Origin of the sequence: Micromonospora sp. NPDC049044 (genome assembly GCF_040649215.1) — a bacterium.
Taxonomy (GTDB): Bacteria; Actinomycetota; Actinomycetes; order Mycobacteriales; family Micromonosporaceae; genus Micromonospora.
The window spans coordinates 1-56,864 of the sequence record NZ_JBEZFA010000027.1; the positions used below are offsets into that span (position 1 = coordinate 1).

At 70.7% G+C, this 56,864-nt stretch carries 52 protein-coding genes and 3 tRNA genes (1 of these 55 running past the window's edge); 25 read left to right on the plus strand and 30 right to left on the minus strand.

The features are described 5' to 3' along the window. Window positions 1–90: 90 nt before the first annotated feature. Window positions 91–960: a hypothetical protein gene (locus tag AB0B85_RS21720; protein WP_357410000.1), complete on the minus strand. Its 870-nt coding sequence runs from the start codon at window positions 958–960 to the stop codon at window positions 91–93. Between the two features lie 534 nt (window positions 961–1,494). Here AB0B85_RS21720 and AB0B85_RS21725 point away from each other — a divergent pair. Then, window positions 1,495–4,095: a hypothetical protein gene (locus AB0B85_RS21725; protein WP_357410002.1), complete on the plus strand. Its 2,601-nt coding sequence runs from the start codon at window positions 1,495–1,497 to the stop codon at window positions 4,093–4,095. A gap of 24 nt (window positions 4,096–4,119) precedes the next feature. Here AB0B85_RS21725 and AB0B85_RS21730 read toward each other — a convergent pair whose 3' ends face one another. Further along, window positions 4,120–4,842 carry a hypothetical protein gene (locus AB0B85_RS21730; RefSeq protein WP_357410004.1) on the minus strand — a complete coding sequence of 241 codons (723 nt, stop codon included), beginning with the start codon at window positions 4,840–4,842 and terminating at the stop codon, window positions 4,120–4,122. Then, complete coding sequence (locus AB0B85_RS21735) at window positions 4,835–5,335, minus strand: sigma-70 family RNA polymerase sigma factor (protein WP_357410006.1); 501 nt, start codon at window positions 5,333–5,335, stop codon at window positions 4,835–4,837. The genes AB0B85_RS21730 and AB0B85_RS21735 overlap by 8 nt, the downstream gene beginning before the upstream one ends. A 181-nt stretch (window positions 5,336–5,516) precedes the next feature. On the opposite strand from AB0B85_RS21735, the gene AB0B85_RS21740 reads away from it, so the two are divergent. Next, the gene (locus tag AB0B85_RS21740) at window positions 5,517–8,747 is read left to right on the plus strand and encodes a S8 family serine peptidase (protein WP_357410008.1); all 3,231 of its coding nucleotides are present in this window, start codon (window positions 5,517–5,519) and stop codon (window positions 8,745–8,747) included. Window positions 8,748–8,818: 71 nt separating this feature from the next. Here AB0B85_RS21740 and AB0B85_RS21745 read toward each other — a convergent pair whose 3' ends face one another. Next, window positions 8,819–9,574: an SDR family NAD(P)-dependent oxidoreductase gene (locus AB0B85_RS21745; protein ID WP_357410010.1), complete on the minus strand. Its 756-nt coding sequence runs from the start codon at window positions 9,572–9,574 to the stop codon at window positions 8,819–8,821. 569 nt (window positions 9,575–10,143) lie between these two features. On the opposite strand from AB0B85_RS21745, the gene AB0B85_RS21750 reads away from it, so the two are divergent. Both AB0B85_RS21750 and AB0B85_RS21755 read left to right on the plus strand, forming a co-directional pair. After that, window positions 10,144–10,626: a class I SAM-dependent methyltransferase gene (locus AB0B85_RS21750; protein ID WP_357410012.1), complete on the plus strand. Its 483-nt coding sequence runs from the start codon at window positions 10,144–10,146 to the stop codon at window positions 10,624–10,626. Between the two features lie 121 nt (window positions 10,627–10,747). Next, window positions 10,748–11,806: a hypothetical protein gene (locus AB0B85_RS21755; RefSeq protein ID WP_357410014.1), complete on the plus strand. Its 1,059-nt coding sequence runs from the start codon at window positions 10,748–10,750 to the stop codon at window positions 11,804–11,806. Window positions 11,807–11,938: 132 nt separating this feature from the next. Here the strand turns inward: AB0B85_RS21755 and AB0B85_RS21760 are convergent, their stop codons facing one another. After that, complete coding sequence (locus AB0B85_RS21760) at window positions 11,939–13,483, minus strand: non-reducing end alpha-L-arabinofuranosidase family hydrolase (protein ID WP_357410016.1); 1,545 nt, start codon at window positions 13,481–13,483, stop codon at window positions 11,939–11,941. A 672-nt stretch (window positions 13,484–14,155) separates the two neighbouring features. On the opposite strand from AB0B85_RS21760, the gene AB0B85_RS21765 reads away from it, so the two are divergent. Together AB0B85_RS21765 and AB0B85_RS21770 are read left to right on the plus strand one after the other, a co-directional pair. Then, complete coding sequence (locus AB0B85_RS21765; protein WP_357410018.1) at window positions 14,156–16,591, plus strand: molybdopterin-dependent oxidoreductase; 2,436 nt, start codon at window positions 14,156–14,158, stop codon at window positions 16,589–16,591. 3 nt (window positions 16,592–16,594) lie between these two features. Further along, entirely contained in the window at window positions 16,595–17,053 is a 459-nt protein-coding gene (locus AB0B85_RS21770) for a hypothetical protein (RefSeq protein ID WP_357410020.1), read from the plus strand. Window positions 17,054–17,111: 58 nt separating this feature from the next. Here AB0B85_RS21770 and AB0B85_RS21775 read toward each other — a convergent pair whose 3' ends face one another. Continuing rightward, window positions 17,112–18,065 carry a hypothetical protein gene (locus AB0B85_RS21775; protein WP_357410022.1) on the minus strand — a complete coding sequence of 318 codons (954 nt, stop codon included), beginning with the start codon at window positions 18,063–18,065 and terminating at the stop codon, window positions 17,112–17,114. 161 nt (window positions 18,066–18,226) lie between these two features. Continuing rightward, window positions 18,227–18,406 carry a DUF4241 domain-containing protein gene (locus AB0B85_RS21780; RefSeq protein ID WP_357410024.1) on the minus strand — a complete coding sequence of 60 codons (180 nt, stop codon included), beginning with the start codon at window positions 18,404–18,406 and terminating at the stop codon, window positions 18,227–18,229. Between the two features lie 60 nt (window positions 18,407–18,466). Here AB0B85_RS21780 and AB0B85_RS21785 point away from each other — a divergent pair, with 60 nt between their 5' ends. Continuing rightward, window positions 18,467–19,210: an AraC family transcriptional regulator gene (locus AB0B85_RS21785; protein WP_357410026.1), complete on the plus strand. Its 744-nt coding sequence runs from the start codon at window positions 18,467–18,469 to the stop codon at window positions 19,208–19,210. Between the two features lie 58 nt (window positions 19,211–19,268). Continuing rightward, window positions 19,269–19,928, plus strand: coding sequence for a dihydrofolate reductase family protein (locus AB0B85_RS21790; protein ID WP_357410028.1), 660 nt, complete (start codon window positions 19,269–19,271; stop codon window positions 19,926–19,928). Between the two features lie 554 nt (window positions 19,929–20,482). On the opposite strand, the gene AB0B85_RS21795 is transcribed toward AB0B85_RS21790, so the two are convergent. The 3 genes from AB0B85_RS21795 to AB0B85_RS21805 all read right to left on the minus strand — a co-directional run bounded on the left by AB0B85_RS21795 (window position 20,483) and on the right by AB0B85_RS21805 (window position 21,621). Next, window positions 20,483–20,555 (minus strand) — tRNA-Arg (locus tag AB0B85_RS21795). Window positions 20,556–20,590: 35 nt separating this feature from the next. Further along, window positions 20,591–20,681 (minus strand) — tRNA-Ser (locus AB0B85_RS21800). A 103-nt stretch (window positions 20,682–20,784) separates the two neighbouring features. Continuing rightward, entirely contained in the window at window positions 20,785–21,621 is an 837-nt protein-coding gene (locus AB0B85_RS21805; RefSeq protein ID WP_357410030.1) for a hypothetical protein, read from the minus strand. Window positions 21,622–21,682: 61 nt separating this feature from the next. On the opposite strand from AB0B85_RS21805, the gene AB0B85_RS21810 reads away from it, so the two are divergent. After that, entirely contained in the window at window positions 21,683–22,336 is a 654-nt protein-coding gene (locus AB0B85_RS21810) for a hypothetical protein (RefSeq protein WP_357410032.1), read from the plus strand. A gap of 4 nt (window positions 22,337–22,340) precedes the next feature. Here the strand turns inward: AB0B85_RS21810 and AB0B85_RS21815 are convergent, their stop codons facing one another. Beyond that, the gene (locus AB0B85_RS21815) at window positions 22,341–23,111 is read right to left on the minus strand and encodes a CPBP family intramembrane glutamic endopeptidase (protein ID WP_357410034.1); all 771 of its coding nucleotides are present in this window, start codon (window positions 23,109–23,111) and stop codon (window positions 22,341–22,343) included. Between the two features lie 145 nt (window positions 23,112–23,256). Between AB0B85_RS21815 and AB0B85_RS21820 the strand changes: the two genes are divergently transcribed. Further along, window positions 23,257–24,372: a globin domain-containing protein gene (locus AB0B85_RS21820; protein ID WP_357410036.1), complete on the plus strand. Its 1,116-nt coding sequence runs from the start codon at window positions 23,257–23,259 to the stop codon at window positions 24,370–24,372. Between the two features lie 68 nt (window positions 24,373–24,440). Here the strand turns inward: AB0B85_RS21820 and AB0B85_RS21825 are convergent, their stop codons facing one another. Continuing rightward, entirely contained in the window at window positions 24,441–25,970 is a 1,530-nt protein-coding gene (locus AB0B85_RS21825; protein WP_357410038.1) for a peptide deformylase, read from the minus strand. A gap of 330 nt (window positions 25,971–26,300) precedes the next feature. Here AB0B85_RS21825 and AB0B85_RS21830 point away from each other — a divergent pair, with 330 nt between their 5' ends. Beyond that, window positions 26,301–27,077, plus strand: coding sequence for a hypothetical protein (locus AB0B85_RS21830; protein ID WP_357410040.1), 777 nt, complete (start codon window positions 26,301–26,303; stop codon window positions 27,075–27,077). A 12-nt stretch (window positions 27,078–27,089) separates the two neighbouring features. Here AB0B85_RS21830 and AB0B85_RS21835 read toward each other — a convergent pair whose 3' ends face one another. Then, window positions 27,090–28,925: a hypothetical protein gene (locus tag AB0B85_RS21835; RefSeq protein ID WP_357410042.1), complete on the minus strand. Its 1,836-nt coding sequence runs from the start codon at window positions 28,923–28,925 to the stop codon at window positions 27,090–27,092. Between the two features lie 212 nt (window positions 28,926–29,137). Here AB0B85_RS21835 and AB0B85_RS21840 point away from each other — a divergent pair, with 212 nt between their 5' ends. Continuing rightward, window positions 29,138–29,848, plus strand: a complete 711-nt coding sequence (locus tag AB0B85_RS21840) for a class I SAM-dependent methyltransferase (protein ID WP_357410044.1) — start codon at window positions 29,138–29,140, stop codon at window positions 29,846–29,848. A gap of 62 nt (window positions 29,849–29,910) precedes the next feature. On the opposite strand, the gene AB0B85_RS21845 is transcribed toward AB0B85_RS21840, so the two are convergent. After that, window positions 29,911–30,453, minus strand: coding sequence for a YbhB/YbcL family Raf kinase inhibitor-like protein (locus AB0B85_RS21845; RefSeq protein WP_357410046.1), 543 nt, complete (start codon window positions 30,451–30,453; stop codon window positions 29,911–29,913). Between the two features lie 137 nt (window positions 30,454–30,590). Between AB0B85_RS21845 and AB0B85_RS21850 the strand changes: the two genes are divergently transcribed. Beyond that, window positions 30,591–30,743: a hypothetical protein gene (locus AB0B85_RS21850; RefSeq protein WP_357410048.1), complete on the plus strand. Its 153-nt coding sequence runs from the start codon at window positions 30,591–30,593 to the stop codon at window positions 30,741–30,743. Window positions 30,744–31,333: 590 nt separating this feature from the next. Here AB0B85_RS21850 and AB0B85_RS21855 read toward each other — a convergent pair. Both AB0B85_RS21855 and AB0B85_RS21860 read right to left on the minus strand, forming a co-directional pair. Then, window positions 31,334–32,545, minus strand: a complete 1,212-nt coding sequence (locus AB0B85_RS21855) for a helix-turn-helix transcriptional regulator (RefSeq protein WP_357410050.1) — start codon at window positions 32,543–32,545, stop codon at window positions 31,334–31,336. Window positions 32,546–32,785: 240 nt separating this feature from the next. Next, window positions 32,786–32,872, minus strand: a tRNA-Ser gene (locus AB0B85_RS21860). 202 nt (window positions 32,873–33,074) lie between these two features. Here AB0B85_RS21860 and AB0B85_RS21865 point away from each other — a divergent pair. Then, complete coding sequence (locus AB0B85_RS21865) at window positions 33,075–34,049, plus strand: NAD(P)H-quinone oxidoreductase (RefSeq protein WP_357410052.1); 975 nt, start codon at window positions 33,075–33,077, stop codon at window positions 34,047–34,049. Window positions 34,050–34,058: 9 nt separating this feature from the next. On the opposite strand, the gene soxR is transcribed toward AB0B85_RS21865, so the two are convergent. Further along, window positions 34,059–34,517, minus strand: a complete 459-nt coding sequence (gene soxR, locus AB0B85_RS21870; protein ID WP_357410054.1) for a redox-sensitive transcriptional activator SoxR — start codon at window positions 34,515–34,517, stop codon at window positions 34,059–34,061. 47 nt (window positions 34,518–34,564) lie between these two features. On the opposite strand from soxR, the gene AB0B85_RS21875 reads away from it, so the two are divergent. Continuing rightward, on the plus strand, window positions 34,565–35,260 hold the full coding sequence (locus AB0B85_RS21875; RefSeq protein WP_357410056.1) for a transketolase: 696 nt from the start codon (window positions 34,565–34,567) through the stop codon (window positions 35,258–35,260). 5 nt (window positions 35,261–35,265) lie between these two features. Continuing rightward, a complete protein-coding gene (locus tag AB0B85_RS21880) occupies window positions 35,266–36,159 on the plus strand; it encodes a transketolase (RefSeq protein ID WP_357410058.1) in 894 nt (297 codons plus the stop codon). On the opposite strand, the gene AB0B85_RS21885 is transcribed toward AB0B85_RS21880, so the two are convergent. Next, entirely contained in the window at window positions 36,145–36,855 is a 711-nt protein-coding gene (locus tag AB0B85_RS21885) for a glycosyltransferase family 2 protein (RefSeq protein ID WP_357410060.1), read from the minus strand. The two genes, AB0B85_RS21880 and AB0B85_RS21885, sit on opposite strands and share 15 nt — an antisense overlap. Window positions 36,856–36,978: 123 nt before the next feature. On the opposite strand from AB0B85_RS21885, the gene AB0B85_RS21890 reads away from it, so the two are divergent. Next, window positions 36,979–39,177: a glycosyltransferase family 39 protein gene (locus tag AB0B85_RS21890; RefSeq protein ID WP_357410062.1), complete on the plus strand. Its 2,199-nt coding sequence runs from the start codon at window positions 36,979–36,981 to the stop codon at window positions 39,175–39,177. Between the two features lie 142 nt (window positions 39,178–39,319). Further along, window positions 39,320–40,921: a ricin-type beta-trefoil lectin domain protein gene (locus tag AB0B85_RS21895; RefSeq protein WP_357410064.1), complete on the plus strand. Its 1,602-nt coding sequence runs from the start codon at window positions 39,320–39,322 to the stop codon at window positions 40,919–40,921. Window positions 40,922–40,959: 38 nt separating this feature from the next. Here the strand turns inward: AB0B85_RS21895 and AB0B85_RS21900 are convergent, their stop codons facing one another. From AB0B85_RS21900 to AB0B85_RS21925, 6 genes are all read right to left on the minus strand, one after another. Further along, window positions 40,960–41,559, minus strand: coding sequence for a hypothetical protein (locus AB0B85_RS21900; protein ID WP_357410066.1), 600 nt, complete (start codon window positions 41,557–41,559; stop codon window positions 40,960–40,962). A 56-nt stretch (window positions 41,560–41,615) separates the two neighbouring features. Next, complete coding sequence (locus tag AB0B85_RS21905; RefSeq protein ID WP_357410067.1) at window positions 41,616–43,082, minus strand: histidine kinase dimerization/phospho-acceptor domain-containing protein; 1,467 nt, start codon at window positions 43,080–43,082, stop codon at window positions 41,616–41,618. Further along, window positions 43,075–43,767 (minus strand): response regulator transcription factor, encoded by a 693-nt coding sequence (locus AB0B85_RS21910; protein WP_357410069.1) that lies wholly within the window; start codon window positions 43,765–43,767, stop codon window positions 43,075–43,077. The genes AB0B85_RS21905 and AB0B85_RS21910 overlap by 8 nt, the downstream gene beginning before the upstream one ends. Before the next feature lie 88 nt (window positions 43,768–43,855). Continuing rightward, a complete protein-coding gene (locus tag AB0B85_RS21915; protein WP_357410071.1) occupies window positions 43,856–44,362 on the minus strand; it encodes a hypothetical protein in 507 nt (168 codons plus the stop codon). A gap of 111 nt (window positions 44,363–44,473) precedes the next feature. Further along, window positions 44,474–45,490, minus strand: a complete 1,017-nt coding sequence (locus AB0B85_RS21920) for an aminoglycoside phosphotransferase family protein (protein WP_357410073.1) — start codon at window positions 45,488–45,490, stop codon at window positions 44,474–44,476. A 56-nt stretch (window positions 45,491–45,546) separates the two neighbouring features. Then, on the minus strand, window positions 45,547–46,722 hold the full coding sequence (locus AB0B85_RS21925) for an acetyl-CoA C-acyltransferase (RefSeq protein ID WP_357410075.1): 1,176 nt from the start codon (window positions 46,720–46,722) through the stop codon (window positions 45,547–45,549). 117 nt (window positions 46,723–46,839) lie between these two features. On the opposite strand from AB0B85_RS21925, the gene AB0B85_RS21930 reads away from it, so the two are divergent. Next, a complete protein-coding gene (locus AB0B85_RS21930) occupies window positions 46,840–47,268 on the plus strand; it encodes a PH domain-containing protein (protein ID WP_357410077.1) in 429 nt (142 codons plus the stop codon). Window positions 47,269–47,272: 4 nt separating this feature from the next. On the opposite strand, the gene AB0B85_RS21935 is transcribed toward AB0B85_RS21930, so the two are convergent. Then, window positions 47,273–48,184, minus strand: coding sequence for a rhomboid family intramembrane serine protease (locus tag AB0B85_RS21935; RefSeq protein ID WP_357410079.1), 912 nt, complete (start codon window positions 48,182–48,184; stop codon window positions 47,273–47,275). 100 nt (window positions 48,185–48,284) lie between these two features. Next, window positions 48,285–48,815: a peptidylprolyl isomerase gene (locus AB0B85_RS21940; RefSeq protein ID WP_130405633.1), complete on the minus strand. Its 531-nt coding sequence runs from the start codon at window positions 48,813–48,815 to the stop codon at window positions 48,285–48,287. A gap of 84 nt (window positions 48,816–48,899) precedes the next feature. Here AB0B85_RS21940 and AB0B85_RS21945 point away from each other — a divergent pair, with 84 nt between their 5' ends. Then, entirely contained in the window at window positions 48,900–49,682 is a 783-nt protein-coding gene (locus AB0B85_RS21945) for a hypothetical protein (protein WP_357410081.1), read from the plus strand. A gap of 337 nt (window positions 49,683–50,019) precedes the next feature. On the opposite strand, the gene corA is transcribed toward AB0B85_RS21945, so the two are convergent. The 4 genes from corA to AB0B85_RS21965 form a co-directional block, all read right to left on the minus strand. Beyond that, window positions 50,020–51,168, minus strand: coding sequence for a magnesium/cobalt transporter CorA (gene corA, locus AB0B85_RS21950; RefSeq protein ID WP_357410083.1), 1,149 nt, complete (start codon window positions 51,166–51,168; stop codon window positions 50,020–50,022). Between the two features lie 322 nt (window positions 51,169–51,490). Continuing rightward, window positions 51,491–52,585, minus strand: coding sequence for a PLP-dependent aminotransferase family protein (locus tag AB0B85_RS21955; RefSeq protein WP_357410086.1), 1,095 nt, complete (start codon window positions 52,583–52,585; stop codon window positions 51,491–51,493). A gap of 106 nt (window positions 52,586–52,691) precedes the next feature. Further along, window positions 52,692–53,150 carry an ester cyclase gene (locus tag AB0B85_RS21960; RefSeq protein ID WP_357410088.1) on the minus strand — a complete coding sequence of 153 codons (459 nt, stop codon included), beginning with the start codon at window positions 53,148–53,150 and terminating at the stop codon, window positions 52,692–52,694. Window positions 53,151–53,234: 84 nt separating this feature from the next. Beyond that, a complete protein-coding gene (locus AB0B85_RS21965) occupies window positions 53,235–53,627 on the minus strand; it encodes a CBS domain-containing protein (protein WP_357410090.1) in 393 nt (130 codons plus the stop codon). Window positions 53,628–53,741: 114 nt separating this feature from the next. Here AB0B85_RS21965 and AB0B85_RS21970 point away from each other — a divergent pair, with 114 nt between their 5' ends. The 5 genes from AB0B85_RS21970 to AB0B85_RS21990 all read left to right on the plus strand — a co-directional run. Beyond that, window positions 53,742–54,191 (plus strand): NUDIX domain-containing protein, encoded by a 450-nt coding sequence (locus AB0B85_RS21970; protein ID WP_357410092.1) that lies wholly within the window; start codon window positions 53,742–53,744, stop codon window positions 54,189–54,191. Beyond that, window positions 54,188–54,955, plus strand: coding sequence for a hypothetical protein (locus AB0B85_RS21975; RefSeq protein ID WP_357410094.1), 768 nt, complete (start codon window positions 54,188–54,190; stop codon window positions 54,953–54,955). Before AB0B85_RS21970 ends, AB0B85_RS21975 begins: the two co-directional genes overlap by 4 nt. Before the next feature lie 79 nt (window positions 54,956–55,034). After that, a complete protein-coding gene (locus AB0B85_RS21980) occupies window positions 55,035–55,766 on the plus strand; it encodes a phosphocholine cytidylyltransferase family protein (protein WP_007453659.1) in 732 nt (243 codons plus the stop codon). After that, entirely contained in the window at window positions 55,754–56,821 is a 1,068-nt protein-coding gene (locus AB0B85_RS21985) for an iron-containing alcohol dehydrogenase family protein (RefSeq protein ID WP_357410096.1), read from the plus strand. The genes AB0B85_RS21980 and AB0B85_RS21985 overlap by 13 nt, the downstream gene beginning before the upstream one ends. Continuing rightward, window positions 56,796–56,864: the 5' portion of a CDP-alcohol phosphatidyltransferase family protein gene (locus tag AB0B85_RS21990; RefSeq protein ID WP_357410098.1), read on the plus strand. It continues 654 nt past the right edge of the window; the window shows 69 of its 723 coding nt (coding positions 1–69); the start codon lies at window positions 56,796–56,798; its stop codon lies off the right edge, out of view. Before AB0B85_RS21985 ends, AB0B85_RS21990 begins: the two co-directional genes overlap by 26 nt.

Genomic DNA, 56,864 nt, shown 5'->3' on the forward strand with positions numbered 1-56,864 from the left:
CACCCGCTACGACAAGACCGCGACCTCGTACCAGGCCACCGTCACCATCGCCGCGCTACTCCAATGGCTGTGAACCTTTGAAGACACGGCCTAGGCGCTACTGAGGCTCTGGGCGCCCTCCCCGGGTATGCCGCGGAAGATGGGCACGCCCGCGCTGCCTGACTCGATCGGCATGGTCAGGGCGATGCGCTGGTCGAACGCGCCGATCGCGAAGGCTCCCTTGCCGTACCGCGAGCAGCCGGTGACGCCCATCGCGTCGGGTTTGAGGAGCCCGTTGCCGGACTGCTCGATCACATCGATGATCCGGCTCACGCCCCAACTCCAGGCGGCGAGCAGGCCGGTGCTGCTCGACGAGCCGTAGATGCTGTAGAACGCGCCCTGCTTGTTGTTCCGTGGTGTGCCCTCGCGGCCGACGGCCAGCGGGTCGTAGCTGATGACGGCGGCGCCGGCGGCCTTGATGGTGGCCGTGTCCGCACCGAAGCCGCCTACCACCACGACGGCCGGGAACGGGCCGGTGCCGCTCGGCAGCTCGACCCGCGCCGAGAAGCTGGAACTCCGGCCGTTGTGCGACACGTTCACGTTGATTGTGGTGTTCGAAACCGTCCCCGTGACGGTGGCCGGCTTGGCTGGCTTCTCGCCGAAGACGAACTTCTCCGTCAACTCCCTGATCTCCGCCCGGCGACAGCGCCAGTCGGACCTGGTGGTGATTGTCGTCCCGTTCAGCCTCCGGAACGGATCGGGAAGCTTGGCGTTGGTGGGCAGCGAACCAAGGTCGGGCAGGCCGGAGACGGCACAGTCGGTGCCCTCGTCCTCCACCGCTGCGGCGGCCATGACGCCGGGGGCGGCCTGCGCGACTGTCGTTCTTGCTACGACGGATGCGGATCCGGCGACCGTGAGCGCTGCTATGGCCAGCGCGACGACGGTGGGCCGGATCCCTGAACGGCCCGAGTGGATTGTCACCAGGGCTCTCCTTCCGAGGGTGGTGGTGGGAAGGAACGAAACGTGATCGATGATCACGAATGCCAGCCACGCCAAGTCTGCGCAAGGCCATCGCCACCAGTCAATGACTTTCCGAAACTTTCGGCAGCTCATGGGGGGGGGTCGACAGCCAACCAGCATGGCGCGACTCCGCGCGACAGTGGGCGGCGGGGGTTCGGACGCGCACCAGCTGTGCAGCAGCGGCAGCGCCCCGAATATCGGAAACCTTTCGAGGACCGCGCGGACGGCCAGCCGGGACGGCTACGCCGAAGCGTCCGCCGCATCAGCCGCGACGACCGCGGTCGTCCGGGGCAGCGAGGAGCGACCCCCGCCGCGCCCGCCCATCGTCCGCCCCGACAGCGACGAGCGACCGTCGCCGCGCCGGCCGATCGTCCCTCCGACAGCCGGCTGATCAGTTGACCGCTGACACCAAACTGGGACCACGCCGGCGGCACCCGCGTGCGATCCTCTCTGCGCGGGTGGCCTCTGGCCCTCGTTTCATCATGGGGAGACAACGTGCGTACACCTTCGCGTGCTCGTCGCCGGCTGACGGCGGGGATCGCGGCATCGGCGCTCACCTGCACGGCAGTGCTGGGCCTCACTGCCACTCCGGCCGCCGCGGCACTGTCGGCGCCGACCGATCTCAAGACCGCCGACCAGCCCTGCGCCACCACGGCGCCGGGGCCGTACCTGAGCCCGGACCGGCTCAACATGGCCGGCGCCGTGGTGCTGAAGGGCACCCTCTCCGGCGCGGACGAGGGCACCGAGTTGCAGGCCGACTTCCAGGTCTGGGACGTCACCCACCCGGAGCAGCCGCAACAGTGGCTCACCGGCATGGCCCCGAGCAACGACGAGGTCTACATCCAACTTGAGGACGATTCGCGGCAGCTCGACGGCGTCACGTACGCCTGGCGGGTGCGCGTCCTCGACGGTGCCACGGCGACGTCGTGGAGCGGCACGTGCTACTTCACTGTCGACCGCACCGGCGGCCCGGCGCCGACCGTCGCCTCCGCCCAGTACCCGTCCGGTGACTGGGACAACGCCAGCGGCGCGATCGGTGTCCCCGGCACGTTCACGCTGACCTCGGCCAGCGCCGACACCGTCCGCTACCGGTACGAGTTCTACGAGAGCGAACTGAGCGAGCCGATTCCTCCGGCCTTTGTGGACGCTGACGGACTCGGCGGCCCGGCGACTGTCGAGTCGACGCCTCGCGCGGCGGGATACCACTCCGTCGCGGTCTATGCGATCGACCGGGCCGGCAACTACTCCGAGCCCGCACACTACGTGTACTACGTCAAGGAGACCCGTCCGTCGATCTTCTCTTCCGCGTACCCGGAGGGAACGCCGAACCTGGACTACAACATCGGCGTGCCCGGCGCGTTCGAGTTGCGCTCCAGCGTCGCCAACACGGCGTCGTTGGCCTGGCGGATCGACGGGGGTGGCCCGTCGGGGACGGTGCCGGTGGCCGCCGACGGGACGGCGACGGCAATGATCGCGCCGACCCGCGCCGGCCAGCAGACCCTCTACGTCCACAGCGTCACCCGGGACGGCACGGCGCACGCCGCCCGCGCCTACCAGTTCACAGTGGACGACGGCCCGAGGCTCACCGGTGACGTCGACCGGGGTGTCACGATCGGCTCGTCGCTCAACTTCCACCTCACCCCCCGGTCGCCGCAGGTGCAGGCCTACGTCTACTGGGTCGAGCATTCCGGGCTGTTCCCACCGCCGATCGAGAAGATCACCATTCCGGCGCGGGCGGACGGCACCGCCGACCTCACCTGGGTCGCCAAGCAGACGGACGTCAACGGTCTGCGCATCCAGAGCCGAAGCGCCGACGGCACCCTGTCGGTGCCGCGCTGGAACTACATATCCGTCGACGGGGCGGCGCCGACGATGAACCGCCCCGGCGACACCGACCTGGGCAAGCCGGTCACCTTCACGGCCCGCACCCGGATGGCGAACGTCACCGAGTACGTGACGACGTTGAACGGCGACGACGCAACGAAGCAGGTGGTCCGGCCGGCCGCCGACGGCAGCGCCACCTTCACCTACACGCCGACAAAGGCTGGCTACACCTACGTCAGCGTCGTCGCCCGTAACGCCGACGGGGTGCAGAGCGACGAGGGCAGCACGTACTGGTCGGTGTTGGACGCACCTCGGGTCACCTCGACGGACTTTCCGACCAACGGCAGCGGCCGACTGGCTCCGGGCGCCTTCAGCTTCACGCCGCGCCTGCCAAGCACCAGCGCCTACGAGTATTCGGTCAACTACGGACCGTACACCACGCTCGCCGCCCGGGCCGACGGCACCGCCACCCTGACCTGGACACCGCCGGACGTCGGTTGGTATTACCTGACCGTTCGCAGCGTCACGGCCAGCGGCACCCGCTCCGGACTCACGCAGTACAACTTCCAGGTCGAGTCGGCGACGGTCTCCTCGGTGGCGCCGGCCGTCGTGGCGCCGGGTGCCGTTCGGACGATCACCATCAGTGGCAACGGGCTGAACCCGAAGGACCGGGTCCAGGTGACCCCCGCCGCCGGGGAGCCGATCACCGCCACGGTGAAGACGGTCTCGTCGGACGGCACGTCCATGACCGTCGAGGTGGACCTCAGCTCCGCGCCGGCCGGCCCGGCCAGCCTGACGCTGTACGCGTACGACTCCGGCAAGGCTGTGGTTCTGGACGACGCCTTCACCATCAATCCGCCCCTGGCGATCCGCGCGGTCAACCCGCCGGCGATCACCGGAGCGGCGGAGATCGGCAGCACCGTCACGGCGACCCCGGGCACGTGGACACCCTCGACGACGACCTACCAGTACAAGTGGTCGGCCGACGGCGTCCCGATCGAGGGTGCGACAGGTGCGACGTTGCAGATCTCCCAGGCGCTGCTCTGGAAGCGGCTCACCGTGACGGTGACGGCCAGCCGGGACGGCTACGCCGAAGCCTCCGCCGTATCGGCCGCGACGACGGCGGTGGTCCGGGGCACTGCGGAGCGACCCCCGCCGCGCCCGCCGATCGTCCAACCGGACCGTGAGCAGCGTCCCCCGCCGCGCCCGCCGATCGTCCGCCCGAGCCCAGCCGTTGTCGAATCCGCGCCGTCCAGCCAGCCGACCGGCTGATCAGCGAACCACGGGGGACGCGGTTCAGCGTGGGGCAGGCCCACGGTCCTCGAACTCGTACGTGGTGGTGAGGCCCTCGGGCAGGTCGGGCACCAGGGCGTTGGTGCCGTCGACCACCTGGACGTAGCGCTTCCCCTGAAAGATCGAGTAGCTGCCGTCGGCGACCTGCTCGATCCGGAAGCGCTGCGTCGAGGCGGCCGCATCGCACGAGCGCCCGCGTACGCTGCCCGGCGCGGTGTCGTGCACGACTGTCATGCAGACCTGGTCGGCGCCGGGCGGGGCGGCCAGGACTATCCGGAACCTGTCCCCGTCGGGGCGCAGCATCCACAGCGCCCGCTCGTCGCTGCCCGGGTCGGTGCTGGCCCGCACCTGATCGCCGCCGTCGTCGATCGCCAACGCGGCCCCGCGCATGCCGGGCAGCACGATCCGGACCTGACGGCGGCCAGCGAGGATGTCCTGCGGTCCAGCCGCCGCGGTCTCGGACGGAACTATCGACGACGGGACGGGACTCGCCGGGCCGACACCCAGGTCCGGCGTCTCGCCCGGCGCCGTCAGGACGGCGACACCCGCCGTCAGGACGGCGACACCCGCCGTGCCGGCGAGCAGGGCCAGCCCGGCGGCGACGACCGTCACCCGATGCCGCCGACGCCTGTCGCTGCGCTGCCGCAACGTCTGCGCGGGGGGAAGCGTGATGACGCGCCGGACCTCGTCGACGATCGCGGTGAGCTCGTCGCGTGGATCAGCCATGGGACGTCTCCTCCTGGTGCGCATCGGTAAGCCACCCGGCCATCGCTCTCCGACCTCGGGCGAGGTACGTCTTCACGGTCCCGACGGGGGCCTGCATCTCGGCTGCCACCTCGGCGACGCTGAGATCGTTCAGGTGGTGCAGGACCACGGCCCGGCGTTCGTTGGCGCTCAGCCGCTGCAACGCCTGCAGCAGGGCGACGTGGTCCTCGTTCAGTCCGGGAACGCCCTGGTCGACAGCGGCCCGGCGATGCGCGCGTACCCGGTTGAACGTCTTGCGCCAACTGCTGACCGCGATCCTGGACGCGACGCGGCGGACCCACGCTTCCGGGCTGTCCGCCTCCCGTACCGTCCGCCAGCGCTGCCAGGCCCGCATGAACGCCTCGGCGACGGCGTCCTCCGCCTCGGCACGGTTACCGGTCAGCGCGTACACGTGACCCACGACCCGACCCGCGCAGGCCGCGTAGAAGGCGTCGAACTCCTCGGCATCACGCATCCGACCGGTGCCCTCTCCTGCCGCGTCCGCTGGTCACCGCCGCATGCAACCCGTCCGGGGGAATCGGACACCCCGGCGCGGGGCAGCTTTGTGACGACCGTCACAGCGCAGTGATCAACCTAACGCCCAGGCCAGGCGTCATCGTGCCGTCCCGGGAGACGCCCGTGGCGGAGAGGACGATGTGCGACGACGGCAACGACGCGCGCTGACAGCCGGCGTACTCGCGACGGCGCTGGTGGCGGCGGGCCTGACCGCCACCCCGGCGAGCGCGCGGGTGAAGCCGGGGGCCACTGTCGACGGCAGACCCGGCACCTTCACGCTGATCACCGGCGACGAGGTCGCGCTGGACGCGGACGGCCACCCGACGATCAAGCGCGGGCCGGGACGGGCCGGCATGCGGTTCGTGACCAGCCGCGAGGGCGGCCACCAGTTCGTCATCCCGGTGGACGCGATGCCGCTGCTGCGCGACGGCCGCCTCGACCGTCGGTTGTTCGACCTCACAGTGCTCGGCGGGTTCGGCTACGACGACCGGGCCGCCGAGCTGCCGCTGCTTGTCGCGTACCCGGAGAACGCGGCGGCGCAGGCGCGGGCCGCGACCGTCGGGGGTGCCGCACGGGTACGGGCCGACCTGCCCGCCACCCACGCGTTGGCGGTGCGGGCGAAACGGGACGACCGGATCACGCTCTGGGGGTCCCTCACCCGTGGGACGGCCTCCGCGCGCACCCTCGCGGCCGGGGTCACCCACATCTGGCTGGACGGCAAGCGCACTGTCTCCCTCGACCGCAGCGTGCCGCAGATCGGCGCCCCGACGGCCTGGCAGGCCGGCTTCGACGGCACCGGAGTCACAGTCGGCGTGCTCGACACCGGGATCGACGCCAGCCACCCCGACTTCGCGGGGCACCTCACCGAGGTCCGGGACTTCACCGGGGGCAACGACCCCGGCGACGCGGTCGGCCACGGCACCCACGTGGCATCGACGATCGTGGGCAGTGGCGCTGCTTCCGGCGGCAGGTACCGCGGCGTGGCACCGGGGGCCAAGCTGCTCGTCGGCAAGGTCTGCGCCACCACCGAATGCCAGGACTCGGACATCATCACCGGCATGCAGTGGCTCGCGCCGCAGGCGCGGGTGGTCAACCTGAGTGTGGGTGGCGACGACGCTCCCGGTCTCGATCCGCTGGAGACCGCGGTTCAGGAGCTCAGCGATCGGTACGGCACGCTCTTCGTGGTCGCGGCCGGCAACGAGGGCAAACCGAAGTCGGTCTCCTCCCCGGCCTCGGCCGACGACGCCCTCGCCGTCGCCGCCGTCGACGCCGACGACCAGCGGGCCTACTTCTCCAGCCGGGGGCCGCGCATCGGCGACAACCACATCAAGCCGGAGATCAGCGCGCCCGGCGTCGACATCGTGGCCGCCGCCACCGGCGGTGACTACGCCACGATGTCGGGCACGTCGATGGCGACTCCGCACGTGGCCGGCACCGCCGCGATCCTCGCCGGGCAGCACCCGGACTGGACCGGCCCGCAGCTCAAGGCCGCCCTGATGGACTCCGCCAAGCCGACCGGCGAGGACACTCTCTACGAGCAGGGCGCCGGCCGGGTCGACATCGCCCGCGCCGTCGCCCAGCCGGTCGCCGCCGACGTCGCCGCCATCGACTTCCCGGTCCAGCGCTGGCCGCACGCCGACGACACCCCGATCACCCAGGTCGTCGGCTACCGCAACACGGGTACCGCGCCGGTCACCCTGACGCTGGGCATCGCCCCGGCTCCAGCCGGCATGCTCACCGTCAGCCCGACAACACTCGTGGTGCCGGCCGGCGGTCGCGCCGAGGCGACGATCACCGTGGACACCCGGGTGGACGCCGCGGACGGCCTCTACCAGGGCGCGCTGACCGCCACCGCGGCCGGGGACCTGCGGGTACGCACGCCGTTCGCGCTCAACCGCGAGGTCGAGAGCTACGACGTACGGCTCATCCACACCGGACGCGACGGTCGACCGGCCACCGGGTACACGACAGTGGCGGCGAGCCTGGCCACCGGCGAGTTCAGCACCCTCGACGGGGCACCGGGCGGCGGCATCCTGCGGCTGCCCAAGGGCCGGTACGCGCTCTACAGCACCATCCACGAGGATGCGGCGTCGACGCTGCTCGTCCAGCCCGTGCTGGACGTACGCGGTCCGGTCACCGAGGCCGTCGACGCCCGCACCGCCAAGCCGGTCGCGCTGACGGTGCCGCAACGGGACGCCGCACCCATCGCGATCAACGTGAGCGCGAACTGGGACGACGGCTTCCGCTACCCGGGTGTCCAGCTCAGTGGGGTGTCGTTCACTGACGTCTTCTTCGGCCGGATCGGGCCCGCCGTCGCCGCGCCGGAGTTCACCGCGACGCTGGGTGTCGGGCTCGCCCGCCCCGGCGCGGACGGGACCTTCCGGAACAGCCCCTACACGTACGACCTGGCGTACGTCCGCCCCGGCGACATGTTCACCGGCCTCGCCCAGAAGCTGTCGGCGAAGAACCTCGCCACAGTCAGGACTACCTACCGGAGCCAGTCCACGGCGGCGACCGCCGTGCGGTTCCACCGCGCGTCGGCACCCGGAGGGTCCGGCCCGATCGGTTCGAACACGCCGCTCGACCTGCCGTTCCACGGCACCGAGTACTACAACACCGACGGCGGCATCACCTGGACGTCCACGTTCGTCGAGGGCGACAACTCCAGCACGCAGGACTCCACGTTCCAGCCGGGCCGGACGTACACCCAGACCTGGAACGCGGCACCCTTCGGCCCCACTGTGGCCCAGGCCCCGAGCCTGGCGGCCCTGGGGTACGCGGGCCGCGACGGCGACACCATCTCGATCGCGTCGCTGCCGTTGTTCGGTGACGCGGCCGGTCGCCCCGCGAGCCGCGACGACCGGCCGGTGCGGTTCCGGCTGTCGCGCAACGGCACGGAGATCGGCAGCTCGGACAGCCCGTGGACGGAGTTCGCGGTGCCCGCCGACAAGGCCAGCTACCGGCTGGAGGCGACAATCACCCGTGCCGCCCCGGACACGCTGTCGACCTCGGTGTCGGTGGCGTGGACCTTCACCTCGGCGCACACGTCGTCACCGCAGCGGCTGCCGCTGACGACGGCCCGACCGACGCCGGTGCTCGACGACACCAACACGGCCCGGACGGGCAAGGTCATGGCCATCCCGGTGGCGTTGGACCGGCAGGAGGGCTCGACGGCGGCGGCCAACCGGACGCTCGGCGTCTCCGCGTCGTTCGACGACGGCAGAACGTGGGTCGCGTTGCCGGTGCTGCGGGGCGTCGCTCTCATCGCGCACCCCCGCCGGCCCGGTTTCGTGTCGCTGCGGGTGACGGCGGCGGACACCGTCGGCAACACTGTCACCCAGACGATCCAGCGGGCCTACCGGATCGCCTGACGGGCCCGCCCCGAGTGCGCGGTGGACGGTCGCTGGCGACCGCCGTCCCGCACTCGGGGCGTCCTCGCGCCTCAGGCGGTGAAGGCACCGTCGATGGCGATGGACGCGCCGCTGATGAAGGTGGCCTCGTCGCTGATCAGGAACGCGGTGAGCGCGGCGACCTCGTCGGCGGTGCCGGCCCGGCCGGTCGGTTGCCTCGACAGGTAGCGCTCCGCCGTTTCCGGGGCCTGACTGACGACGCCCTGCCAGAGCGGAGTGTCGATCAGGCCGGTGACCAGGGCGTTGACCCGTACGCCGGAACGGGCGACATCGAGTGCCGCCGAGCGGGTCAGGCCGATGACACCGTGCTTCGACGCGTTGTAGGCGGCCTGCGTCGCGTCGCCCTTGACGCCCGAGACGGAGGCGTTGTTGACGATCGAGCCGCCGCCGGCGGCGATGATCGCCGGAATCTCGTACTTGAGGCCGTAGAAGACGCTCGTCAGGTTGAGGGCGAGCGACTGCTGCCAGTTGTCGCTGTCGGCCTCCCGGACACTCGCCATCGGGCCGCCGCCGGCGTTGTTGAACGCGCCGTCCAGCCGCCCGAACTCCGACACCGCGGTCTCGACGAGCCGCGCCGTCTCCTCCTCGACCGTCACGTCGGTCGGCACGAACAGGGCGACACCGCCCTCGTTGCGGATCTGCACGGCCGCCTCCTCACCCCGGGCCTTGTCCCGGGCGCCGATGACGACTCGCGCCCCCTCCCTGGCCGCCCGCTGCGCGAACGCCAGACCCATGCCCTGCGTACCGCCGGTCACGACCAGCACCTTCGAATCCAACCGTCCAGACATCTCGTCTCTCCCTCACTCGGGTATGCCGCTGCGCGGCGGGGCTGAAGATCCACGGAGTGGCACCAGAGGTCTCAGACCTCGTCAGCCGGCCGTAGGGGCTTCACGAGGCGGAACGCTAACCTTTTCTGGAACGATCGACAAAGTTACTAGACTCACAATTACCCGGATTTGTTCGGATCGTAGCCGCACAACGTTCAGCAGGGCCCAGCCGAACGAGAGGACCGGGCTGTTGGCGGAAGATATTCCGTGGTGATCGTTCCATAACGCGGATAGCCGTGGTGCCGGCTCAGCAAACACTCTCCCGGCGTCGGCGAACGACCTCCCGGAGGTCGCGCCGGTGGCCACGCACCGAGCCGCGTGATTCGCCACCGGTGACCGAGGACACGGTGCGCGGAACCGTCCGGCAGGGTGGAATCAGATGCGTGAGCAGAGCACACACCACGAGTGCCGTCGGGCGGCGCGCTCTGCCCCATCACCATCCGGTCGCCACCCGCGGCGACGACGCCCCAGCGCCGGACGAACCTGTGCGAGGGACCGCGGCGCACCGACAGCGCTGGGCGGTGCGGACGATGGCAGTCGCACCTGACGACCAGGTGCTGGAGATCGGCTGCGGCCGAGGAGCCGCAGTCTCCCTGGTCGCCGACCAACTGAACAGCGGCCGGATCATCGCCCTCGACCGCTCGGCGACGATGGTCCGACTCGCCATCAAGCGGAACGCGAGCCACATCGACGCCGGTAGGGCGGAGATCCGGTGTGCCGGCTTCGAGTCGGCGGACCTCGCCGGGCACCGCTTCACCAAGATCTTCGCGGTGAACGTCAGCCTGTTCTGGTTGGGCGACGCGACGCAACAGATCGACCGGGTGCGGAGCCTGCTCGCACCCGGCGGGCGGCTCTACGTCTTCGCCGAGCGGCCCACCGCAGCCCACGCCACGGCGAATCTCACCGCTACCGAGTTGCTGCTCCGAGCACACGGCTTCACGACCACCAGATCGAGCGCCGTCCGCGGTAAGGGCCGGGTGCTCACCTGCGTCAGCGGCACCCCCATCGAGTAGGGCCGACGTACCGGAACGATCGGCGTATCTTGTCGGGGCAGCAGTTGACCGCGCGGCACCAGGCGGTGGAGGGCGCCGCGTGGCGCGTGATTTCCCCAGGCCCTGTGGAGTTGATTTTCCGGTGACCGGTCCGTGGGTTGCCCCCGAGTTGCTCGCCGCGCTGCGAGTTCCGTGGCAGCTGGCGGATCCCGTCGAGCGGGGCAGGGCGACGCAGGAGCTACCGCCCGACCCGCAACGGCGGGCGGAGGCCGTACGCGCGTTGGAGCTGTGTCTGGCCTACCTGGTGGACGTCAGGGACACCTACGGCGACGAGACCGACTGGGGACTGCCCAGTGCGTTCTTCGACGACTACTGGTTCGTCCTGTACCCGAGGCTCAAGCAGTCGATGCCGACCCTCGCCGACGTGACGCCCGGGAGGGTCCGTGACTGGGCCGAGGCGTACCTGGACGCGGAGGACGTCTTCGGCGCGGCCTGGCCGACGCCCCCGGACGAGGTCGTCGACCGCATCGGCCGGTCCTGGGCCTTCTTCATCGTGCAGGGGGCGACGGAGGGCCTGCTCCGGTGGCTCCGCCAGATCGGGCCCGAGCACCTTGACGATTCGGAACGGTCCCGAGTGGTCGACCTGCTCAAGGCGGCCACTCCTCGACTGCAGTGGCGTCTGGCGATCATCACCGTGCCGACGATTCTTGATCTCGGCGGCTCCGATCAGCACCGCTACTTCGATCGGCTGGCCAACGAACCGGGCCTGCACGAGAGGACCCGCGCCGAGGCGGAGAGTGTGCGTTCGTTCATCGACCGCGCACACGAACAGCTTCCCGCAGTGAGCACCGTGCGACTCGAGTACGACGACGTCGAAACCGAGGACGACCTGCGGGTGACCTACCAGGGCGAGCTGTTCACCGGCGAGGTGGTCGAACGCTCGCCGCAGGGTCAGCTCATCGCTCTCACCACGTACTTCAGGGGCATTGAGGACGGCCACTCCGCCGAGTGGTACCCGACCGGCGAGCGTAAGTCGGAGGGCAACGTGCGGTACGGCACGGCTGTCGGCGTCCACCAGGAGTGGCACCGCAACGGCAGCCCCGCCGCCCGGGTCGAGTTCGACGACCAGGGCAGGATGCTCAGTCGACAGCGCTGGGCGGAGGACGGCACTCCACTCGAGAACTACGTCGCGCACTGCTGAACGCGGAGCGCCGGACGGCAGCGGCCCTCGACGACCGCCAACTGTCCGTCCCGCACGGACGGGCCCGCGACGGACGACTCCGTCGCGGGCCCACCTTCCATGGATCAGCGTTGCGGGATCAGCAGATCCGGCTCAGCGTTGCAGGGTCAGCAGACCCGGCCGGTACGGCAGGAGGCCGTAGTCGACGCCGTTGGAGCTGGGCGAGCGACCCTGGTAGAGCAGTTGCAGGTTGCAGGCGTTGACAGTCATCGTCTGGTCGGCGCTGGTCCGCAGCAACTCACCGTGGCTGATGTCGTTGGTCCAGGTCGCACCACTGTTGGCCTTACCCGCGAACGGGTTGCTCTCCGACGCGGCCTGCGGCGTCCACGAACCGTTCAGGCTGGTCGCCGTGAACGAGCGGAAGTACCGACCCTGCGAACCGATCGCCTCGACGATCATCAGGTACTTGTTCAGACCCTGCAGCTTGTACACCTGCGGCGCCTCGAACAGGTTGTTCGTCGTGTCACTCATGATCGTCGTGTAGCTGCTACCGAAGCTGCCCGGGAAGTTCCCGATCGGCATGCTGGCCCGGTAGATCTTGCCGTTGTCACCGGCGAAGAACAGGTACATGTTCGTCCCGTCACCGATCACCGTCTGATCGATCGGACCCGTCCCCGAACCCGTGATGCTGCCACTGAACAGCGTCTGCGGAGACGACCAACCGTTCGGGTTGGTCGGATCAGTCGAGGTCCGGTACGAGAACGCCGGCCCACCCCACTGGTAGGTCAACACCCAGATGTTCTTCGGCGCGAAGTAGAACAACGATGGCGCCACAGTCCCCGAGTTCATCCCGTTCTGACTCGCCGACGCCATCTGCGAGTAGTTCGTGAACAGACCGAAGTTCATCGAACCCCAGCTGCTGCCGAAGTCGTGCGTGGTCGCGTAGACCAACTGCTGACCGTTGTACGGCGCCACGGTGAAGTCCTTCAGTGACACCCACCCGGACTTCGGGTTCGCCAGCGATCCGGTCGACGACCACCGGTACGACGAGGGCAGGTCACAGGTGCCGCCGGGCGGCGGAGTCGTCGGCGGCGGGGTGGTGGGGTTGCTGCCACCGTCGACGCGGACGAGCTGCCACTGCTGGTTGGTGCCGTTCCAGTCGTCGTACTGGACGATGTTGCCACCGTCGGCGGTCGAGGCGCCCTGCACCTCCATCACCTTGTTGCTGTTGCGGTTGATCAGCCGGACGTAGCCGCTGTCCGAGTCGGCCAACCGGAACTGCTGGTTGGTGCTGTTGTTGTCGGTCCACTGCACGATCGCCCCGCCGTTGGCGGTCGAGAAGCCGGAGACGTCGAGCACCTTGCCGGACAGCCGTGACTTCACCCGGTAGTTGCCACTGCCGGAGTCGACGAACTGCCACTGCTGCTGGTTGCCGTTGTTACGGGCCCACTGGGTGATCCGGGCGCCGTCGTTCGTGGCCAGGTTGTACACGTCCAGGGCCTTGCCGCTGTTGCGGTTGATCAACACGTACCACGCGCTCGTGTCGACAGTCGCCGCGGCGGCGGGCGACGACACCACCGCTACGGCAGCACCGCCGACCAGCACCGCCGCCGCGCCGGCGGCGAGAATGCGGGGCAACCACCAACGTCGCCGCGGCGACGGCGGCGCGATCGATGGAGACCTATCGAGGGCAGACATGATCCTCCTTCAATGACCAAAGCCGAACGGCCTGCCCGAGGATGGGCGCACCGCGACACGTGTCCGGGCGAAGCGTCGGGAAAGTTAGCGCTAACAACACGCCTGACTGCCCTGGCGCACGACCGATTCGAGGGTCGACGAAGCAGGCTTCCCCGGTAAGCCATGGATGTCGTCGTCCTTAGCCATCGACTGTGAGCGATAACATGCCGTTCGTCAAGACGTAACGTGCTGGGAACATCTGGCGGTGACGGGCCGTGACCCAGGGTTCGGCCGCTCCCCACAAGCACTGCGCGGGCATCGCCGCCAGCTCGCCGGCACCGACCGCAGCGGCGGCTCTTGAGGTGCCGCTGCGTTGGCGCTAACATCGACGTTTGCCCATTATTTGGGAGCAATCTCCGGGCCCGGCGTGATCGGCCGGAGGGCGTAACTGGGCTGCGAATCGTCGCGGCGGCCGCGACCCTACTGGTGCTGGTGTTGCTGAAGGCGTCCCATCTGCCGGCCGGCGCGACGACACTGACCGTGAGCTGGGTCTGCTGCGTACCCCGACTCAGTTGCTCGTCGCGGCCGCCGCGGTGGTGCTGGTCATCATCGTGGACCGGGGATACGGGCGGCTGTCCGGCCGACCCGTGCCACTGTGGGCGGCACCCGAACACTTCGCGGAAGGAGAGCGTGATGGTGGACCGGATCGCCGACCCGTGGGGTGAGCGCACCCCGTACGGGCCGGGGCAGGAGTGGCCGGTGCGGGTGGACCGTTTCCTCGACGGTGGCCGCAGCGAGGCGGACGTGGACCGGTGGGTCCAGTCGGCGTCGGTGCTGCACTCGAACGGCGACGCCATGGACATCGCGGTCGCCGACGGCAGGATCGTCGGGGTACGCGGTCGCGCGGTGGACCGGATCAACCGGGGCCGGCTCGACCCCAAGGACCTGTACGGCTGGCAGGCCAACCACAGCGCGGACCGGCTGACCCGACCGTTGGTCCGGGACGGCGACCGCCTCGTCGAGACGGACTGGGACACCGCGATGGGCCGCATCGTGACCCGCTCCGAGGAACTGCTCGCCAAACCCGGCGGGTGGGGAAACTTCGGCTTCTACACCACCGGGCAACTCTTCCTGGAGGAGTACTACGCGCTCGGCGTGATCGGAAAGGCTGGGCTGGGCACGCCGCACATGGACGGCAACACCCGGCTGTGCACGGCGACCGCCGCGGCGGCGTTGAAGGCCAGCTTCGGCACCGACGGCCAGCCCGGGTCGTACACCGACGTGGACCACTGCGACGCGATCGCGTTGTGGGGCCACAACGTCGCCGAGACCCAGACGGTGCTGTGGATGCGGATGCTCGACCGCCGGCGCGGCCCGAACCCGCCGGCGATGCTGGCGGTGGACCCGCGCGCCACCCCGGTCGCCCGGGAGGCCGACCTGCACCTCGCGGTCCGCAACGGCACCAACATGGCGCTGCTGAACGGCCTGCTCCGCGAGATCATCCGGCGCGGCTGGTACGACCGCGACTACGTCGACGCGCACACCCTCGGCTTCGACGAGCTGTGCCGGATCGTCGACGGCTATCCACCACGGCGGGTCGCCGACATCTGCGACGTGCCGGCCGCCGACGTGGAGCGCGCCGCCGAACTGCTCGGCTCGGCACAGCGGCTGCTGTCGACCGTCCTGCAGGGCTTCTACCAGTCGAACCAGGCGACGGCCGCCGCCTGCGCGGTCAACAACCTGCACCTGATCCGGGGCATGATCGGCCGGCCGGGCGCGGGGCTCTACCAGATGAACGGCCAGCCCACCGCACAGAACAACCGGGAGGCCGGCGCCGACGGCGACCTGCCCGGCCTGCGCAACTGGGAGAACACCGCGCACGTCGAGGAACTGGCCCGGCTCTGGAACGTCGAGGTCGACACGATCCCGCACTGGGCGCCACCGACGCACGCCATGCAGATCTTCCGGTACGCGGAGCAGGGCTCGATCAAGCTGCTGTGGATCACCGCGACCAACCCGGCCGTCTCGTTGCCGGACCTGTCCCGGATCCGGCGAATCCTGGCCAAGCCGGACCTGCTCGTGGTGGTCCAGGATCTCTTCCGCACCGAGACCGCCGAACTGGCGGACGTGGTGCTGCCCGCCGCCACCTGGGGCGAGAAGACCGGCACATTCACAAGCGTCGACCGGACCGTGCACATCTCCGACAAGGCCGTCGACCCGCCGGGCGAGGCGAAGCCGGACCTGGACATCTTCCTCGACTACGCCCGCCGGATGGACTTCCGCGACCGCGACGGCAACCCGCTGATCCGGTGGACCGGGCCGGAGGAGGTGTTCGAGGCGTGGAAGGAGTGCACGCGGGGCCGGCCCTGCGACTACACCGGCATCAGCTACGACAAGCTGCGCGGCGGCTCCGGCATCCAGTGGCCCTGCACACCGGAGCACCCGGACGGCACCGAGCGCCTCTACACCGACGGGATCTTCAACACCGACCCGGACTACTGCGAGACGTACGGCCACGACCTGGCCACCGGCGCGGAGTTCACCGAGCCCGAATACCGGGCCAAGGAGCCGCGCGGCCGGGCGTTCCTGCACATCGTCGACTACCAACCCTCGCCCGAGGTCCCCGACGACGACCACCCGATGCTGCTCACCACCGGCCGCACCGTCTACCAGTTCCACACCCGCACCAAGACCGGCCGCGCCCCCCAGCTCAACCAGGCGGCCCCCGACGTGTGGGTGGAACTCAACCCGGCCGACGGCGATCGGCTCGGCATCGCCGAGGGCGACCTGGTCGGCGTCTCCTCGGCGCGCGGCGCCATCCAGGCCCGCGCCCGGCTCTGCGGCATCCGCCCCGGCGTGGTGTTCCTGCCCTTCCACTACGGCTACTTCGACCAGGATCCCGCCGACCGCACCCCCCGGGCGGCAAACGAGCTGACCATCACCGCCTGGGATCCGGTCTCCAAACAGCCCCTCTTCAAGGTCGCTGCCGTCGCCGTGACGAAACTCGCCGACGGGCGGGGCCAACCCTCGCCAGCACCCACTGTCGGTGGCAGCGCGCCGCCGGCGGACGCCCACGTACCGCCCACCCTTGGCGGGCCGGCAGCCGAAGCCACAAGCGGGAAGGAATGAGCCGTGCACCTCGCGCACTATCTCGGACTGCTGCACCGCGCGCAGACCAACCTCGCTGACGCGTTCCGCCAGGTCGCCGACGCGCACGCCGAGGAACCTGACATCCAGCACCTCTGCCAGCAGCAGGCGAAGCGTTGCGACACGTACGCCGAACAGCTGCACCCGTTCGTGGCCCGTTACTCCGAGGACGCACCCGACGAACCCGACCGGCTGCACTCCCAACTGTTCACCGGTACCCGTACCGGTGGCATCGGCCTCCTGCGGGACCTCCAGGATCTCTACCTGATGGCCGCCGAGTGCGACATCACCTGGACCGTCGTCGGCCAGGCCGCCTACGGCGTCCGCGACGAGGACCTGCTCGCGGTCGTGCGGCGCTGCGAAGGGCAGACAGCGATCCAGCTCAAGTGGCTGCGTACCCGGATGAAGGCCGCCGCGCCCCAGGCGCTCGTGGTCGCCGGCTGACGGCCGGAGTGCCGCGACTGGGAACCCGCTGGTGCTCGTATCGCTCGGGTTCAGTCGGTCATGAGCGGGCAAGCACTTGCTCGGTCCGGTTGCGAAGGGCATCGAGCTCGGCGGAGCTGCCTCTCACCTCGATGAGGAGTTCGATGGCGGCCTGCAGGTACTCCAGGGCGATGACGTGCTCGTCGAATGGAGCGTCGACCTCGAACTGATCGAGCAGAACCTCGAAGTCGGCCAATAGCGCATCGGCGAGAGTGGCGGCTCGGTCGGGATCGCCGTTGCGCTGGATGCAGCGGGCCGACTCGATCATCGCTCGTCCGACGAAGGCGTGAGATTGGCCCAGCAGGCGGGTGACGATGCGTCCCACCAGCGCGAGGCCACGCTCCTCAAGCTCCGGCTCGGATTGGGCAGCGAACTGCGTGGTGACCTGACGGGCCGCCGCGGCGAGCGCGACACCGTCGACCCACTCCTGGGAACCCTCCGGGGCACAAGGCTGCTGCCCCAACCGGACGATGCACGCTTCGGCTGCGACCGATAGTGACGTCGCCGCTTCGAGGAGGAGGTGGAGGCGTATCCGGCCCGTCTCCTGCGACGCGACTGCCAACCGTGCGACCTCGAGCGCCACGGCGACGTCCTCGGTGCCGTGCGTGGGCTCGCCACGCCCGGCCCGCTCCAGGAGAGCCTGCGCTCGCGCCCGCTCCTCGGGCGATGGCCCAGGAGCTCCATCATCGACTGTCAGTCCGAGCTCGAGCCGGTATGACGTCCACGCCACCGGGTCCTTGACGGGGTCCGGCTCGTTCGCGGAGTTGCCGGACACGGCACGGACGACTCCGCCCCCGACACGGTCCATCGCGAGCCGTGCATCATCGAACGACAGCGCGAACCGCTCGGTCAAGACGGCAAGGACATCGCGACGGCGCGTCCCCTCCTCGTCGGCAGCCCTGAGATACAAGACAAGGGCGCGTAACGATGTGCCCCGAGCAAGGCGCACAGTCAGGTCGTCCGTCCATTCCACGGCACGATGATCCCCATCCCGACCTCGAACCACAAGCAAGCCGACCTGCGTAGAGGTCAGGAAGATCAAGGGCCGGTCTCCCGCGAGTGGGACGAGTCGCGGGGCGACGAGTTCGACGACCGGGTGGGAGATCACGGCTGACGGGTTCGAGCGACAGTGGTCTACGTCCGGCCAATGGGGTGCCCGACGGCATCTGGTTGGCAGAACAATGGGATCACCAGGAAGTCCGTGACGTAGCTGGTCACCTCGCCATCGGCGGCATAACCGACGAACGTCGGGTAGATGCCGTCGCCCCACCCGGAACTTACGGTGATCACGTTCGCTCCGGTCGCCAGGTCCATGATCGCATCGACAGCAGCAGGTGCCGGCGGCACCTAGCCTCAGGAGGGAACCTCGGCACATTGAAGACGGAGGCCATGGCGTTGCGGTTCGAGCATCGCGAAACCGAGATCGACGTGAGCCTCGTCGACCGCGTGTGGCGCACCCGCTCTGACGCGGAGGAGACGATGACGTCCGCCGCACGAACCTGCTGGCAGCTGATCCTCTCGCAGGCGCAGGGACGCCTACTCGCCAGCCTGCGCGGGCCGGAGACCAGGGCGACCACGGCACCGGTCCCCCCGGGCACCGAGTTTCTCGGGATCCGGTTCGCGTTCGGCGCGGTTCTCCGGCCGCATCCGGCAGCCTCGATCGTCGATGGGTACGTACCGTTCCCCGTGACGGAATCGGGCAGGATCGTCATCGGCGGCGAAAGCTGGGAGGCGCCGACGTTTGAGAACGTCGAGCACTTCGTCCGGCGATTGCAGGACGCGGGTCTGCTGGTGCGATCGCATCTCGGGGACGAGGAGCCCATCGCCGAGCATCCCGAAGCCAGCCCGACCGAGCGAACCCGGCAGCGTCGCCATCGAGCGATCATCGGACTGTCGGCAACCGCCGTAAGGCAGATCGACCGCGCGAACGCCGCAGCCACGATGCTGCGCGACGGCCTTGACTGGCGCACAGTCGTCGAGACGTTGGGGTACTTCGACCAGGCCCACCTCGCGCATGCGCTGCGTCGCTACGTCGGGTACACCGCACGCGAGCTGCAGGCAGGCCACTCTGCCGCGATGTCGTTCCTGTACAAGACCCACCCTGGGCCCGGCAGCTAGCGTTCGTCTGCCAGCCAGCCCTGGCCGGCTGTCCGCAACCAGACCTTTAAGGAAAGCCGTGCTACTCAGCGTCAACATCTTCGTCAGTCTCGACGGTGTCATGCAGGGACCGGGAAATCCCGACGAGGACCGCTCCGGCGGCTTCGACCGCGGCGGGTGGCTCGTTCCGCACGCCTCGACGCACACCAACGAGGTCGTCGAGAGCTGGTTCCGTGAGGCCGACGCGTTCCTCTTCGGCCGTATCAGCTTCGGCCTGCTCGGCGGGTACTGGCCGAAGGTCACCGAACCCGGCAACCTGATCGCCACCAAGCTCAACACGCTGCCAAAGTATGTCGTCAGCTCCACGCTGACCGACGACGAAGCCGATTGGAACCCGACAACCGTCCTCCGCGGTGACCCGGTCGATGAGGTACGCCGCCTCAAGGAGCTCCCGGGCAAGGAACTCCAAGTTCACGGAAGCTGGAAACTCGTGCAGACGCTGCACCAGGCAGGACTCGTCGATGTCTACCGGCTACTCCAATACCCGGTAATCGTCGGCACGGGAAAGCGCCTGTTCCCGGACGGATCGACGGCCGCAAAGTTCGCAACCATCGAAGAAGACTCGCGCGTACTGCCCGGCGGCGTCGTCTCGCTGACCCTCCACCCCACGAGCCTCGGCGCGATCTCCGCAGGCTCGTACACGGTCAACGAAGGACGCTCGGCGACGGTCCTCGACTGACAACGGCGCCCGACCGGCTTCGAGGTCCTGGTCGCCCGTTAGGGCCGGTGTCGAAGTCGGTCACAGCCACTCGTTGATAGCGGCGAACTGGATGGTGCTCGGCCGCTCATATGCCAGGCACAGCTTCGTGGCCAACCCGACGCAGGACCGGCCGAGGGCGTGATCAGCAGGCTAGACGGTGACGTCCCAGGGCGGTTCCGGCCTGCGGGCCAGCGCCTCTTTCTCGCCCTAGGCATGCTGGTGGGCGTGGGCGCTGGTCGAGTCAGGGACATGTCCCAGGTGATCCGGCCCGCCGCATCGGCGAGGGCTCGCAGCGCGGTGAGGATCTGCTGCCAGTTCCCGTTGCGCTGCCCCCGGCGGAACAGTGCGTATCGCCTCAGTGCCTAGCTAGCCGCCGACGTAGGTGGACCATCTCCAGAGGTCACCCTCGGCAATTCTCCGTAACGGTCAGCCAGCGTCAGCGGCCGGGTGTGCACCCATGGGTGCACGAAAAAACGCCCCTATGGTCGACTTCCGCCGATAGCCAAAGAGGCGTTTCCCCTACTCAACCGCTGTGCGCCCGAAGGGACTCGAACCCCTAACCTTCTGATCCGTAGTCAGATGCTCTATCCATTGAGCTACGGGCGCTCGTGCTCAGCCAGTCTACACACCCGGCTTTCGCGCGGAGACTCCGGGATTCGAACCCGGGAGGGGCTTTAAGACCCCAACCGCATTAGCAGTGCGGCGCCATAGACCAGACTAGGCGAAGTCTCCCCGGTGATCAGCAGACCACCGCGCCCGAGGATACAGGTCGCCACCCACTGGGAGCAAAACGACTTCCGGGGTACGCCGACCAGGGGCTGCCCGTCCCCGGGTTTCAGCGCTGTGCGGCGGCGTGATCGGGACTACGCTCCATCGATATGCAGGAGCAGCCGCCCAGCGAGTCGAGCCGTCGAGAGCCTGCTGGAAGAGCGCGCAGGCGCTCCCCGCGGCCCACCTTCACCCCGCCGCCCGCCGCGGAGCAGCCCGGGGAACCGGTGCCACCATCGGCCGCCGCTCCGGCGAGCCCGCGCCCTCGGCGGGCCAAGGCCGCCCCGGCGGTGATCTTCCAGCCTCCGGAGCCGGATCGCCCGCTGCCTCGGCAGCCGCTCCGCTCGGAACCCTCGCCGAGCGCCCCACCCGACGACGCCGCATCCGCCCCCGACCGGGCCGACCCACCCAGGAAGGCCGCCCCCGCCGCCGACCAGGCCGGCCCACCCGAAGAGGCCGCACCCGCCGTCGACAAGTCCGGCCCGTCGGAGGAGCCCGCACCGGCCACCGAGCGGGCCGACGCACCCGCCGGCGGCCGGCAACCATCCACCGCACCGTCGACAGGCACACCGACGACTCGCGCCACCCCTCGCAAGGCCACCCCTCGCAAGGCCACCGCCCGGAAGGCCACGAAGCCAACCGCCGCAGCCGCACCCACTGCGACCAGCACGACGGCCAGCCCGGCCAGCCAGGCACCAACCCCGGCCAGCACGACGACCGCGCCGAGCCAGGAAGCCGCGCCGGCCAAGAAGGCCACGCCGACCAGGAAAGCGGCTCCCACCAGGAAAGCAGCCTCCACCAGGAAGGTCACACCTACTGAGAAGGCGGCCACCCCACCCGCCGTCCCGGCCAGGCAGACCGCCTCGACGGCCGAGCACGCGGGGACCCCACGCCGGAACGCCACGTCCGAGGAAGCCGCCCCAACACCGCAGCCCGTGGCGGTCCGAGCGCAGGTCAGCGACCCGGTGCCAACTTCGGGGCGTACCCCGGAATCGGAGCTGCTTGCGGTCGCGGCGCGCGTACTCGATCACCCGGGTTTCGCGCCGGAGTTGCTGGCGCTGGCTGCGGTGCGGTCGCTCGGACCTGGCGCGGCCGAGTGGGCCGCGCGGCTGCGGGGCCGGTATCCGGACGCCCCGGCGGACGGCCTGGCTCGGCTGGTGACCCGGCGGTACGTGCGGGCAGCGGGCGCGGGTGGGGCTGCCGCGGCGCTTGCTGGTTTCTTCGCGCCGCTCGCCGAGTTGGCCTCGGTGTTGTGGACGCAGGCGAACCTGGTGTTGCACCTGGCGGCGGTGTACGGCAAGGATCCGGCGCATCCCGACCGGGCCGTCGAGCTGCTGGTGCTGACCCAGGTGCACCCGGACGCGGTGAGCGCCCGGGCGGCCCTGAGCGCGGCGCAGGCGGCGCACGATCCGGTCGAGGGGGCCTGGCCCCGGGCGGCGGAGGCCGCCTGGCGGCTGGCCGCGCCGCTGACCGCGCAGGCCGGCGGCTCGGTCGCGTTGCGGCTGGTGGCTCGGCTGCTACCGGGCGCGGCGGTGCTGGCGGCGACGCTTGGCGACGCGGCGGCGGCCGACCGGCTGGCCGCTCGAACGGTGGCTGTCTACCGCGCCGCCCGGCGCTGACCGGTCAGAGCCAGTCGAACCACTCTCGGGGCAGCGACGCGTAGCCGACGAAGGCGACAACGTCGAGCAGGGTGTGCGCGATGATCAGCGGCAGCACCCGCCGGGTGCGTAGGTAGAAGAGGCTGAAGATCACGCCCATCACCGCGTTGCCGACGAACGCGCCGAAGCCCTGGTAGAGGTGGTACGAGCCGCGCAGCAGCGCGCTGGCCGCGATGATCGCGGCGAGCCGCCACTGGAGCTGGCCCAGCCGGGTGACCAGGTAGCCGACCACGATCACCTCTTCCAGCACGGCGTTCTGCACGGCGGCGAGGATCAGCACGGGGACCGCCCACCAGACCGGCGGTAGCGCGGCCGGCACCAGCGTGGCGTTGAGGCCGAGCTGGGCCGCGACGAAGAACAGGGCCAGGCCGGGTAGGCCGATGAGCGCGGCCAGACCCGCGCCCCGGGCGAGGTCCTGGCCGGGTCGCCGGGCGTCGACGCCGAGGGTCCGCGCCGGGTCGCCGGGGTCACGGCTGAGCAGGTGTACGGCGAGCAGCACCGGCAGCAGCGCGAACACGATGCCCAGGAGCTGGTAGGTGAGGTCCAGCCAGGGTCGCGGCGATGCCGAGGTGTTGAGCGAGGCGGTCTGTTTGGAGAGCGGACCCTCGGCGGTCAGCTTCGCGATGATCGAGACGACCGCGTAGACCGCCGACTGGCCGAGGGACAGGCCGAGGACCAGCAGCGTTTCGGTGCCCAGCAGACGGCGGGACACCGGCCGGGTCAGCTCAACTGTCACCGCACCACTCTGCCCGACGAGGGACATCGGTGGCACGACCGACCGGCCAGCATGAGCCGATCGCACATTCTGTGCGACCAGTCGACACTCTCCGTGGAGATTCTATGGGCGCCCGATCCGCTGCCGACTGGAGGAGAAGCGCCCCGTGGACAACCTCGCACGGCTGCTGAAGGAGAGCTGGACCTTGGTCGAGGACGATCGGGCCCGACTGACCGACCACTTCTACGCCCGAATGTTCCTGCTCGACCCCGCCCTGCGGAACCTCTTCCCGGTGCAGATGACCGGCCAGGGCGATCGGCTGCTGGAAGCGATAGTCACGGCGATCCACACTGTCGACGACCCGGAGAGCTTCGCCGAGTTCCTCCGGGCGTTGGGGCGCGACCACCGCAAGTACCACGTCGACGAACGGCACTACGCGACGATGGGCACCGCGTTGCTCGACGCGCTGCGCCGCATCGCCGGCGACGGCTGGAACCTGGAGTACGACCAGGCGTGGCGGGAGGCGTACGAGGCGGTCGCGGCGCTGATGGTGGCCGGGGCGGCGGCTGACGACGGGCCGCCGTTCTGGCACGCCGAGGTGCTTACCCACGAGCGTCACGGCCCGGACACCGCCGTGTTGACCTGCCAGGCGTTGCAGCACCCACTGCGGTGGCAGGCCGGCCAGTACGTCAGCCTGGAGGTGCCGCGCCACCACCCTCGGGAGTGGCGGAACTACTCGGTGGCGAACGCCCCCAATGACGACAACGTGCTGGAGTTCCACGTCCGGTCGCCGGGGGCTGGATGGGTGTCCGGTGCGTTGGTGCGTCGGGTGCGGCCTGGTGACCTGCTTCGCCTGGCGGCGCCGATGGGGTCGATGACCCTGGACCGCGCCTCGGAAAGGGACATCCTCTGCGTGGCCGGCGGTGTCGGCCTGGCACCGATCAAGGCACTTGTCGAGGAGTTGGCCACCTTCAACCGCACCCGGTGGGTGCATGTCTTCTACGGCGCCCAGCAGGCGGCGGACCTGTACGGACTGGCCGGGTTGCAGGAGTTGGTGGCCGCGCACCCGTGGTTGTCGGTCACCGCGGCGTGCAGCGACGACCCGGACTTCGACGGTGAGCTTGGCGACATCCCGGATGTGGTGGCCCGGTACGGCCCGTGGACCACGCACGACTGCTACGTGTCCGGCTCGGCCCGGATGGTCCGGTCCGCGCTGCGGGTCCTCGCCGCGGACGAGGTGCCGCCGCCGCACATCCGTTACGACACCTTCGGTGACCTCTAGACGTTCCTCCCCCCACACCGGGGCGCGTGCCCCTGCCCCCTGGGGCACGCGCCCCGGTCCCTTCTTGGTCAGTAGCGCCAGGGGCGCCCGGTCTCGCGGTATTCCTCGACCGGCACCAGCGGCACGCCCGGTGCCATCCGGTCGACGTAGAGCCGGCCCTCCAGGTGGTCGATCTCGTGGGCGACCAGCCGGGCCATGCCGAACTCGAACGAGGTGATGATCCGGCTGCCGTCCCACTGGGCGTGCTCCACGTCCAGTCGCAGCGGCCGGGGCACCAGACCTCGGTGATCGAAGAAGGACAGGCAGCCCTCGTACTGCTCGTCGGTGTCCGGGGCGGCGTCGACCACTCGGGGGTTGAGCAGCACTACCGGTTCGGCCGACCGGTCGGGGGGCCGCACCACGGCCGCCGCCCGGCCGATGCCGAGCTGTGGGGCGGCGACGCCCACCCCCTTGTTGAACGGGTGCAGTTCGTCGAGTCGGGCCAGGGCCATGGTGAGCCGGTCGACCACATCCCGTGCGACCGGCTCCTCGCCCGGCAGGTCGAACTGTCGGACGCGCTGGCGGAGCAGGTCGTCGCCGCGCTGCACGATGCCGAGGCCGCGCATCCGGTCGCTCGGGCGCACCCGGACGCCGCCTGGGCCACTGTCCGGTTCGGGTTCCGGTTGGGCCCGGAAGCGCCACTGCATCCGGTAGCGGGCGTTCAGCGGTGGGTCGTCGGTCTGCCACTCGTAGATCGCCCGGTCACCCTCGTCGTGGCGCTGCGGAGCGGTCCGCAGCGGGCCCTCCTCGGCGGAGAGCGAGGTCTCCTCGCCCCAGACCTGCGGGTCGAGCGCCGCGGGCAGGTCCAGGCGTACGGCGAGTTGCCGGGTGGGTAGTCGGACGGCCCGCTGGAACCAGGGACCCCACTTCTCGTGCCCGACGCAGTACGCGTACTCGATGGTGGCCCGGTCGCCCGGATAGAGCGGGAAACGCCGTTCCCCGTTCTCGAAGAGCAGCCAGATCTCCTTGAACGCGTCCCTATCGTGTTTGGCTCGCCAGTGCATCGGCTCCGGGTCGCCGCTGCCGTCGTCCCGGCGGGCCTGTAGTTGCAGCTCGGCGAAGGTGAGTTGGTGGTCGCGGTGGTGCCGGTTGGAGCGGCCGGGATCGTTCGGGTAGCGGTCGACGGCGACCCGGATCAGGTAACGGGTGACCGGCTCGGTCCCGGCGTTGTACAGCTCCCGGCGGATCATGCAGCGGTAACCGTCGTCGGTGTGGGTGAGGACGGCCAGTTCCCGTTCCACGACGAGGCCGGTGCCGGGCGGCAGCCACTGGCCGGGCAGGTACGACTCGCGGTGCGGTTGGCCCGCGCGGGCGTGCCGCAGGTCGTCGTACTCCCGGAAGCGCTGCCAGATCGCACCGTTGGCTTCCAGGACGGCCTCGGCCCGGCGGGCGAAGTCCTCGGTCGGGCGGTGTCGGCGCCCTTCGACGTGGCTCACGTAGGACGGGTCGAACCCCATGAGAACGGCGAGTTGTTTCTTGGACAGCCCGCGCCCGGTGCGTTGCCTGGCGAGTTCGGCCGCGAAGGAGTCGGCAGCCCGTTCGAGGGGTGAGGTCGTCATCAGCTTCCTCGCGGCCGGGGCATTAAGTTTCACTTTCAGTGCACGGTCACACACGCATCTGGCATCTTTTCGACACACCGCTTGACAATTCACCGACGACCATCGATGGTGTGAGCCGTTTCCGGGCGCCCAGGGCGGGTAGTACGCGGAGCGCGGAGCGCCGCGCGAGTGACCTGAGCGAGTGACCGGGGCCTCGCAGCCAGCACCTAGGTGAGGCTTCCCTTAGACCCGCGCATCTGGTTAGGCTAGCCTTAGCTCAGGACGGCATGTGTCGTCCGCCGGGGCGCTCCCCGGCCACGCGGACGGGGGACGACTCAGGTGACAGCGGTGATGCCGAGGCGGGATGCCGTCGCCACGCCGCTCGCTCCCGTCACCGCGGCGCTGCGGGCCATGTTCGGCACCGACGACGTTCCCGGGCTGGCCCGGGGCCTGGTGGTCGAGGACGAGTTCGGCTGGGCCCCCGCCACCACGCTGATCGACGGCAGCCGGCTGCCGGAGTTGCTGCGCCGGGCCGCCGTCCGCTGGGGTGGCACCCCGCACGCGTGTGCCGCGCTGGCCTGGAAGTCGTACAGCTACTGGGCGTCGCTGCCGGTAGTGCTCGGCTGGGCTTCGGCCCGCCGGGTCCCACTACTCGATCCGGCCGACCTGCTGATCCACTTCGAGGACCACCGGCAGCTCCTCACCATGGGCCTGCGCCGTCGGACCACCGTCGCGGTGCTGCCGAACGACCCGTTGGCGCTCGCCGGCCTGCCGCAGGTGCGGGTCGTCGCCGACGAGGCGGAGCTGCTGGCCGCCCTGCGCGCGGCACTGCTCGACGCGCACCTCATGCCGCTCATCGCGGCGATTCAGGCGGAGGTCCGGGTGGGCACCCGGACGCTGCTCGGCTCGGTCGCCTCCGGCATCGCGCACGGCATCCTGCGGGCCGCCGACGGCCTGCCCGGCTCGACGGTGCAGAGCATCGACACACTGCTCGGCGCGCTCGACCTGGCCGATTTGGTCGAGCTGGTGCCGGGGCCGACAGGTGAGCCGAGCGTGCAGCGGCGCACCTGCTGCCTCGCCTTCACCCTGCCCCGGCCCAAGGTCTGCCAGGGCTGCTGCGTCCGCTAGGCCCCCGACGGTTCAGTCGGTGAACGACCGGACGTCCCACACCCACACCCCACCGGTGTGGACCGGCTGGATCCCGGTCAGCTCGGTCATTCCCCGACGCAGCGCTGTCTCGTTCTCGTGCGGCCCGAGGATGACCACGCCGGCCCGCCAGAACCGCAGGTCGTCAACCGCTCGGACCCGTGCCTGCGGGGTGATCGGCGGCACCGCGTCGGTCCGCCGGATGGTGGCGAAAAAGCTGCTCGTGGGTCGGGGTGGCGCACCGAACAACGCGACGCGCGGCGGGTCGGCGCTCGGCCGGGTGTCCGGACCGAGGAAGTAGCCACGGGCCAGCGGCATGTCCAGCCGGGTCGCCGCCGCCCACCGCAGCGGCTCCGCGTAGGTGCTGTCCGGCAACGGCAGGGTCACCACGCTGCGCCCACCCGTCACGTACGGACGCCAGGCCCCACTCGTCACGAACGTGGGGACCGGATCGAGGTGGGTCACGGGCAGCGGAGTGGGGACGATCGGCAGCAGCGCCATCGTGAGCACTGTTGCGGTGACGAAGCGGACCTGCCCCCGGGCCGCCGGGTGCGCGCCGGCCAGTTCGCGGGCGCGTTCGGCACCGTAGGCGAGGAGCAGCCCGATGATTGGGGTGATCGCCAACGCCCACCGGGTCGGTACCACCGAATGCAGGATCGGCAGGTTCTCCAGCGCCGCCCAGGGGCCCGGAACCCCCGTACCCCGGTTGTCGAAGCGGACCTCCCGGCCCAGCGACAGCACAGTGAAGAGCAGCCCGAGCCCGGCCAACGCGAGCACCACGGCCGAGCGTCGCAACCACCAGACCAGGGCGATCACCAGCACCGTCAACGACCAGCCGAAGAAGCTGTTCTCCTCGGTCGGGTTCTTGGCCAGGCCCGCGGCGGTGCGCGGGCTACCGGCGAGGGACTCCCGGGAGTACGCCACGAACGACGCCAGGTCACTTGAGTAGCCACGGATCAGCCGGGACAGCCCGGAGTACGCGTCCGGTCCGAAGAACTGCACGTACAGGGGGTACGCCAGCAGCAGCGCGGCGAGACCGGCGGCGACGGCGAGACCGGCGAGGAAGGACCGGGCCCGCGCGCGCAGCTCGGCCCGAGTGAGGGCGAGTACGCCGATGACCAGGCCGAGCCCGATCGCGGTCATCAGCAGGATCTCCAGGTTGAGGAAGGCCTGCCAGACGATCACGAGGGCGAGCAGCACCCCGTTGCGCAGCCAGCGGCCCGGTTCACCGAGTCGTAGGGTCCGCCAGATGATCAACGGGACGACGAACTGCGACACGATGTTCGGGTGCCCGTTGGCGTGCGACACCATGGCCGGCGCGAACGCGCAGAAGCCACCACCCAGCCACGCCGGCCCGCGAGCGCCGATCAGGACCCGGGAGAGCAGGAAATACCAGGCGGTGGCGGTGGCAATCATGCCGACGGTGAGAAAGACCAGGAATGCCACTCTCGGCCCCAGAAGCAGGGTGACGGGCGTCAGTGGCAGCGAAATGGATAATACGGACGTATTGGCCATCAGATTGACGCCGTCCGGCACGTTCATCTGATTGGTATGGAACGGATACGCAAACTGTGTGACGACTCGCGCACCGTGCGCCATCATCCATTCGAACTGCGACTGATCGGACTGGTTGTCCCGTACGCCACTGCCCGGCTCCAACCAGAGCCGGGCGGTCACCCACAGGGCGAGCACCACGAAGCTCAGCACGGCGGCGAGATCGACCCACCTCCCCCGACGGGAAGGCCGAGCGCGACCAGCCTCTTCCTGCACCGACGACGCGCCGACCGGACTGTCGCTGCCGCTTGGCGAGTCCGGCTCAGGAGTAGTCATGACAATTCACAGAGTAGTCAGCGGATGGCGCTGCCGTGACATGTTTCGGGGTACTGCCGTACTATGTGCCGGGTTCGCCGACCGCCGATCACGAACCCACCCCCGACCACAATTCGGCCACCCCCGATGCCCCGATTCTTCTGCCGTCCCAGCGGATGATTCACTCTGTCGGTCCAGGCACGGGTCGAGTTCATATCGTGAGGAATCGACGCATGGCAGAAATCACTGGGGATCAGCGCGTTCAGTCCGAGGTGTTGGAAGGCCTGGCGACCGCTGTCAACCACCGTCGCTGGTTCATCGAGCTGGCCGTGCCGTACCTCGGCGACGACCCCATCGAGATCGGCAGCGGCCTCGGTGACTACGCGCTCGAGTGGTCCGAGCTGCTGCCCCGGTTCACCGCGACCGAGGCGGACCCGGACCGGCTGGTGCAGCTCAAGGAGCGCCTCGCCGACCGGCCGAACATCGACGTCCGGCAGATGCTGCTGCCGCACAGCGACCGGGGCGACTACAGCGCCGCGGTCTCGTACAACGTCCTGGAGCACATCGAGGACCACGTGGGCGCGCTCAGCAGCATGCGCGACCTGGTCCGACCCGGCGGTGCCGTGATCATCATCGTGCCGGCGTTCCAGTTCGCGATGAGCCCTGCCGACATCGCCACCGGGCACGTCCGCCGCTACACGAAGAAGACACTGCACGCGGCGATGACCGAGGCCGGCCTGACGGTCGAGAAGATGCACTACGCCAACGCGCTGGGGCTGATCGGCTACTTCATGGCCACCAAGGTCTTCCGGCTGATGCCGAAGGAGGGCCCGATGGTCAAGGTGTACGACACTGTCGTCCTGCCCGCCACCAAGGCCGCCGAGCAGCTGGTCCGCCCTCCGTTCGGCCAGTCGGTCTTCGCCGTGGCCCGCGTCCCGTCCTGACCCGCCCATCCTGCGATCTCGCACCCGCCCTCCTGGTCGGGCGCGAGATCGCGGGGCACGGATCAGTCCTTGATCTGGTAGGTCGGGCGGATCACCGCCCGGGCCAGGGTGTGGAACGTGAGGTTGAAGCCGACGTAGGCGGGGCTGGCGTCCGGGGTCAGGTCCAGTCGGTCCACGTCCACGGCGTGCACCGCGAAGACGTACCGGTGCGGGCGGTCGCCGGGCGGCGGCGCCGCACCGCCGTACGCCTGCTCGCCGTAGTCGTTGCGGACCGCGAACGCCCCACCAAGGTCGACACCGCCCGCGCCACCGGCACCGCTCGGCAACTGCGTGACCTCGACCGGCACGTTCACCAACACCCAGTGCCAGAACCCGCTGCCGGTCGGTGCGTCGGGGTCGTAGCAGGTCACCGCGAAGCTCTTCGTCTCGGCGGGGAAATCCGACCAGGTCAGCTGCGGCGAGACGTTGTCACCCCCGGTGCTGCCATGCGCGTGCCGGGCGTCCATCGGCTCACCGTTCTGCACGTCGTCACTCGTCAGCGTGAACGAGGGCAGCGTCGGCAGCAGCTCGTACGGGTCCGGGGCGATCGGTCGTTCCAGGGTCATCAGAACGCGTCCTTCCGGTGTGCGGAGATATCAGCCTCTTCTTACCCCGTTCCCGGGCTGTCGACGACCGGTTGGGCCCTGTCGGTGCATCGCCCGCGTGCATATGATCATCGCCGCATCATTCACGGGGGAGACTCTTGAGCATCTGGCGTGACTTCCTGGTCGCCGTCGTCACCGCGCTCCGCAAGCCAGACGAGCAGTCGCTCGCCCGGGAACGCCGACGCGCTGTCGAACGACTGGCCGAAGAGACGATCCGTAAGGAGCAGCGGCCCGCAGACCCGCCGGAGTGACGGGGCCATTCAACGCGCCCACCGAACAAAGCGCTCGAACAGTTCGGCCGCAGGGACGGCCGGCATTTCGGTCACCGCCACCACGTGCAGACTGCCCAGGTACATGGACAGGCCGACCCGTCACCGCCGTACGCCTCGGACAGCCGTACTCGGGCCGGGGCGCAGGGCCACGGCGTGTCCGGCTCGCAGCTACGACATGTCCACTCGGGCCGACGCGGGATGTGCTGGTCGGCGAGGCGGCTCGCCAGGACGGCGGCGGCACGTTGGCCCTGTACCGCGCGGGCATCCACGGCCGCCCTGACCGTGGTGGGGACCTCGCCCATCACCGGCCGGCACCGGCGTTTTGACGGCCGGCGGAGTGACACCGAGCCTGAGCCAACAAGCGTTCCCGGGCAGCTTCCTGCTCTGCGCGCTGGATCGCTGGGCCGTTAGCACCAGCCGAAACTCGCCTGGCTTGCCGACAGAGCAGGTTGAACAGCCACATCATCTCGTTGCCCTCCCGTCGCACACCCACTGCAATCGAAAGAGCACGTTATGCAGCAATGAAGGGCAGGACGGGTACTCGGCGTACCCAGCGACAAGAGGTACCCCTACAGCTCGGGCACCGCGATCCTGCTCTCCAACTGGATCGCCTCGGCGCGGATGGAGGCTGGAGCCTCCCGGGCCAGCCGGCCCGCCAACTCCTGAGCCGCCGGCGAATATCGGACCGTCTCCGGAGAGGTGGACTCCGCGAGGCCCAACAGGTGCAGCGTCGCCTCCCGCGCCCCTTCCAGGTCGGCAGAGCGCGCCAGCTCCACGTAGTGCCGGCCCCGCCGTTCAGTCGACGGGATCGACGCGGGGTCGAGCGAGTGCGCCCGCCGTTGCGCCTCGTCAGGATCTCCCAGGTCGACCGCGCACATCACCGCGTACACGTCGACCAACGGCCGCGACACCCGAGTGCGGAGGCCGACGAAGCCAGTCGGCAGGGCCTGCTCGACCACCCGACGAGCGGCATCCCAGTCGGACCAGGCGCCCTGGTCGCCGGTACGAGCCCGCGTCAACGCGGTACAAAGATGCAGGTCGGCCAGCATCTCGGCCCATTCGCTGCCACCATCGGCGACCCCAGGTTCGATCAGGCCGCGAGCCTCCCGCAAGCGCTCCAACGCCTCGTCACCCCGGCCAACGGCCCGCAACAGGTGTGCCGCGTACCAGGTGGACTGGGCAATGGCGAGCGGGTCGTCGGCATCGAGGGCCGCCGCCATGCCGCGGTCGACGGTCAGCCAACACAGCTCGCGGTCACCGTGCCAGGCAAGGTAGGCCTGCGCGAGGTGATGCGCCTGGGCGAGCAAAGCGAGGCTCTCACGCCGGTCGTCGCCGGTGTGCAGTCGGGCGGCTCGCTGAGTGGCTTCGAGTAGCCCAGGGAGGATGACGCTCACCTCGGTACGTTGATGCCGAGAGGTGTGCCAGGTCTGCCACGCCGAGTCGACAGCTCCGCGCAGGTAGTCGGGGGACTCCGGCTCCCCAGAGACGGAGATGTGCCAGGCGGTCAACGCCCGACGAACATCGCCGATCGCGGGGTGACTGGGTCGGCCATCCAGGGACAGGGTCACCTGCGGCCCGAACAGATCGCCAAGGTCACGTACGCCGAGGTGCGGAGCGACCTGCTGGGCCGCCCGCAGCGTCAAGCTCCGACGCCCGTTCTCCACGAACTTGATGGTCGTTGGCGACAGCCCGGCAAGGCCGGCGAGCTGTTCACGGGAGAGGCCGGCGGCTCGACGAAGCCGCTCGACGCGCTGGCCGGGGGTGAGTTGCTGATCCGCCATGAGGCACCTCGCCGAATTGGGGTACATCGCGTACCCCGACCGTACGCCGCCGTGAGGCACCCGTCGATGCCTACGCCGACCGCCACTTCCGATGCACAGTTCTCTCATCGAACCCGAGCCGACCGCGGGCACCGATTCAGATGATCGACTCGGGTTCACTGATAGTGGGGTGACCTGGAGCTTGGGACAGCCCGACTTCCTGAAAGTCGAGTGGATCAAGCGAGCTGTCCCGGTCTGGGGCGGAGGGTGTGGGATTCGAACCCACGAAGACATCGCTGCCTTACCGGTTTTCAAGACCAGCGCCATCGGCCACTAGGCGAACCCTCCTGGGCCGCCACCCGCGGGCGTACGGCCACGCATAGTCTGCCACGGCTCCCGGCGGGCGGCCCGCCGTCCCTCCCCGAACGCGCCTCCCCGGTGGGCAGCGCGGCCCGGACCTGCCAGCGCGTCAGCCGGACCGTGCCGGGCCGTCCACTGTGGGCTGGCCGGTGCGCCTGCGACACCCGGCGAGATCGGGAAGACTGGGCCCATGCGAGCCATCACCATTCCCGAGCCCGGTGGACCCGACGCGCTGGTCTGGGCCGAGGTGCCCGACCCCGAGGTGGGCCCCGACGAGGTGATCGTGGATGTGCGGGCCAGCGCGGTCAACCGCGCTGACCTGCTGCAACGGCAGGGGCACTACCCGCCACCGCCGGGCGCTTCCCCGTACCCCGGGTTGGAGTGCTCGGGGGTGATCACCGAGGTCGGTTCGGAGGTCGCCGGGTGGGCGGTCGGGCAGCAGGTGTGCGCGCTGCTGGCCGGCGGGGGGTACGCCGAGCGGGTGGCGGTCCCGGCCGGGCAGTTGCTGCCGGTGCCGGCCTGCGACCCGGTGGACGCCGGGGCGCTGCCGGAGGTGGCCTGCACGGTCTGGTCGAACCTGATCCAGGTGGCTCGGCTCGGCGCGGGTGACACGCTGCTGGTGCACGGCGGGGGCAGCGGGATCGGCACCTTCGCGGTCCAGTTCGGGGCGGCGCTCGGCGCGACAGTCCTGACCACCGCCCGGGAGGCCAAGCACTCCCGGCTGCGTGAGCTGGGTGCGGCCGAGACGATCGACTACCGGGAGCAGGACTTCGTCGAGGAGGTCCGCCGGGTCACCGACGGTCGGGGCGTGGACGTCATCCTGGACATCATTGGCGCGTCCTACCTGGGCCGGAACGTCGCCGCGCTGGCCACCGGCGGCCGGCTGGTGGTGATCGGGATGCAGGGTGGGCGGAAGGCCGAGTTGGATCTCGGCGCGTTGCTCACCAAGCGGGCGAGCGTCGCCGCGACGGCGCTGCGCTCCCGACCGCTCGCCGAGAAAGCGGCGATCGTCCAGGGCGTCCGGGACGAGGTGTGGCCGTTGATCGAGGCCGGCACGGTCCGACCGATAGTGGACCGGCGGGTGTCGATGAGCGAGGCGGCGACGGCGCACCGGCTCGTCGAGTCGAACGACCACTTCGGCAAGGTGCTGCTCACCCGCGGCTGAGCGGCGGCGTCAGACGAGCGTGTCGTCGGACGCGCGGGGCAGCATCAGGCGGGCGCCCGGCCCCTCGCCGGCAAGTGCGTCGCCCGGGTTGTTGAGGGTGCAGCGTTGCAGGGACAGGCAGCCGCAGCCGATGCAGCTGTCCAGGTCGTCGCGGAGGTTGGTGAGCAGGCGGATCTTCTCGTCCAACCGGCCGCGCCAGCTCGCGGAGAGCCGCGCCCAGTCCTGCGGGCTGGGCGTACGCGAATCGGGGAGTGACTCCAACGCCGCCCGGATCTCGTCGAGCGAGACGCCGACCTGTTGGGAGATCCGGATGAAGGCGACCCGGCGCAGCTCGGCGCGCGCGTACCGGCGCTGGTTGCCGCCGGTCCGGTCGGCGCGGATCAACCCGAGCCGCTCGTAGTAGCGCAGCGCGGACGGCGCCACGCCGGAGCGGACGGACAATTCGCCGATCGTCAGTAGATCCTGCATCACCAGGTCCTTGAGTTGAAGTGCACTTCAAGTCAGACAGTAGTGGCATGACGACCACACTGCCCACCGACACCGGGCCCCGGCTTCCCGGGCTGATCCGGCGGCTGACCGGCGACGAGAAGCACTCGCCGAGCGCGCACTCGACAATCGACGTGCTCCAGGTGCTCTACGACCGGGTGCTGCGGGTCACCCCCGACACCGTCGACGACCCGGAGCGGGACCGGTTCCTGCTCTCCAAGGGCCACGGGCCGGCCGCCTACTACGCGGTGCTCGCCGCGCACGGCTTCATCCCGGACGCCTGGCTCGACGACCTGGCCGGGCCACACAGCCGGCTCGGCCACCACCCGGACCGGCTGCTGGTGCCCGGGGTCGAGATCGGCTCCGGCTCGCTCGGCCACGGGCTCGGGCTGGCCGTCGGCACCGCCCTCGGCCTGCGGGCCCAGGGGCTGCACACCCCCCGGGTGTACGTGCTGCTCGGCGACGCCGAACTGGACGAGGGATCCAACCACGAGGCAATCGTGTACGCGGGGGCAACCGGCCTGGACCGGCTCACCGCGATAGTTGTCGACAACTCGTCGGCCACCCACGGCTGGTCGGGTGGCATCGCCAGCCGTTTCACCGTCAACGGCTGGACCGCCGACGCCATCGACGGCCGGGACCACACCGCCCTGTACCGGGCACTGACCGGACACCTGCCCCGGCGGCCACACCTGGTGGTCGCCCGCGTCGAGAGCAAGGGATGACAGTCATGCGTGCCGCCTTCATCGACAGCACAGTCGCGCTTCTCGACGAGGATCCGCGTACCGCACTCGTCCTGGCTGACATCTCGGCCAGCCAGTTCGCCGAGGCCGGCCGACGACACCCGGACCGGGTGCTCAACGTCGGCATCCGGGAGCAACTGATGATCGGTGTGGCCGGCGGGCTCGCCCTGACCGGGCTGCGCCCCATCGTGCACACGTACGCGACGTTCCTGGTGGACCGGACGTACGAGCAGATCAAGTTGGATCTGGACCACCAGGGCGTGGGCGCGGTCCTGGTGAGCATCGGCGCGTCGTACGACGGGTCGGCGGAGGGCCGGACCCACCAGTCGCCCGGAGACGTGGCGCTCATCGACTCGCTCGGCGACGGCTGGACGGTGCGGGTGCCCGGCCACCCGGACGAGGTCGCGCCGCTGCTCCGGCACGCCGCGCCCAGCGACGACCCGGTCTACCTGCGGCTCAGCGAACAGCGCAACGCCGAGGCGTACCCGGACGCGGACCGACTCCGGGTGCTGCGGCAGGGCGGGACGAACGCGCCGCTGGTGGTGGCCGTCGGGCCGACACTCGATGCCGTGTTGCCGGCGACCGAGGCGATGGACGTGACTGTCGCGTACACCCACACGCCCCGACCGTTCGACACCGCTGGGCTACGGGCGCTCGCCGGGACCGAGGTGGTGCTCGTCGAGCCGTACCTGGCGGGCACGTCGAGCGCTGTCGTCAGCCGGGCGTTGGCGGATGTGCCGCATCGGCTGCTCGCGCTCGGGGTGGGTCAGACCGACCTACGCCGGTACGGCGGCCCGGCCGACCACACCCGGTGGCACGGCCTGGACGCCGCCGGTCTGCGGCTGTCGATAAGCGCGTTTCTGGGTTCAGCTGGCCGATGAGGTGGCGGGACGGCGGCGGCGGGCGCGCTCACGGCCGAGGATCCAGATCGCCTCGACGCCGTCCTTCCAGGTGATCTTCTTGCCCTCTTCGCGGCCACGGGCCCGGTAGCTGATCGGCACCTCGTACGGCCGGATCCGGCGGCGCAGCAGCTTGCCGGTCACCTCGGCCTCCATGCCGAACCCGCGCGAGCGCACCTCGAGCGACCGGTAGAGCGCCACCGGCATCAGCTTGAAGCAGGTCTCCAGGTCACCGATGTACGAGTTGAACAGCACGTTGGCCGCCATCGTGACGCCCTTGTTGCCCATCACGTACCAGAAGCTGTAGGCACTGTGGCTGCCGAACGTGCGATTGCCGTAGACGACAGTCGCCCGCCCGTCGAGCACCGGGTCGAGCAGCTTGGGGATGTCCTGCGGGTCGTACTCCAGGTCGGCGTCGAGGATGACCATGTAGTCACCCTCCGCGTTGTCGACAGCCGTCTTGATGGCGGCACCCTTGCCGGCGTTGCGCTGGTGGGTGATGACCCGCAGGCGTGCGTCGTCGGCGCGACCGAGGACCTCGCCGGTGCCGTCCCGGCTCCCGTCGTCGACCACTACCAGTTCGACCTCGCACGGATAGTCGACTGCCAAGGCCTGCTTGAGGGCGTCCGCGATGCGTTCTTCCTCGTTGAAGACCGGCATGAGGATGGAAAGCTTCACGGGATTCTCCACGGTGGCGACGACGAGTCGGCCATAGCCTAACCTGGCAGGTCGGCCGGGCGTGTGCCGCCACCGACGGGCAGTCGACGTGGTGGTCCCAGACTGATGGTGTTTACTTCCGCCATGTCGGCTGCCGGCCCCCTGCTCGCGGTGCTACCCGCCGCCGCGGTGCTCCTGCTCACCGTCGTGACGAGGCCGGGCAGGGCCGCCGGGGTGGCGCCGCTGCGGCTCGCCGTGGTGCGTGCCGCCCTGCTCAGCGGGGCGTACGCGGTGCTCGTCGTCGAGGTGCTCGGCGGGACGCACGCGCTGACCCGGCCGGCGTTCGTCGCCGCCTGGCTGCTCTTCCTGGTCGCCTGCGCGGCGGCGGCCTGGCTGCGCCACCACCGGGACGCCATCCTCGCGCGCCAGCCCGCCCCGACCTCCCGGCCGGTGCCGGTCGGAGCGGCGGTGTCCGCCGGTGCCGGACCGGACCTACCCGCGCCGGTCGCCGACGACGGCCGGAGGGGGCCAGCCCAGGTCGATCGGGTACGCGGTGGCCTGCGCGCCAGGGCGGTCGACGCCTGGCGTACGGCGGGTCGGGGCGAACGCCTGCTCGCTGGCACGGTCGGCGGACTGCTGCTTGTGGAGTTGCTTGTCGCACTGCTTGCCGAGCCGAACAACTTCGACTCGCAGACGTACCACCTGCCGAAGGTGGAGCGCTGGGTGGCACAGGGCGACCTGGACTTCTGGCCGACCGCCATCCACCGGCAGGTGACCATCCCGCCCGGGGCCGAGTATCTGCTGCTGCACCTACGCCTGCTGACCGGCGGGGACCAGCTGTACAACCTGGTGCAGTGGGCCGCCGGGGTGCTCTGCCTGCTGGTGGCCGCTCGGATCACGGCGCAGCTCGGCGGCGGCCGGCGGGCTCAGTTGATCACCGCGTTCGTCCTGGCGACCACTCCGATGGTGGTGCTCCAGGCGACGAGTACGCAGACCGACCTGGTCTGTGCGGCCTGGGTGGCCGGTGCGGCGACGCTGGTACTGGACGGGCTACGTCGACGGACGGGCTGGGGCACCCTGCTCGGGTTGGGGGCGGCCACCGGGCTGACCGCGCTGACGAAGACCAGTGGCCTGATCGCGCTGGGTCCGTTGCTTGTGCTCTGGGGGTTGGCGCAGCTCCGGCTGGCCCGGACCGCCCGGGTGTCGGCTTCGGCCGCGCACGCCGGCCCGGCCGGCGAGGTGCCCACCTCCCGGCCGGTCGCCCAGGTGGCGCGCGTCGTCGGTGGTTCGGTGCTGATCGTGCTGGTGGCGGCCGTGGTGGTCGGCCCGTTCCTGGCCCGGGTGACTGCCGAGTTCGGGCATCCGTTGGGCCCGCCCCGGTTGCGGGAGTCGATCCCGATGGAGCGGCACGATCTGCCGTCGATCCTGATCAACGCGCTGCGGATCGGGCACACCGCGTTCGACACGCCGCTGGCGCCGCTGCGTCAGCTCGGCGGGGCGGCGATCATCGGCGGCGCGGACGCGATCGGCGTCGACCCCCAGGACCGGGCGACCACCTTCGGCCGGGAGAGCTTCCCGGAGCCCGCCTGGTACCCGGACGAGGACCGGGTGGCGTTCCCGGTCGCCGGGGCGCTGGCACTGATCGGCGCGGTGGTCGCGCTGGCCCGGCCGCGCCGCATCGACAGCGGGCAGGTCGGGCCGTTGCGCGCGTACGCGGTGGTGGTGCTGGCCACCGTCCTGCTACACACCTCGATGATCAAATGGCAGCCGTGGGGCAACCGGCTGCTCCTCTACGCCCTGGTGCTTGCCGTGCCGCTCGCCGGGCTGTGGCTGGACGCGCTCCTGAGCCGCCGAGCCACCGGCACGGCTGACCGGCGGCGACGGTCGGTGGCCACCGGGACGGTGGCCGTCGTGCTCGCCACCTCCGCGCTGGCCGGGGTGCTCGCCCTGTCGTACGGCTTTCCGCGTCGGCTCGTCGGCTCCGGCTCGGTCTTCACCACCTCGGACTGGGACACCCGGTTCCTGCGCCGTCCACAGTGGGCCGACGAGTTCCGTTGGGCCGCAACGGCGGTCCACGACAGCGGTGCGCGGCGGATCGGGCTGGTGGAGCAGAACGACAACTGGGAGTACCCGTGGTGGTTGGTGCTGCGCCAGCCGGACGGTCGCTCGCCGGAACTCGTGTCGTTGCAGTCGGTTCTGCCCGAACGGCCGCCGGCCGACCCCACCTCGGTGGACGCGATCGTCTGCACCGGCAGTCGACCGGCCTGCACGAAGCTGATCCCGGCCGGCTGGCGGTTGGAGTTCCGGGGTTACGTGGGCTACGCCCTGCCGCCGGGTCGCTGAACGGAGACGCCCGGATCGTCCGATCCGGGCGGTTCTGCAGCCCGCGCGCAAGGATCCGAAGCGCATTCACATCTATAGATCCGCACGTTACCGTCTGGTAACTCAGTCGACGTCCCGCGACTGAGCCGAAAGGAGTGCGTCGATGCCTGCAACCCCCGCCAGGCCCGAACGCGCGACCCGACGACGGGTCAGCACCGTCGTCGTCGCCGTGGCCGCTCTCGTCCTACCGATGCTCGCCGGACCGGCCACCCCCGCCACCGCCGCCGACCGGCCGTCCGTCCAGCCACTGCCCGCCAACCTCGAAGCCGTCCGAGCCGCCGAGGCCACCGCCCTCTACGGCAGCCCCGCGATCCGCCCGATCGAGCAACGCCGCACCGCACTGATCACGATGGGCGACAGCGAGATCTCCGGCGAGGGCGTCGGCAACTACGTCCCCGGCACCCACCAGGACGGCAACTGGTGCGACCGCTCGTACGACCAGGCGGTCTTCCGGACCGGCATCCCGTCGGACGCGCAGTACAACCTGGCCTGCTCCGGCGCCACCCCGTGGAACCTCATCGCCGGCGGACCGACCCAGCACAACGAGCTGAACCAGGGCGACTACCTGGGCATCAAGGCGCGCAACACGCACGTGAAGCTGATCTGGGTGGTGGTCGGCGCGAACGGCGACGGCACCATCCAGTTCGGTCCGGTCGCCACCGACTGCGCCATCCGTCGGGTCTTCTTCCAGGGGGCCTGCTACCCCACCTACACCGACCAGTGGACGATCCGCACCGACGGCAGCCGGCAGGCCGTGACCGACGCGCTCAACGACATCCGGCAGACCATGACCGACGCCGGCTACCTGCGCTCGGACTACGAACTTGTGCTCATGTCGTACCCGAGCCCCGGCAGCCCGGACGTGGAGGACAACCCGAACTTCCCCGGCTGGTACTCCGGCGGCTGCCTGCTCTACCTGGCCGACGCGGCCTTCGCCCGGAACAAGGCGGTGCCGATGTTCGAGTCGGCCCTGCGGTCAGCCGCCGCCAACACCGGCACCCGGTACCTGGACGCCAGCCGACTCTTCCACGGCCACGAGGTGTGCACCGACAACACCTCGGTCCGTGGTCTCTTCATCGAGGTCGGGATCTGGAACGAGAACGCCGCCCGGCAGTCGTTCCACCCCAACGCCCGGGGGCACGGCATGTTCGCCCAGTGCATCACCCAGTTCTGGAACTCCGGGCAGCAGCGGGCCAGCTGCGTCGACCCGGCCAGCACCGGCAGCGGCGTGCTCTACCCGGGCCTGCTGGAGTTCAAGCAGTTGCGCAACCTGGCCACCGGCACCTGCGTCGACGGCAAGGGGTACGACTCCCGCAACGGCACAGTGCAGCAGCCGTACTCCTGCCACGGTGGGCGTAACCAGGGCTTCTGGTACGACTCGACCCGCCGGTCGCTGCACTCGGAGCTGTCCCACGACCGCTGCCTGGACGTGGCCAACAGCTCGATGACCTCGGGCACCGCGGTAAACATCTACGACTGCAACGGCACCGGCGCGCAGCAGTTCGTCTTCGTCGGCAACCAGCTCAAGCCGGCGGCGGCGAGCAACCTCTGCGTGGCGTTCGACAACCCGTTGCTGGGCAGTTCCCGCCTCCGGTTGGCCAACTGCGGCAGCAGCAGCCGGCAGCAGTGGTCGTTCGAGTCCCGTACCGCCGCCAACCCGGTCGGCTACGGTCACGACGACTTCATCGGCTCCCGCGTGTACTGAGCTGAGGAAGGGCCCCTTCAAAAAGGGGCCCTTCCCTGTCACTTGGTGCGGGGGATGAGGATCAGCCGGGCCACACCCTTGTCGCCGTCCTTCGCGCCGGCGACACCGAGCGTCGTGCCGACCTTCACCTCGCTCGGCTGCACCGTGGCACGCCGCTCGACGACCCGCAGGTCGTCGCCGAAGGTCCAGGTCATTGTGAAGCCGTCGGTGGACTTGACGGTCATCGAGTCGCCGTCGATCGCGGTCACCTCGCCGCGCTGCACGGCGACTGTCTGCGTACCGCTGTCCTTCGTCTTCACCACCGCCTCACCGTGCAGGGTGTTCTTGCGCAGCAGCACCCGGGCCTGGTGGCGCTTGCGCCACTCCTCGCCGCGCTTGTCCCGGGCCTTCTCCTTCGCGGTGGGGGAGGCCCCCGGCGCCGGGGTGGCCGGCGCGACGACGGTCTGCACGTCCAGGTCGTCGGCGTCGAAGCCCATCGCGGCAAGCGCCTGACCCTCCACGCCCATCGCGGCGGCGACCTCGACGGCGGCCTCCCGGGCGGGTTGGCCGGCCACCTCGGCCGCACCGCAGCCGGTGACGCCAAACGTGAGCGCCGCGAGCAGTGCCGTGGTGCCGGTGGCGAATCCCCAACGTGGCATGACGTTCCCTCTCGTCCGTGGAAACCTCAGCATTCCGGCCGAGGACGAGCGGAGCGTCAGGCCGATGTTCGAGCCAGGTAAGGATTGCCGGGCAGCCGGACCGTGAACGCCGCGCCGCCCTCCGGCGCGTGCCCCGCGCTGATCTCCCCGCCCAACCGACGGACCAGGCCGGCCGCCAGCGCCAACCCCAGCCCACTGCCCACCTTGCGCACTCCCCGGTACCGCTCGTGCAGGGCACCGCGTTCGAACGCCACGGCCAGGTCGTCGTCGGTGAAGCCGGGCCCGCCGTCGCGGACCTCCAGCTCACCGCCGGCGGCCGGGTCCGCGCCGACCGGCCGGACCGCGAGCACCACCGGCGACCCCGGGGGTACGACCCGCAGCGCGTTCTCCAGCAACCCGTCCAGCACCTGCCGGATCCGCCCCGGATCGGTGTACGAGGGCACCGGCCGACCCGGCGTCTCCAACCGGAACGGGACGCCCACCGCCGCGCACCGGCCGGCCCAGGTCCGCTCCGCGCCCACGGCCAGCTCGGTCAGGTCCACCGGCACCGGTTCGAGCGGGAAGTCGGCGGCCTCCAACCGGGCCAGCGCCAACAGGTCCCCGATCAGCCGGTCCAGGTGTTGGGCCTCGGTCAGCATGGTCCGACCGGCGTCGACTGTGTGGTCCGCGTCGAGTACCCCGTCGGCGAGCGCCTCGGCGTACCCCCGGATCGCGGTGAGCGGGGTGCGCAGCTCGTGCGAGACGGACAGCAGGAACTCCCGCTGCCGCCCCTCACTTGTGGCCAGCGCGCCGGCCAGGCCGTTCAACGCCTCGGCCAGGTCGGCGACCTCGTCCGGTGACTCGACCGGGATCCGCACGGCGCGGTCGCCGGCGCGGAGCCGGGCGGCGGCGGTGGCCGCGACGCGGATCGGGCGGGCCAACCGGCGGGCCAGCAGCAGCCCGGCCACCACACCGGCGGCCAACCCGGCAAGCAGCGGCAACCAGAGCCCGAGCAGCACCCGGGCCCACAGCCCGTTCGACGCGCTGCGGGAGAGCACCACCCCGTTGCCGTCGGGTAGCGCCCGGCCCTCGACCAGGGCACGCTCGCCGTTGACGACGCGTCGCACCGACACGTTGCGGCCCTGCCCGATCCGCTGCACCACCCGGGCTGGCAGCCCCGGCCGGTCGACCACCCCCCGCCGGATCAGGTACGCGTCGATGCCCTGGTTGCGTAGTTGCTGGATGAGCCGCTCCTCGTCGGCGGTGCGCCCCCGGTCCAGGCGGGTCCGCAGCACCTCGGCGGCGAGCCGGGCCTGCGCGGCGAGGGCGTCCTGATCGCGCCGTTCCGCCCCACGGATCGCCAACGGCACCGCGACGATCGCGGTGACCAGCACCGACACCAGCGCGACCGCACAGGTGACAAGCACCGCGCGGGCGGTCAGGGTGCGGCCGAACCGGCCCCGTCGAGGTGCGACGGGCGGGTCCGCGCCGACCACCGGCAGTGTCATTGTCGGCGACTCGACACGTCCGGGGTGATCAGGCATCGACCGCGTACCCGACGCCACGGTGCGTCCGGATGACGCTCGCCGGGCCGAGTTTCGCCCGCACCTGGGCGACGTGCACGTCGACGGTGCGGGTGCCGGCGTGTGCCGCGTACCCCCAGACCCCGGCCAGCAGCTCCTCCCGGGTGAAGACCCGGCCGGGCCGGGCCATCAGATGGGCCAGCAGGTCGAACTCGGTGGAGGTGAGCTGCACCGGTGCGCCGGCGACGGTGACAGTGCGCCGGGCCGGGTCGAGCGTGACCGGGCCGACGACGCGGGGACGGGCCGCGCCTTCCGGGCCCCCGGCGGTCCGGCGCAGCACCGCGCGCACCCGGGCGACAAGCTCCCGAGGGCTGAACGGCTTGGTGACGTAGTCGTCGGCACCCAACTCCAGGCCGACGATCCGATCCACCTCGTCGTCGCGGGCCGTGAGGAAGATGACCGGGGTCCAGTCTCCTGCCTCACGCAGCCGGCGGCAGATCTCGGTGCCGGGGAGGCCCGGCAGCGCGATGTCCAGGACGCAGGCCACCGGGCGTAACCGGCGAGCCGCGTGCAGACCGGCCTCGCCGTCGCGTTCCAGGTGGACGCCGAAGCCGTCCCGGGCCAGGTAGAGCCGGACCAGGTCGGCGATGGCCGGCTCGTCCTCGACCACGAGGACGAGCCCGCGGTGCGGCGGTTCGACGGTCACCGGCCCATGATTGCCGACGCGAACGCTCGGGGCGATCGGTGCGTGTTCGAGTTCGGTAAAGGTGCGGCGAGACCCGGTGGGTGTCAGCTCACCGGGACGGGGCGAACACCGTGGGCCGCGGGACGGCGGGCGCGTCGCCGATGCTGGCGACGACCCGGGCGCCGGGCGGCCGCAGGCGGGTCCGGAATGCCTGGTTGAGCAGCGCGTCGAGCTGCCAGACCTGCTTCGGGTGGCTGGTGCGGATCAGGAACCGCTCACGGATCCCGTCGATCGCGGTGGCCGCCATCTCGACCGACTGCAGTCGGGGGTCCGGGCTCCAGGTGACGTTGCTCAGTTCGCGCAGCTCGGTGTTGAGGTGCAGACGCAGTCGGTGCAGCAGCCGGGTCTGCTGGGTCACCACGAGCCGACGATGGGTGAGCAGGAGCAGGTAGTCGCCGGTGACCGGACGGTCGGGGCGGCTGCACCGGGTGACCAGGATGGTGGCGTCACCGGAGCCGACACAGCGCCGGAAGACCGGCATGTGCCGGCTCACGGTCTGCACGGCCAGGCCAGCCTCGGCGGCGGCCGGGAGGAACGTTCGGGAGAAGACGTCCATGACCTGCCCAACGACCTCCCCGGCGGGGTGACGTGGGTCACGACGCTTTTTTGGAACTTCCACGCGGCGGGTCGCACTGCCTGTCCGATTTCCGACGTGGACGGATCCTGGTCAGGTATCCGTCGTGAGCGGGCTGGCGGCGAACAGCTCGGCCAGCCAGCCGGGCACCGCGTCGGCGTACTCGACCCGCGACTCCTCGGCGGTGTCCAGGGCTCGACGCCAGGAGAGCGACCGACTCACCGCCCCCAGCTCGATCGCGAGGTCGGCCGCCTCGATCAGGGTCCGCCGGTCGTACCGGTCGGTCCACGCCTCCAGGTAGGCGTCGCGCAACCGGGCCAACTGGGCGTCGTCGGCCGCGCCCTCACTGGCGTACCTGACGGAACGCAGGGTCACCAGCAACGTGCCGAACGGCTGCCCCACCGAGGCGTCGCCCCAGTCGAAGTAGCGGTAGCCGTCCGGCGCCGCGAAGACGTTGCCGTCGTGCAGGTCGTCGTGTTGCACAGTGGCCGCGATGCCGAGGTCGGCAAGCCGACGACACCGCTCGGCGTACGACGGCAGCTCCGCCCGCAGCCGCTCGTGCAGGTCCGGGCTGAGCCCACCCTCGGCACCGACCAGCAGCGACTCACGATCGTCGAGCAACTCGGCAAGCAGCCCGGCCAGCACCTCGGGACGGTGGTCCGGCACGCCCATGGCGACCAGCTCGTCGGCGTGCGGCGCGGTGGCCAACTGGAGTGCCGCGTACCCGGGCAGCGCCCGCTCCCAGTGGGCCGGATCGCTGTCGCGCGCCAGCACGTCGCGCAACGACTCACCGCCGTCGGGCAGCAGGGACCAGCCCTGCGCCGGGTCCACAGCGATCGGGGCCAGCACCCGGTCCGGCGTCAGCTGGGCGAGCCTGGCGATCAGCACCGCCTCGTGCACGGTGCCCGGGTTGTTCGCCTTGAACCAGACCGGGCCGTCGTCGGTCGGCACCCGCCAGACCAACGACCAGGGACGCCGCCGTGGCTCCACCGACCCGGTCACCCGACGGCCGACCCGGTTCAGCTGCGCGTCGACCCAGGATCGGGCCCCCGCCTGCCATCGCTCGCTGGACCAGTCGGGGACACCCGCATCCGCGATCGTCGTTGTCACGCTGGGCACCATAGGGGACCCGGCCGGGGCGGGCGAGGCGTTATCCGCCCGCACCGTCAGACCAGCTCGACGATTGTCGCGTTGGCCATGCCGCCACCCTCGCACATGGTCTGCAGGCCGTAGCGGATCCCGTTGTCCCGCATGTGCTGGAGCATGGTGGTCATGATCCGGGCACCGGAGCCGCCGAGCGGGTGACCGATGGCGATCGCCCCGCCCCGCGGGTTGAGCCGCTCCGGGTCCGCCTCGGTCTCGGCCAACCACGCCAGCGGCACCGGCGCGAATGCCTCGTTCACCTCGTACACCCCGATCTCCTCGATGCCCAGCCCCGCGCGGCGCAGCGCCTTCGCGGTGGCCGGGATGGGCGCGGTGAGCATGGTGACCGGATCGGCGGCGGCGACCACAGCGGTGTGGATCCGGGCGAGTGGCCGCAGGCCGTGCCGGCTGGCCCACTCCGAGGTGGTCACCGCGAGGGCCGCGGCGCCGTCGGAGATCTGCGACGAGGACCCGGCGGTCACCACACCGTCGGCGCGGAACGGGGTGGTCAGCCCGCCGAGCTTGTCGAGGGAGGTGTCGCGCCGGATGCCCTCGTCGGCGAGGAACTTGCCCCCGTCCGCGAGCGGCACCGGCGTCAGCTCCGGGTCGAACGCGCCGGCATCCTGCGCGGCGGCCGCCTTCTCGTGGCTGGCCAGCGAGTACTCGTCGAGCTGCGTACGCGACAGACGCCACCGCTGGGCGATCAGCTCGGCACCGACGCCCTGGTCGAACGGCAGGTGCGCGTCGTCGGCGAAGCCGTCCACGCCCCGGTAGCGGGACCGCACCTGCTCGGTGAACGGGGTGCCGCCGGCCGCGCTGGCAGTGCCCAGCGGCACCTGGGTCATCGACTCCACACCACCGGCGACCACCAGGTCGGCCTGCCCGGAGAGCACCGTCGCGGCGGCGAAGTGCAGTGCCTGCTGGCTGGAGCCGCACTGCCGGTCCAGGCTCGTCCCGGGGACCGTCTCGGGCCAGCCGGCGGCGAGGACGCTGATGCGGGCGACGTTCCAGGACTGCTCGCCGACCTGGGACACGCAGCCCCAGAAGACGTCATCGACCTGGACCGGGTCGATCCCGGTGCGCTCGGCGAGGGCGCGCAACACGTGCGCCGAGAGGTCGACCGGGTGGACGTCGGCGAGGCTGCCCCGCCGCCGTCCGACCGGGGTGCGCACCGCGCCGACGATGACCGCGTCACTCATGTTTACTCCCCGGTAACCTGGGCTGTCCCGATCCTACGTCGTCCCTGGACCGGTCAGCCGACCAGCGGTCGAGATGCCGTACTCCCGGCTCCCGCCCGCCGCTGGCATGCTGGGCGGGTGGACGAGAATCCCCCGGTGCGGCAGTGGCGGGTGCCGGCGACCCTGCCCGCGGTGAAGCTTGTCGGCGCGGCAGTGCTTGTCGCGCTCGGGCTGCTCTTCGCCGACGGCGACCCGGTTCGGCTGGTGGTGGCCGTCCTGGCCGCCGCCATCCTGGTCGGCTGGGCGGTACGCGACCTGGTCGCGCCGGTCCGGTTGGCGGTGGACCCGGCGGGGCTCACCGTGATCCACGGGTTCGCGAGCCGCCGGCTGCTGCCCTGGTCGACGGTCGAGGCGATCGCCGTGGACCGCCGCCCACGGATGGGGCTGACAAGCGAAACCCTGGAGATCGACGCGGGCGATTCGCTGCACCTGTTCGGCAGGTACGACCTGGGGGCCACCCCGGAGGAGGTGGCCGCCGAGTTGCGAGCCGCCCGCCCGCACCCGTGATCCGTCAGCCGAGCAGGTAGGCGGTGCGGAAGAGGACCAGGCCGAGCAGGACCAGCAGGATGATCGCACCGCCGACGACCTGCACCAACGTGCGTCGACCACGCGGCGCGTACGCCAGCACCAGCCCCATCAGCGCACCGACCACCAGGCCACCGAAGTGCCCGGGGATCGAGATGTCCCGCGCGGTCAACGTGAACACGAGGTTGATCACCAGGATCGGGATGATCTGGGAGATGTCCCGGCCCAGCTTGCGTTCGACGATGAGCAGGGCGGCGAAGAGCCCGAAGATCGCCGTCGACGCGCCGACTGTGGTCGCTCGCGGGTCACTGAACAGGTAGGCCGCCACGTTGCCACCGAGGCCCGCGATCAGGTAGAGCGCGGCGAACCGCACCCGGCCGAGGCTGGCCTCCAACGACCTGCCGAGCACCCACAGCGCCCACATGTTGAGCAGCAGGTGCAGCAGGCCGAAGTGCAGGAACATCGCGGTGACCAGCCGGTACCACTGGCCCTCGGCGACCCCGCCTATCGTGCCATCGGGCAGGATCGCCCGGCCGAGCACCGAACCCCAGTCGGTGAGCGGCGTGTCACCGCCCATCAGGCCACCGAAACCGCTGCCGCCCAGCGCCGCGTCCCCGCCCCGGTCGGAGGCGATGGAGAGCAGCATGAGCAGCACGTTCACCGCGATCAGTGCCTTTGTGACATAGCCGTGCCGGCCGGCCGTACCGCCACCGAAGGCGGTACGCGCCGGCCGGACACTGCGGCGTCCCTCGTTGACGCACTCCGGGCACTGGTGCCCGACGGACGCCTCCCGCATGCAGTCCGGGCAGATCGGCCGGTCGCAGCGGGTGCACCGGACGTAGGTCTCCCGACCGGGATGCCGGTAGCAGACCGGGGTGGTCGGCGGAGACTGGCTCACCGGGCCGACCCTCCGTCCACCGCCACGCGATCCACCGACACCGGTCGGTGCGATGCTCCGGAGCGCTCAATCATGCGAGCAAAGGTACCTCGTTGGTCGGTCAGGAGGCAGAGCGCTCGATCTCGACCCGCTCGATGACGACGTCCTGCAGCGGACGGTCGCTCGGGCCGGTCGGGGTGTTGGCGATCGAGTCGACGACCTTCACCGACTGCTCGTCGGCGACCTGCCCGAAAATGGTGTGCCGGTTGTTCAGGTGCGGCGTCGGCGACACGGTGATGAAGAACTGCGAACCGTTGGTGCCCGGTCCGGCGTTCGCCATCGCCAGCAGGTACGGACGGTCGAACCGCAGCTCCGGGTGGAACTCGTCGGCGAACTTGTAGCCCGGTCCGCCCCGACCGGTCCCGGTCGGGTCGCCCATCTGGACCATGAAACCGCTGATCACCCGGTGCGAGATGGTGCCGTCGTAGTACGGCCCGCTGCCCGGCTGACCGGTGCGCGGGTCGGTGTACTCACGGTTGCCCTCGGCCAGGTCGACGAAGTTGCGGACGGTCTTCGGCGCGTGGTTCGGGAAGAGCTCCAGCCGGATCGGGCCAGCGTTGGTGTGCAGGGTGGCGTAGACAGCCTCGGCCACGGGTACTCCTCACTCGTTGGTCAGTTCCATGCGGATCCTCCCATGTGCCCGATCTGGCATCGCGGAGGCATCCGAAGGTGGAGGATGACGAAGGAACAACTCCCAGGAGGTAGGACCGTGTTTGGATTCGGGCGGCGTAAGTCCCAGGGGCAGCTGGCCAAGGCCGAGCTGAACCAGAGCATCAGCCACCTGATGCTGGCAGCCAACCACGCCGCGAAGGGTGCGGGCGCGACCGTCGGTCCGCGGGTCCAGGTGGCCCGGGGCTACGTCGGGCCGGCCGCGGCGCGGGTTCGCGACCAGGCGTCGACCGGCTGGGGGACGACACTCACCACGCTGGCACCGCTGGCCGCGGCGGCCCGTGACGGCGCCGCGCACGCAGGGCCGCTGACCAGAAAGGCCAAGTCGAAGACCATGCGGATCACCGGTAAGAAGAAGCAGCCGCGTCGACGCGGCTCGATGATGACCGGCCTGCTGGCCGCGGGTGTCGTCGCCGGCCTGGCCGGCGCGGTGGCGCTGCGCCGCCGCCGGGAGCAGCAGGAGTGGGCCGAGTACGACCCGACCCGCAGCAGCACCCTGGAGCCGATGCGCGACGAGGTCGACTCGATCGAGGTGCGTACGCCGTCCGCCCCGAAGGGGACCGACGGGGCGGCCATGACCGGCGCGGCGGGGATGACCGGTGCCGGCAGCTCGGCGGTGGCCGGCGGTTCCAGTGCCAGCACCACAGCCCCGGCCAAGCCGGCGAGCATCCGCCCGACCGACAAGGTCCCGTCGGTCGCCGAGGGCGCCACGGACGTCTCCGGCCGGCCGACCGACGACCTCACCAAGGCGCTGGGCAAGGACACCGCCCGCACCAACGGCCGCCGCTGACCCGACGACAGCACATCGAGCGCCGGCGACGCGGGGCCACCCCGCGCGCCGGCGCTCCCGCGTCGACCGGCGCTCCCGCGTCAAGCAGCGCTCCCGCGTCAAGCGGGGGGCTTTGCAAGATCCACTCGGCTTTAAGGAAGTCGGGGTGTCCGGGGCTGTGGGATGGCCCGACTTCACGGAACCCGAGTGGATCACACCGCCGGTCCGGGGGCGGGCGGCCCGGGGCGGTCCGGGAGCGGGCGGCCCGGGGGCGGTCCGGGGCCGTCCGGGGGCGGGCGGCCCGGGGCGGTCCGGGGGCGGGCGGCCCGGGGGCGGTCCGGGGGCGGTCGTCGCGCGGTCAGAGCCAGCCGTTGCGGCGGAACCAGCGGTAGAGGGCGAGTGAGACGCCGAGCATGAGGGCCAGGGCCACCGGATAGCCGTACGTCATCTTCAGCTCGGGCATGTTGTCGAAGTTCATGCCCTCGACGCCGGCGATGGACGTCCAGACCGCAGCGATCGCCGCCCAGGCGGCGATCTTGCGCATGTCGTTGTTCTGGTCGACGGTGACCTGCGCCAGCCGCGCCTGGAGGATCGAGTTCAGCAGGTCGTCGTAGGAGTTCACCTGCTCCACGGTGCGGCTCAGGTGGTCCTGCACGTCCCGGAAGTACTTGCGGATCTCCTTCGGCACATCCCTGTTGACCTGGGAGGTCAGCGTCATCAGCGGCCGCTGCAACGGCACCACAGCCCGCTTGAACTCCACAAGCTCCCGCTTCATCTGATAGATCCGTTGGATCCGTCCGTGGCCCTGCCGGTCGAAGACCTCCGCCTCCAGCACGTCGAGGTCGTCCTCGATCTGCTCGGCCACCTCCAGATAGAGGTCGACCACCCGGTCGGTCACCCCGTACGCCACCGCCCACGGACCCTGCAGCAGCAGATCCTGCTTGGTCTCCAGGTCGGCGCGGATCGGGGCGAGCCGGCAGGCGTCCCCGTGCCGGACGCTGATCACAAAGTTCGGGCCGATGAAGAGCATCACCTGACCGGTCTCCACTACCTCGGAGTTCTCGGTCAGCTCGGCGTGCTCGCAGTACCGCGCGGTACGCAGCACCAGGAAGACGACGTCGCCGAACCGCTCCAGCTTCGGGCGCTGCTCGGCCTTCACCGCGTCCTCGACGGCCAGTTCGTGCAGACCGTAGGTCTCCGCGATGGCGGTCATCTCGGCCAACTCGGGCTGGTGCAGGCCGATCCACACGAAGCCGTGTTCCTCGCGGCGGGCGGCGGTCAGCGCGTCGGCGTACGTCCAGTCGCCGGGTTGCCGCTTGCCGTCGACGTAGAGCGCGCAGTCGACAACCGCGCTGCGGCCGGTGCCGGTGGGCGGCGGCGCGGGCGGCGAGCCGTCGGCGTTGAGGATCCGGGTCATCGCCCGGACCGGGGAGGGCCAGGCCCGGGGCCGCAGCACCCGGCCGGTGCTCGGCGATGCCGTCCGGTCCCGCTCTGTCCGATCCGTCATCGCGTCACCTCCCAGGTCGGCTGCGGCTTGCAGGCTACGCCGACCGCCGTCCGGAACATGTGTGACGGCTGTCAGCGTGGGGTCGGCGCCGGGTGAGCCGGGCCGCATCGGGGGGTGTGCGGGGACGACACGGCCCACCCGGCGCCGGTGGGGGCGGGAGGTTGTGCTGCCGCGACACCCAGGTCATGGCCGGTCCGAAGGTCGCGTGTGACCTCCGCGACAACTGATGAGTGACGCTCGCAGCATTGTGGGCTGCCGGCCGCCCGGGCGGGAGCCCCGAGACGGCCGACGTCGTCGTTCTGTCGGGAACCCGACAGTCGGCTCAGCTCCGAACCGCTTCGACTGCCTCGGCGAGCCGACGGACACCTTCGTCGATCTTGTCGGCGGTCACCGCCGAGAAGGCCAGCCGGAGCGCGTGCCGCCCACCGTCCAACACGAAGTCGCTGCCCTTGACCACTGCCACCCCGCGCGCGGCCGCCGCCGGGGCGAGCCGATCGACAAGCACGTCCTCCGGGAACTCGACCCAGAGGAAGTAGCCGCCGTCGGGTTCCACGAACCGCGCCTGCGGCAGGTGCTGGCGCAGCGACTCGGCGAGCAGCCGGGACCGCTCGCCCAGCGCCGCCCGCACCGTGTCGATCGACCGGTCGATGTCCCCGGAGACGCAGAACTGGTGCACGATCGCCTGGGACACCATGCCCGGGGAGATGTAGAGGCTTGTCGCGTTCTTGGCGATGGCGGCGATCAGGTCCGCCGGGCCCACCAGGTAACCGACCCGCACACCCGGGCAGACCGTCTTGGTGAAGCTCGACGCGTGCACCACCACGTTGCGGGTGTCGAGCGAGAGCATCGACGGGAGCGCCTCGCCCCGGAACCGGATGTCCGCGTACGGGTCGTCCTCGAAGATCGTGAACTCGTACTCGGCGGCCAACTCGAGCAACTCTCGGCGCTTCTCCAGCGAGAGGGTCATGCCGGCCGGGTTCTGGTAGTTGGGAATGACGTGCGCGAGCCGGGGCCGGACCCCGGACTCCAGCAGCTTGCGGAGCTCGGCGGTGTCGAGGCCGTCCGGCTGGACCGAGATGCCGTGCAGCTCACTGCCCATCCGCTGAAGGTTCAGCAGCGTCCGGTCGTACGTCGGGCGCTCCACCACCACCGCGTCGCCGGGGCGGATCAGGTGATCGAAGAGGAACGCGTCGGCCTGAAGCGACCCGTTTGTGACAAGCACCTGGTCGGCCTGGACGCCGTGCTTCTCGGCGATCCACTTCCGCAGCGGAAGGTAACCGACGGAGGTGCCGTACGCCGTGACCCCCGCGGGGTCGGCGTCGAAGGCGCGGACGGCGGCGGCCTTGAGCCCCTCGACATCGACGATGTCCAGCGAGGGAGCCCCACGGGCAAAGGAGATCAACTGCTCGGCGGTCATGGATGTTGAGCGTACGGGCGGCGGTGGGGGGCGCGCGGACGGCACGGCGATGTCCGCATCCTGAGCCACCGGGACGGGTGACCCGACTCCACCGGTCGGCGTCAGATCAGACTGGAAGTGCGAGCGCGTCGTGGTGCGCCACCCGGGAAAGTCCCTCAAACTGCACGCCGAGCGCGTCGAGGAGCTGGCTCCAGTCGAAGTAGGAACGCCAGCCGGTGATCCGCCCGTGCCGAGCCCGGACCACGTCGGCCACCTCCCAGCTCGCCGGGCGACCGGTCGGCGCGACGGTGCCGTACGGCGAGTGCAGCGTGCCGGTGTGGGTGCCGCTCAGGCGCAGCTCGACTGCCGCCCCACCACCCGTACGGACCACGCCGAGCGGGTCCACCCGCAGGTCCGGGAAGGCACCGGTCCAGGTGCGCAGCAGCGCGGGCAGCTCGATCGGGCGGACCGTGACACCAGGCATGGAGTAGAACGCCTCGGGCGCGTACAGGTCCGGCAGTCGGGCCACGTCCCGCCGCAGAAGCATCGCGTACTGCTGCTCGACCAGGCGCTCCGCGTCACGCATCGGGCCCTCCCCCACGGGCCACGGAATCTCCGCGCCCATGAGGGATCCTTACCCGTCGATTCGGCCTGGCACACCTCGCGCGGGTCAGGTCGTGGCGGACACCTGGTTCTCGGCCCAGACCCGCATGATGTCCCGGACCGAGATCACCCCGGCCACCTCCCGGCCGTCGAGCACCACCAGGTGCCGGAAGCCGCCGCGGGCCATCGCGGCGGCGGCCTCGGCGACCGTCCACTCCGGCCCCGCGTAGACCACGTCCCAGGTCAGGTGGGCGCCGGTGCGTTCGGTGTCGCAGTCGAGGCCCGCGCCGATGGCCTTCAACACATCGCGTTCGGTCATGATCCCGATTCCCTCGGACTCGGGGTCGATCACGACCGCCGACCCGACACCGCGGGCCGACATCATCCGGGCCGCCTGACGCAGCGTGTGCTCCGGACCGACGACGAGGACCTGGCTGGACATCGCTTCCCGTACCTGCATCACACATCACCCCTTTGGGACGGTGGCATTCGGTACGCACATGGTCGTCGGTGGATGTTTCCGGGACAAGACCGGGCATCGTCGCGATGCCGGGCCGCTCGCTACTGTCGAAGAGTGTCCACCGAGCCCCTGCGCTGCGCCGGCGCGCTGATCGTCGACCACGACGGCCGAATCTTCTTTCAGCGCCGCTCACCCCACCGGCGCCTGTTTCCCAACTGCTGGGACGTCGTCGGCGGACACCTGGAACCGGGCGAGGAGATCGACGAGGCGCTGCGCCGGGAGGTCACCGAGGAGACCGGGTGGCACGTCTCTCACGTCCTCGGCCAGGTGGGCGAGTACCACTACGTCGGAGACGACGGCCTGCCCCGCATCGAGTACGACTTCCTGGTCCGGGTGGACGGCGACCTCGACCACCCGAGGCTGGAGGCGGGCAAGCACACCGAGTACCGCTGGCTGGCCGAGCACGAGGTGCCAGTGCTGGACGAAAACCGCGACGTCAACGACGGTCTGATCCGGCGGATCGCGGAGGAGGGCTTCGCCACCCTGCGGTCGATCGATCGGTGAACACCGTCGAGCTGGCGCCGTACCGGATCGCCGGGCTGCTCGCCCCGGCCGTGGACCGGACGTTCCGCGCCGGCATGCTGGCCGGCCGCGACGGTGGCGGCGCCGAGTTGAGCCAGCGGTACGGCGGGCCGACGGCGAACGGCTTCCTGGTGGACCTGCGCACCCGGCTCGCCGCGCCGGGCGGCACCGTCGACGGGCCGGGTTTCGCGGCGATCACCCGCTACGCCGACCCGGTCGCGGTCCGCCGGGCGGTGGACAAGCAGGTGGCGTACGGCATGCTCCACCGCCGTCCGGACGGGTCCCTCTCCGCCACCGAGCGGGGAGCCGCCTTCCTCACCGAGCTGTACCAGGTGCACGCCGAGGTCACCGAGGAACTGTGGGCCGGGCACGACGAACGGGTCACGCGGCTGGTGGCGGCGCTCGGCCGGCTGCTGACGTACGCCCTGGTGCTGGCCGACGCCGACGGCGACCGGGACGGGTCGGCGTTCGCGGCGCTGGCGCCCCCGCACGAGCCGGACGGCACCCCGCCGGGCGTGCTGCTGCTCAACCGGCTCGGCACGCTGCGTTACCACCGGGCCGACGCGCACGCCGCCGCCTGGGCCGCCGCCGGGCACACAGCGTCAAGCGTCGCCGCCCTGCCTCCCGGCCCCGAACGGCTCGCCATCGAGCTGGAAACCGACAGACGGGCCGCCGGTCCGTATTCCGTGCTCAGCGCGGACGAGCGGCTGACCATGCTCGCCGACCTGGCCGCACTGCCCGGCTGACCCGGTTGGCCGGAGCGGTGAGGTCAGCCGGCGCTATCCTCCAGCGGTGACGGGGAGCAGGACGAGGGAGGATGTCGCGATGATCGGAATGGTGCTCGCGGCCGGAGCGGGACGCCGGCTGCGCCCGTACACCGACACCCTGCCCAAGGCGTTGGTGCCGGTGGACGGCGAGACCACGATCCTGGACATCGCGCTCGGCAACCTCGCCGAGGTCGGGCTCACCGACATCGTGATCGTGGTCGGCTACGCGGCGGACGCGGTCCGCGAGCGGCAGGCCGACCTGGAGAAGAAGTACGGGGTCACCCTCACCCTGGTACACAACGACAAGGCCGAGGAGTGGAACAACGCCTACTCGCTCTGGCTGGCCCGGGAGTACTTCGCCCGTGGGGTGCTGCTCGTCAACGGGGACACCGTGCACCCGGTGAGCATCGAGAAGACGCTGCTGGCCGAGCGCGGGCCGGGCATCCTGCTCGCTGTGGACACCCTCAAGCCGCTCGCCGAGGAGGAGATGAAGACCACCTTCGACGCCGCCGGCCAGCTCACCCGGATCACCAAGATCATGGACCCGGGCGAGGCGTACGGGGAGTACATCGGGGCCACGCTGATCGAACCGCAGGTCGCCGACGCCCTCGCCGACGCGCTGGAGGCGACCTGGCGGCGGGACCCGAACCTCTACTACGAGGACGGCTACCAGGAGTTCGCCGACCGGGGCGGGGAGGTGCGGGCGGCGCCGATCGGTGACGTCCCGTGGGTCGAGGTCGACAACCACGCCGACCTGGCCCGCGCGCGGGAGATCGCGTGCCGCTACTAGCTCGGAGCGTCCTCACCCCACTGCACATCGACGTGCGGCGTGGGGCGGTGGCCGACCTCGGCGCGATCCTGGCCGACGGGCGGATCTCGGCCGGCGGTGACGTCGCGGTCGTGGTCGGCCCAGGTCAGGGCACCCAGATCGCCGAGCTGATCCGGCCGTCACTGCGCACGGCCGACGTGTTCACCGTCTCCGGGGGGACGCTCGACGCCGCCGACGACCTCGGTGGCAAGCTGCGCGCCCGGTCGTACGACGCGGTGGTCGGGATCGGTGGCGGCAAGACCATCGACGTGGCCAAGTACGCGGCCACCCGACGCGGCCTCCCGATGGTGTCGGTGGCGACCAGCCTCGCCAACGACGGCATCGCCTCCCCGGTGGCCAGCCTCATCACCGACGGGCTCAAGGGCTCCTACGGGGTGCACATCCCGATCGCGGTGATCGTCGACCTGGACTTCGTGGAGAGCGGTCCGGAGCGGCACAACCGGGCCGGTATCGGTGATGTGATCAGCAACATCAGTGCGCTTGCCGACTGGGAACTGGCCCGCCGGGTCCGCGTCGAACCGTTCGACGGACTCGCCGCGTCGCTGTCCCGGGCCGGTGCCGAAGCCGTGCTCAACCACCCGGGCGACATGACCGACGACGCCTTCGTCACAGTGCTCGCCGAGGCGTTGATCTCCAGCGGTCTGGCGATGGCCATCGAGGGCACCAGCCGCCCGTGCAGCGGCGGCTGCCACGAGATCATGCACGCCATCGACGCGCTCTTCCCCGGCACCGCCTCACACGGCGAGCTGGCCGGGCTGGGCGCGCTGTTCTGCACCTGGCTGCGCGGTGACCAACGCCGCTTCGGGGAGATGTCGGCCTGCCTCGCCCGGCACAGTCTGCCCCGCCTCCCCGCCGAGGTGGCACTCAGCGACGACCAGTTCATCGAGGCGGTGCAGTTCGCGCCGCGTACCCGACCGGACCGGTACACCATCCTCGAGCACCTGGCGCTGTCGCCTACCGAGACGCGGGAGCGGCTGGCAGACTACGCCGGTGCAATCCGCGACCAGCTTGGCTGACCCCCGTCCCACCGTCGCCGACTTCCACCGGGTGAACCGGGGT

Bases quoted from the DNA above. Each gene is read 5' to 3' on its own strand.
- AB0B85_RS21730 (WP_357410004.1), bottom strand. From the start codon at position 4,842: ATGGCTGATCCACGCGACGAGCTCACCGCGATCGTCGACGAGGTCCGG.
- AB0B85_RS21735 (WP_357410006.1), bottom strand. From the start codon at position 5,335: ATGCGTGATGCCGAGGAGTTCGACGCCTTCTACGCGGCCTGCGCGGGT.
- AB0B85_RS21745 (WP_357410010.1), bottom strand. From the start codon at position 9,574: ATGTCTGGACGGTTGGATTCGAAGGTGCTGGTCGTGACCGGCGGTACG.
- AB0B85_RS21750 (WP_357410012.1), top strand. From the start codon at position 10,144: ATGGCAGTCGCACCTGACGACCAGGTGCTGGAGATCGGCTGCGGCCGA.
- AB0B85_RS21760 (WP_357410016.1), bottom strand. From the start codon at position 13,483: ATGTCTGCCCTCGATAGGTCTCCATCGATCGCGCCGCCGTCGCCGCGG.
- AB0B85_RS21765 (WP_357410018.1), top strand. From the start codon at position 14,156: ATGGTGGACCGGATCGCCGACCCGTGGGGTGAGCGCACCCCGTACGGG.
- AB0B85_RS21780 (WP_357410024.1), bottom strand. From the start codon at position 18,406: ATGGACCTGGCGACCGGAGCGAACGTGATCACCGTAAGTTCCGGGTGG.
- AB0B85_RS21825 (WP_357410038.1), bottom strand. From the start codon at position 25,970: ATGACGACCTCACCCCTCGAACGGGCTGCCGACTCCTTCGCGGCCGAA.
- AB0B85_RS21830 (WP_357410040.1), top strand. From the start codon at position 26,301: ATGCCGAGGCGGGATGCCGTCGCCACGCCGCTCGCTCCCGTCACCGCG.
- AB0B85_RS21835 (WP_357410042.1), bottom strand. From the start codon at position 28,925: ATGACTACTCCTGAGCCGGACTCGCCAAGCGGCAGCGACAGTCCGGTC.
- AB0B85_RS21840 (WP_357410044.1), top strand. From the start codon at position 29,138: ATGGCAGAAATCACTGGGGATCAGCGCGTTCAGTCCGAGGTGTTGGAA.
- AB0B85_RS21845 (WP_357410046.1), bottom strand. From the start codon at position 30,453: ATGACCCTGGAACGACCGATCGCCCCGGACCCGTACGAGCTGCTGCCG.
- AB0B85_RS21855 (WP_357410050.1), bottom strand. From the start codon at position 32,545: ATGGCGGATCAGCAACTCACCCCCGGCCAGCGCGTCGAGCGGCTTCGT.
- AB0B85_RS21865 (WP_357410052.1), top strand. From the start codon at position 33,075: ATGCGAGCCATCACCATTCCCGAGCCCGGTGGACCCGACGCGCTGGTC.
- soxR (WP_357410054.1), bottom strand. From the start codon at position 34,517: ATGCAGGATCTACTGACGATCGGCGAATTGTCCGTCCGCTCCGGCGTG.
- AB0B85_RS21875 (WP_357410056.1), top strand. From the start codon at position 34,565: ATGACGACCACACTGCCCACCGACACCGGGCCCCGGCTTCCCGGGCTG.
- AB0B85_RS21880 (WP_357410058.1), top strand. From the start codon at position 35,266: ATGCGTGCCGCCTTCATCGACAGCACAGTCGCGCTTCTCGACGAGGAT.
- AB0B85_RS21890 (WP_357410062.1), top strand. From the start codon at position 36,979: ATGTCGGCTGCCGGCCCCCTGCTCGCGGTGCTACCCGCCGCCGCGGTG.
- AB0B85_RS21895 (WP_357410064.1), top strand. From the start codon at position 39,320: ATGCCTGCAACCCCCGCCAGGCCCGAACGCGCGACCCGACGACGGGTC.
- AB0B85_RS21900 (WP_357410066.1), bottom strand. From the start codon at position 41,559: ATGCCACGTTGGGGATTCGCCACCGGCACCACGGCACTGCTCGCGGCG.
- AB0B85_RS21905 (WP_357410067.1), bottom strand. From the start codon at position 43,082: ATGCCTGATCACCCCGGACGTGTCGAGTCGCCGACAATGACACTGCCG.
- AB0B85_RS21915 (WP_357410071.1), bottom strand. From the start codon at position 44,362: ATGGACGTCTTCTCCCGAACGTTCCTCCCGGCCGCCGCCGAGGCTGGC.
- AB0B85_RS21925 (WP_357410075.1), bottom strand. From the start codon at position 46,722: ATGAGTGACGCGGTCATCGTCGGCGCGGTGCGCACCCCGGTCGGACGG.
- AB0B85_RS21945 (WP_357410081.1), top strand. From the start codon at position 48,900: ATGACGAAGGAACAACTCCCAGGAGGTAGGACCGTGTTTGGATTCGGG.
- corA (WP_357410083.1), bottom strand. From the start codon at position 51,168: ATGACGGATCGGACAGAGCGGGACCGGACGGCATCGCCGAGCACCGGC.
- AB0B85_RS21955 (WP_357410086.1), bottom strand. From the start codon at position 52,585: ATGACCGCCGAGCAGTTGATCTCCTTTGCCCGTGGGGCTCCCTCGCTG.
- AB0B85_RS21960 (WP_357410088.1), bottom strand. From the start codon at position 53,150: ATGCGTGACGCGGAGCGCCTGGTCGAGCAGCAGTACGCGATGCTTCTG.
- AB0B85_RS21965 (WP_357410090.1), bottom strand. From the start codon at position 53,627: ATGCAGGTACGGGAAGCGATGTCCAGCCAGGTCCTCGTCGTCGGTCCG.
- AB0B85_RS21980 (WP_007453659.1), top strand. From the start codon at position 55,035: ATGATCGGAATGGTGCTCGCGGCCGGAGCGGGACGCCGGCTGCGCCCG.